This is a genomic window from Klebsiella sp. GW_Kp181, assembly GCF_040062315.1.
In the GTDB taxonomy this organism is placed as follows: Bacteria; Pseudomonadota; Gammaproteobacteria; order Enterobacterales; family Enterobacteriaceae; genus Klebsiella; species Klebsiella oxytoca.
Genome location: NZ_JBEAFR010000056.1, coordinates 1 through 57,671 on the forward strand (window position 1 = coordinate 1; position 57,671 = coordinate 57,671).

A 57,671-nucleotide genomic window follows, 5' to 3' on the forward strand; every position below is an offset into this window, starting at 1 on the left:
TCCAGTTAACTGTAGGTACACCTCAGTCTGGCACTTTGATGCCGTAAGGGGGAGGTGTCCATCACATCGGGCTACGGTTCAGCGCGGTTCTGTAGCCCGGATAAGGCGTTTACGCCGTAATCCGGGGAAATGGGGGTTAATCGTTCTGCGCGGTCTGCGCGCCGCCTTTCAGCATCGTATCGGCCATCTGCGCTTCGCGCTGTTTTTTATAGCTGAGCGCGGAAGCCGGAACCGGCATCACCTTCCCGGTTTCAATCCACGTTCTCAGACGACTGGCATCGGCAAAGTGGGTATATTTGCCAAAAGCATCCATCACCACCAGCGCTACCGGGCGCTGATTAATCACCGTACGCATAATCAGGCAGTGGCCCGCAGCATTAGTAAAACCGGTTTTAGTCAGCTGAATATTCCAGTTATCCCGATAGACCAGATGATTGGTGTTACGGAACGGCAGCGTGTAGGCGGGATGGGCGAAAGTCGCCATATCTTCCTTGGTGGTGCTCAGCTGGCCAATCAGCGGATACTGCTCGCTGGCGATCAGCAGCTTAGTCAGATCGCGCGCGGTGGAAACGTTATGAATCGACAGGCCAGTGGGCTCAACGTAGCGGGTGCGGGTCATTCCCAGCGCCTGCGCTTTGGCGTTCATCGCGCGAATAAAGGCGTTATAGCCGCCGGGATAATGGTGCGCCAGGCTGGCAGCGGCGCGGTTTTCCGACGACATGAGCGCCAGCAGCAGCATATTGCGGCGGCTGATTTGGCTGTTCAGGCGAACGCGTGAATAGATCCCTTTCATTTCAGGCGTCTGGCTGATATCAACGGTCAGCATCTCATCAAGCGGCAGATGGGCATCCAGCACCACCATCGCGGTCATCACCTTGGTGATCGACGCCATCGGACGAACCAGATCCGGCTGGCTGGCATAGATGATCTTTTTGCTGGCAAGGTCGACGATCATCGCGCTGCCGGACGCAATATCCGGCTGGGAAGCGGACACCGCCGCGGGGGATTTAGCCATCGCCTGGGGCGCAAAAGGCACAGCCAGCAGCAACGTCAGGCTGAGCAAAGAAACTCGAAATTTGGTCATCGTGAACATTCTGAAAAGTATTTTTGCACGTTATGAACGTACGCCGCGGCGCTGGGGATAACACCGCTGGCAAAAATCATCATACCCTTTCAGAACGCGCGCTGGCTAATAAGAATCGTGAACAAATGCTGCATTGCCGACATAAAAAACTATTTATGCCGGCAATGAGTTAATCAGAAGAGTCGATAGCCGTAGCCCCAGAGGATCACGGTGATGGCGAGCAGCACTTCCAGCACCAGCACGCCAATCGCCAGGGTCGAGCTGGCGAAACTTAGCCCCTCTTCTTTATTGATGCCAAGGAAAGTCGGGATCCCGAGATACAGCAGATAGCCGGTATAGAGCAGCGCGACGGTTCCCACCAGCGCGCACAGCCACACCAGCGGATAGAGTGCCACGATCCCGCTCAGGAATAGCGGCGTGGCGACATAGCCGGCGAAAACCATACAGCGTTTAAGGGAAGGCCGCTGCGGATAGCTTCGTGCCATCCACCAGATAACCCGCCCCATCACCGCGACCCCGGCGAGCATCACGGCATAAAACAGCACCGCCAGCGCCAGGCCGGTCATCAACGACAGTTTTATCACCGTGCCGTCGCCGAAGTTCCAGCCCAGCTGCGTGGTGCCGATAAAGGCGCAAATAACCGGAACCGCTGCCATAACCAGCACATGGTGCGTGTAGTGATGCGAAACGGTTTCGTTTTCGCTTTTAATAACGCTCATCTCTTGATTAGGATGCGAGAAGAGCCCCCAGACATGGTTCATAGCGTCCCCCTTGTCACGGCGTGGTACAGCACTAATCCAAGTATAATTCACCTTGTAGATTATTTTGTGTACAGCAAGAAAAATGCGCTTCCCCGGCATTTTTATCATCAGGGTGTATGATTAAGGGACTGACGTTTTATGGAGTTTATCTTTATATGGATATCAATAACCTGATTACCCAGTACGGCTACGCGGCGCTGGTCATTGGCAGCATGGCGGAAGGCGAAACCATCACGCTGCTCGGCGGCGTGGCGGCACATCAGGGATTATTGAAGTTCTGGCTGGTGGTTATCTCGGTCGCCCTCGGGGGAATGATTGGCGATCAATTGCTTTATTTGCTCGGCAGACGCTTTGGCGGACGCATCCTGCGCCGGTTTTCCCGGCAGAAGAAGCGGATCCAGAAAGCCCAGCGCATGATCCAGCGTCGCCCCTACCTGTTTGTCATCGGCACCCGCTTTATGTACGGCTTCCGGGTTATCGGCCCGCTGCTGATTGGCGCCAGTCGACTGCCACCGAAGGTGTTTCTGCCGCTGAATATTCTCGGCGCGATTATCTGGGCGTTAATTTTTACCACGCTCGGCTATCTCGGCGGCGAAGCGATAGGCCCGTGGCTGCACCATCTGGACGCGCATTTGAAACACTGGATCTGGCTGATTCTGGCGGTGGTGCTGGTGGTTGCGGCGCACTGGTGGCTAAAGCGCCGCGAGGCAAAGAAGAAAGAGTGATGAGAGTGCCCGGATGGCGGCATCAACACCTTATCCGGGCGACAGATCCACAGACCATGCGATCTGCAGCCCGGCTAAGCGCAGCGCAAGACGGGGAAACCGAACTACTTCGCCGCCTGATGATACCCGCCGCCCAGCGCGGAGGTTAGCTGGATGCTGGCATCAAGCCACTGGCCGCGCAGACGCAGAGCGGTAATGCGCTCCTGCAAAGCGGGCAGCTTCGCCAGGCTGACGCGCGAACCGGAAATAATCCCGGCATTCATCCGCGCCTGCGCCAGAGCGACCATCCGCTGAGCATCCTTTTCAACCTGCTGCTGCTGCTGATTTTTCGCCATCAGCGTCTCAACCTGGCTGGCGGTTTTCGCCACCTGATTAACCGCATCGACCACCGCTTTGTTGTACTTCGCTATCGACAGGCCATTTTGCGCGCTGGCGATATCCAGATTCGCGTTCAGCCGACCGCTATCAAAGATCGGCAGGGTCAGCCCGGCAGTGACGCCCATCTGCTGGGCAGAGTGGCGGAACAGATCGCTGAGATGCAGAGCATCCTGTTGCAGGAAGGCCATCAGGTTGATATCCGGATAAAACGCGGCTTTCGCGGCATCAATTTCGCTTAAGGAAGCTTCGATATACCAGTGGGCGACCTGCAGATCAGGACGTCGCGCCAGCAGCTCATAGCCCAGCTCATTGGGCATTTGCGCGCTGACGGCAGGCAAATCCGCCGGATGCAGATTCAGCGCCTGGCTCTGATTGTTGGTCAGCGCCATCAGCCGCGCTTCAATCTCTTTCATACTGCCGGCAACGTCGGCAAGCTGCTGATCGGTTTTACTGACGTTAATGTCGTTCTCCGCCCCTTCGGCCGAGTTGGTGATCCCGCGTTGATACAGCGCAGTATCCACGGTAACGACGTTATTCTGTTCGCGTTTCATCTGCGTCAGCACGTTTTTAATGGCCGCCTCGGTCTGCCACTGCCAGTAAAGGCGGGCGACGCTGCTGGCCAGCAGTTCACGGGTCTGGGCTTCTTCAGCGACCTGGGCTTTGACTTCACCGATTCGCGCTTGTAACAGCGCGCGGTTTTTACCCCACAGATCCAGGTCCCATCCGGCGGTCAGCCCGAAGGTACCGTTGGTGTACCACGGCCCGGTATTGCCGTCGGTATCGGTGGCAAACGGTCCCATCAGCCCCTCGGAAGACATTTTCTGCCGTTCAATATCGGCGGAAAAATCCAGATTCGGTCCCAGGGTGGATTGCGACATCCGCGCCTGCGCTTCCGCCAGTTTGATGCGCTGCCCGGCAATCTGCATGTCCGGCGCATTGGCTAAGGCACGCTGAATCAGGCTATTGAGCTGAGGGTCATGATAATCCTGCCACCAGTTGCTTTGCGGCCAGCCGTTTTTCACGGCGGCGGGCAGTTCCATTGAGACGTGGGATGCCGGGGTTTGTTGCTGGAGCGGATTGCCAATATCGTGCGATGGCGCGCAGCCCGCCAGCGCGATGGCCAGTGGCAGGCCAGCCAACGCGCGTTTGCTCAAAGTCAGGTTCATGAAATCGGTCAGATGATTAAATAAGGTCGGGTATATTAAGCTAATTGCATCATAGCCGTTTAGTAAAGCGTGTGCCGTAACTATTAGCAGGCTAAAAATAAACTTCTCATGGAGTGAAAATGAGTCAGAACATCTATGACGATCCCGCTTTTTTTGCCGGATACGCCACCCTCGACCGTTCAGTTAAGGGGCTGGAAGGCGCGCCTGAGTGGCCAACCATACAGCAAATGCTTCCGCCGTTATCCGGTTTACGCGTCGTCGATCTTGGCTGCGGTTACGGTTGGTTTTGCCGCTGGGCCCGCGATCGGGGCGCCGCGCAGGTCGAGGGACTGGATCTCTCCAGCCGGATGCTGGAGCGCGCCCGCGAAATGACCCGCGGCGAAGGTATCCGCTACCGCTGTGAAAACCTGGAGAACCTGACCCTGCCCGCAAATAGCTGCGAGCTGGTCTATAGCTCGCTGGCGCTACACTATCTGCCCGACGTGGCGCCGCTGTTCGCTACCGTTTACCAGGCGCTGACGCCCGGCGGTACGCTGCTGTTCTCCGCCGAGCATCCCATCTATACCGCCCCGCCGCAGCAGAGCTGGCTGGAAGATGAGAACGGACAGAAGCGCTGGCCGGTGAGCCACTACCAGCAGGAGGGCGAACGTATCAGCAACTGGTTTGCCGACGGGGTGAAGAAGCAGCACCGCAAGCTGTCCACCTGGATAAACCTGCTGGTGGCCGCCGGTTTTATCATCGAGCATCTGGATGAATGGGGGCCAACGGCGGAGCAGATTGCCGCCCAGCCAGCGCTGGATGAAGAAAAAGAGCGGCCGATGATTTTTCTGCTGCGCGCGCGCAAGCCGGCGTAATACGCAAAATGGCCCGGAGGTTATCCGGGCCATATGGATGATGTTACTTTCGTGCTCAGGGCATTACTCTTTTAAGCTGCCGCCGTTAGTGGCAATCACCTCTTTATACCACCAGAAGCTCTTCTTGCGGCTGCGCGCCAGGGTGCCGTTGCCTTCATCATCGCGATCGACGTAGATAAAGCCATAGCGTTTGGACATCTCCGCTTTCGAAGCACTCACCAGGTCGATAGGTCCCCAGCTGGTGTAGCCCATCACCTCAACGCCGTCCTCAATTGCCTCACGAACCTGCACCAGATGGTCGTTAAGGTAGCTGATCCGGTAATCGTCGTTGATGCTGCCGTCAGCTTCCACTTTATCTTTCGCGCCGAGACCGTTTTCCACGATAAACAGCGGCTTCTGATAGCGATCCCACAGCACGTTCAGTAGCGTGCGCAGACCGAGCGGATCAATCTGCCAGCCCCACTCCGAACTTGCCAGATGCGGGTTTGGCACCATGCTGAGAATATTGCCGCGCGATTTTTTGTTCAGCTCTTCGTCGGCGGTCACGCAGCCGGTCATATAGTAGCTAAAAGAGATAAAATCGACGGTCTCTTTCAGGGCTTCGCGATCGGCATCGGTGATCTCAAGGCTAATGCCGTTGTCGCGGAAATAGCGCAGCATATAGCCCGGATAAGCGCCGCGGCACTGGACATCGCCAAAGAACTGCCAGCTGCGGTTCTGCTGCAGCGTTTCAAAAATATCGTCCGGTTTGCAGCTCAGCGGATACATCAGGCCGCCGAGCAGCATATTGCCGATTTTTCCCTCAGGCACGATGTCATGGCAGGCTTTAACCGCCAGCGCGCTCGCCACCAGCTGATGGTGAATGGCCTGGTAGACGTCCGCTTTGCTGCTGTCAGCCGGCAGACCAACGCCGGTCATCGGCGCGTGCAGGGACATATTGATTTCATTGAAGGTCAGCCATAGTTTGACCTTCGTCTTGTAGCGCTCAAACACCGTGCGGGCATAGCGTTCGAAGAAGCCAATCACTTTGCGATTGCCCCAGCCGCCGTAGTTTTTCACCAGCGCCCACGGCATCTCATAGTGCGACAGCGTCACCAGCGGAGTGATATTATGCTTCGCCATTTCGTCAAACAACTTGTCGTAAAAGGCCAGTCCGGCTTCGTTTGGCTGCGTTTCGTCGCCCTCAGGGAAAATACGCGCCCAGGCAATCGATACGCGCAGGCAGTTAAAACCCATTTCGGCAAAGAGGCTGATATCTTCCGGGTAGCGATGATAGAAATCGATGGCGACGTCTTTTATGCCGCTATCGCCAGGTACGCGTTCTACCACATCGCCAAATACGCCGCGCGGTTGGACGTCAGAAGTGGTTAATCCTTTCCCCTCTTCCAGATAAGCGCCTTCGACCTGGTTTGCCGCGGTCGCGCCGCCCCATAAAAACGCCTGTGGGAATGTCTTCATTCATCTCTCTCCTGTGATTAACGGCTTACGGACAACAGCGGCTGACCGGCATCCACCGCGCTGGCGGAAACAATGTCGAGAGCACGGTAATCGTCGCTGTTGCTGATAATAATGGGCGTCGCCAGATCGTAACCGGCGTTCAGAATCGCCTGACGGTCAAACTCCAGCAGCAGATCGCCCGCTTTAATTTTGTCGCCCTCTTTAACATGGGCGGTGAACGGCGCGCCTTCGAGCTTGACGGTGTCGATACCCACATGGATAAGCAGTTCAATTCCGCTATCGCTCAGCAGGCCGATAGCATGTTTCGTCTGGAAAATCGAGGCGACTTCCCCCGAGAACGGTGCAATAACTTTGCCTACGGAAGGGATAATCGCCACACCCTGGCCAAGTAAACCGCTGGCGAAGGTGCTATCGGGAACCTGATCGAGCGCCAGCACGCTGCCGGTCATCGGCGCCAGAATATCGTTTTCCGAGGCCGGGGCCACGACAACGGCCGCCTGTTCGGCGGCGCTGCGCGGCAGCCCGGCGACTAACGTGAGCACGCAGGCGATGATTAATGCGCTAATCGTTCCCAGCGCGCCGCCCCACACCGTGGCGTCAATGCCCTGCGGCGGGATCATCTGCGCCAGGGTGAAAATGTTACCGAAACCGAAAGAATAAACGTGGCTGTCGCTGAAGCCGACAATCGCGCCGCCTATAGCGCCAGCGACGCAGCCGAAGATAAAGGGACGGCGGAGCGGCAAATTCAGCCCATAAATCGCCGGCTCGGTCACGCCGAAGATCCCGGCGGATACCGCCGAGCCCGCCAGCACTTTTTGCCGGGCATCGCGAGTGCGCAGGAAAATCCCCAGCGCGGCGCCAACCTGACCCATTACCGCCGGCAACAGCATCGGCATCATCGAATCATGGCCAAGCACGGTAAGGTTGTTAATCATCAACGGTATCAGGCCCCAGTGTAAACCGAAGATGACGCACACCTGCCACAGCGCGCCCATCGCCGCCCCGGCAAGCCAGGGCGCAACCTGATAGATAAGCAGATAGCCATTGGCCAGCTGCTGGCTCAGCCAGGTCGCAACCGGGCCGATAATCAGAAACGTGAGCGGGACAACCACGGCCAGACAAATCGCCGGGGTAAAGAAGTTCTTCATCGACGAGGGCAGTATTGCGTTGCTCCGCCGCTCAATCCAGCAGCTCACCCACGAGGCGAGGATAATCGGGATGACCGACGAGCTGTAATTGATAAAGGTCACCGGAATGCCAAGGAAATATTCCGCCGCGGCGTCAGGCGCCATACTGGCTTCGAAAGATTGAATCATCAGCGGATGAGTTAACGCGCCGCCGATCACCATCGTAATAAAGGCGTTACCGCCAAATTTCTTGCCGGCGGTGTAGCCGAGAAATAACGGGAAAAAGAAGAACAGCGCATCGCTGGCGGCAAACCAGATTTTATAGGTCGCCTGTTGCGTCGTTAACCAGCCGCAAACGACAGCCAGCGCCAGCAGTCCTTTAAGGATCCCCGAGGCCGCCAGGACGCCGATAAACGGGGTGAAAATACCGGAAACCACATCGATAATCTGGCCGATAATCGACACTTTTTCGCCCTTCACCGCAACCGGCTCACTGTCGTCCGTCAGGCCGGCTTCGCTGCGCACCGCCAGCCAGACATCATGTACGTGGTTACCGATGACCACCTGAAACTGGCCGCCGCTTTCCACCACCATGATGACGCCAGGATTCGCCTTCAGTCCTTCGGCATCCGCCTTCTTGCTATCTTTAAGCTTAAAACGCAGCCGCGTTGCGCAGTGAACCAGACTCACAATATTCTCTTTGCCGCCTACCCGGCTAAGAATATCCTGCGCGAGTGCTTTATATTCCATGCTGTTTTTCCTTACTTCCGCTGCCCGCAGGCATCGTTAACTGAGTATTAAAAATAAAAAAACCCGAGAACAACGCCGTGTAAGCGTTGCGCTCAGGTTTTGCCTGCATAATGCAGTAACAATCCAGTTGTAGAGTGGGAGCCTGGCGCCAGGCCCGAGCGGCGCTTAGCGTCCCTCTTTTCTCACCCGTTCAATATGAATGGCGAGAAACATAATTTCTTCCGTCGTCAGCGGCCGCTGGTAGCTCTTTTGCAGGTGCCGGGCGACGGTTTCCGCACACTTCCACGCTTTTGGGTAGTTATCCTTTACCGCGCTGTGCAGCGTCACATCATCATCTTCGACCACCGTTCGCGTCAGCATACGCTGGGCGAAAAACTTAAGATGCGTAACGAAACGCTGGTAGCTCAGCGACTCTTCGTCGTAGTTAAGGGTCAGCTGATATTTCACCAGCTGCAGAATCTCCTGCATGACCCGGGTAACGTGCATCACCTCCGGCATTTCGCTGTTGAGCTGCGCCGTCACCAGATGCAGGGCAATAAAACCCGCCTCATCTTCGGCCAGTTCAACGCCAAGCCGTTTGGCGATAATCGCCCGCGCTTCCTGCCCTAACTCAAACTCCTTAGGATACAGCCGTTTTATTTCCCACAGCAGCACATTACGAATGGCGAGGCCCTTCTTCTGCCGCTCGATCGCAAAGTGGCAGTGATCGGTCAGGGTAATGTACAAGCTGTCCTGTAACTTACCGAGACGACCGCGCGCCAGATCGATAATCCGATCGCAGGTGGTCATCACTTCTAACGGTATCTGACTGAGTAATTCGCCTAAACGGCCAATCAGTTCATCGCTCTGCAGCGCGAAGACTTTTTCAATTTTACTTTCATCAAGAGAGTCACCAACGCGTTTTTGAAAGGCAAGTCCTCGGCCCATGACCACCTGTTCGCGCTGCTGCTCATCGACAACCACCACTACATTATTATTAAGTACTTTGGCGATTTGCATATGAACCCCAAAAACAAAAAAACCTGACCCCGACAGATGCCAGGAAATCAGGTTTTGCCTGCCGGAGCAGTAACAATCGGTAGTGAGTATTTCACTGTCCGCCGGGTAATCTCAATGGGACAAGCAAAAAAATGTGATGCAGGTCAGATAGTTTAGCTACGCCAGTCGTTAATCGTGCGCGCAATACTGGTTGAATCCTGTAGAGTGCGCACCGCGCTGAACAGATCAGAAGCTTCGAGGTATTCTTTACGCAAATAGCTCAACCACTGTTTGATACGCGCGACGTGATAAAGGCCGGTATCGCCCTGCTTTTCCAGACGGGTATATTTTTGCAGCAGCCCGACGACCTGGGGCCAGGGCATACGCGGTTCGTTATATTTTATTACCCGGCTTAAGTTCGGCACGTTCAGCGCGCCGCGGCCAATCATTACCGAGTCGCAGCCAGTCGCGGCCAGGCAATCCTGAGCGCTTTGCCAGTCCCAGATTTCACCGTTGGCCACCACCGGGATAGTCAGGCGCTGACGGATTTCGCCAATAGCCTGCCAGTCAATGCGCTCCGCTTTATAGCCATCCTCTTTGGTGCGGCCGTGAACCACCAGCTCGCTGGCCCCCGCCTGCTGGACCGCATCGGCTATTTCAAATCGCCGTTCGCCGCTGTCCCAGCCAAGCCGAACTTTTACCGTGACCGGTAGTTCGTCGGGAACCGCTTCGCGCATCGCTTTCGCGCCGCGATAGATAAGCTCGGGATCTTTGAGCAGCGTTGCCCCGCCGCCGCTGCCGTTCACCAGCTTTGACGGGCAGCCGCAGTTCAGGTCAACCCCCCAGGAACCGAGTTCGACCGCGCGAACGGCGTTTTCCGCCAGCCACTGCGGATACTGCCCGAGCAGCTGCACGCGCACGCGGGTGCCGGAGGGCGTCAGGCTGTTGTTATGCAGTTCCGGGCACAGTTTGTAGAACGATTTTACCGGCAGGAGCTGATCCACCACGCGCAAGAACTCGGTGATGCAGAGATCGTAATCATTGACTTCGGTCAGCAGCTCGCGCACCAGCGAATCGAGCACGCCTTCCATCGGCGCCAGTAGTACACGCATATTGTTTATCATTGCCCGAAAAAAAGAGGCGCTATGGTAGCGCCTCTGGATGCGGGTTGAAAGGGGTGAATATCGGTTTTACCGGCGGCGCTGCTGCTTCCCGGCTTGCGCTGCGCTTAGCCGGGCGACAAGGTCGCCTCTGTCTGCGGGCCGGGAAATGCACGGCCGCTTAACGTGGTTGCAGGCAGTTATCCTCTTTCCAGCCGTACAGCCACTCAATGCCGCGATAAAACTCGCTCTGGGTTTTGCCTTTCCACAGCAGATTGCGCACCTGGCGCTCAACCCCGGCAGCGTGATAGACCCGCCCCATTTCACGCGTCGACCAGACGATCCGCGCGGTACGCGGAATACGCACCGATTCATACAGCGCGAAAGCGCGGGCGGCGTCGCCGTCGCACTGGGCCAGCGCTTTACCCAGGGTCACCGCATCTTCCAGCGCCATACAGGCCCCCTGCGCCATATACTGCGCCACCGGATGCGCGGCATCGCCGACCAGCGTAATACGATCGTTGCCCCATTTTTCTACCGGCTCGCGATCGGCGGTGGACCAGCGGCGCCAGGAGGTCGGTTTATCGAGCATCTGCCGGGGACGCGGGTGGATACCTTTAAAGTAGGAGAGCACTTCTTCTTTACTGCCGTCGCGCACGCCCCACTCTTCCTGCTGCCGACTATGGAAGGTCACCACCAGGTTGTACTGCTTACCGCCGCGCAGCGGATAATGCACCAGGTGGCAGTGCGGGCCAGCCCACAGCACCGGCGCATTGATGCGTAAATCGTCCGGCATATCGGCGGCATCGACGACCGCGCGATAGACCACGTGGCCGGTTACCCGCGGCGAATCGCCCAGCAGGCTTTGGCGCACCACCGACTTACCGCCGTCGCAGCCGATCAGAATATCCGCCGTCCAGCTGTTGCCTTTATCATCAAACACCGTCACGTCATCGGCGGTCTGGCGGATATCCACTACCTGCGTCGAAGTACGATACTCGACGGCCGGATGGGTCAGCGCCGCCTCCCAGACGGTGGCGTGGATATCCACCCGGTGGATCACCGCATACGGCCCGCCAAAATGGTCGCGGAACGCCTGTCCTGTCTCAATGTGCACGACCTCTTCGCCGTTTACCGCATCCATCATGGTGATATGGTCGGTAAAGACCGCCCGCTGACGGGCGACTTCGCCGACGCCGAGGCTGTCCAGCGCCGAGAACGCGTTTGGGCCAAGCTGGATCCCGGCGCCGATTTCGCCGATTTCATGCGCCTTTTCCAGCAGCATCACCTTGATACCCTGGCGCGCCAGCGAAAGCGCCGTGGCTGCCCCGCCAATACCGCCGCCGACAATGATTGCTCGCATCACTTTTGCCATGTTGCCTCCTAAGCCGGGATCTTATCTTGTTGGTTTTCCGGCGCGGCGGCGATAAACGCCGGCAGCCGGGTACAGGCGTCATAAACCGCCTGGCAGCGCGGATAGTGGCTGAGATCGCAGCCCATCCTCAGCGCGTTGGCCCACTGCGGCACCAGACAGCAGTCCGCCAGGGTGGGGGCATCGCCCACGCAAAAATCGCCGGATTTCGCGTGGCGCAATAGCTGTTCAACGGCGCTGAACCCCTGCTGGATCCAGTGCGCATACCAGCGTTTTTTCTCCTCTTCGCTCACCTTAAGCTCGTCGCCAAGGTAGCGTAAAACGCGCATGTTATTAATGGGATGAATATCGCAGGCGATGGCGTATACGATCTCCAGCACCCGCATGCGCGCGCTGTCTTCCTCAGGCAGCAGCAGCGGCTGCGGATAGTGCCGATCCAGCCAGTCCGCTATCGCCAGCGACTGGCCGAGAGATTCACCTTCGTCGGTAATGAGCGTCGGCACCAGGCCGACCGGGTTCAGCCGCCGGTACTCCAGCGCATTCTGCTGGCCGATGCGGATATTGACGCCCACGCTCTGGTAGTCGATGCCTTTCAGCGCCAGCGCGATGCGCACGCGGTAAGAGGCAGAGCTATTAAAAAAACTGTACAGCTTCATCATTCACCTCACACCACGCGCACGGCGATTGGCGTCAGTCCATCTACGTTGCCGGTGATAACATCGCCTTTCACCACCGCGCCAACGCCTTCTGGAGTCCCGGTAAAAATCAGGTCACCGGGCTGCAGCTCAAAGAAGCCGGAAAGATAGCTGATAGTTTCATTAACCGACCAGATCAGGTGGCGAATATCGCTGCGCTGATGATCTTCCCCATTCACCTGCAGCCAAATTCCCGCCTCGTTGACGTCAACCGTATCCGCTTTGTGCAGCGGCGCTATCGGCGCGGAGAGATCGAAGGCTTTGCCGATTTCCCAGGGACGGCCCATCTGGCGCATCTCCATCTGGCGATCGCGGCGGGTCATATCCAGACCGGTGGCATAGCCCCAGATATACCCATGGGCCTGCTCCAGCGGGATATCGCTTCCCCGTTTGCCAATCGCCACCACCAGCTCAATTTCATAGTGATAGTTGTCGGTTTGCGCGGGATACGGCAGGTTCAGCGTCTCTCCCGCAGCGACGGGCACCACCGCATCGGCAGGCTTGCAGAAGAAAAACGGTGGTTCGCGATCCGGATCAAAGCCCATTTCACGCGCGTGAGCGGCGTAGTTGCGGCCCACGCAGTAAACGCGGCGTACCGGAAACTGCTCATCGCTGCCGACAACCGGAACGCTAATTGGGGCCTGGGGAGCAAAAACGTATTGAGTCATGATGGAGTCCTTATTCGTATTTTTTAATAACGCGCTTCGCGGAACAGGCCGAGCGCTTCCTGCACGGGACGGTCCGAAAAGCTGAATAACACGGTATCTTCGGCGGAGATAAAAGAGACGGCGTGCCAGGTGGGCACCACGAAGATATCCTTTGCCTGGAAAGAAAATGTCTGCTCGCCGATAGTCACCTGGCCGCTGCCCTCTACCACGTGATAGATGGTGCTATCGGTGGTTTTTGCCGCTCGCGAGGTAAACCCTTTCGGCAGCAGCTGGAGAAAGGCGCCCATCGATGGCATCGGGTAGCCGCCGGTGACCGGGTTGACGTAACGCATCTTATAGCCGTCCCACTCGTCGGCATCACCCATACGCGTCAGATCGTGCAGCGCTTCGCGGCTGCGGTCGTAGCGATAGTTAAAGATGGGCGAAGAGTTACCGACCTGATGGCGCAGCGGCAGCATATTGGCGGCGTAGCGCGGCAGATAATCCCCCTCTTTGCGGGTCACCGGCTGCTGATCCTCCGGATAGTCTTCCGCGAAACCGCAGCCCAGATAGTTCACCAGCGGCAGATCGAGGCCATCCACCCAGATAACCGGCTCATTGCCCTGGTTGCCGTGGTCGTGCCAGCGCCACTGCGGCGTCAGAATAAAGTCACCGGCCCGCATTTGCGTGCGTTCGCCATCGACGGCGGTAAATGCCCCTTCACCTTCAACCACAAAGCGCAGCGCCGACTGGTTATGACGGTGGCTCGGCGCCACTTCTCCGGGCATGATCAGCTGTAAACCGGCATACAGCGATGAAGTAATCGATGACTGTCCGCGCAGCGCCGGGTTCTCCAGCACCAGTACGCGGCGTATCGCCTCTTTCGCGCCAATCAGCTCGCCGCTTTTCAGCAGCAGCGGACGAATCTCCTGATAGTTCCAGTAAGCCGGCGCACAGGTAGGGTTCGGCGTTTTCGGGACCAGATGGTGCAGCGATTCCCAAAGCGGCGTCAGGTTTTGCCCGGAAATATGCTGATAGTAGTTCTGACGATCGTTGTTGATTTCCATGGAAGATTGGGACATGAGCATTCTCCTTATTTATTCACGATGCCCGCAGAAGGCAGCGCGGCAGGTACAGATGTTGGGTTGCGAACGGCAAGCGTCAGCAGGACAAGCATCACGGCGCTAACCACAGCCGGTACTGCGATAACAAAAAACAGGGTGTCAAAAGAGAAATTCATCGCCATCATCACGCCGCCGGAGAGCGAACCAACAATGGCTCCGCAGCGGCCAATCGCGTTTGACCAGCTCACGCCGGTCGCGCGGCTTTGGGTGGGATACAGCGTCGCGGTCAGAGCATTCAGCCCCACCTGCGAGCCGCTGATGCCGATACCGGTGCCGAAAATCGCCAGCGCCATCAGCCACAGACCGTTCTCGCTCAGGCCAATAATGACGATACAGACCGACCCCAGGGCGTAACTCAGCGCCAGCACCCGGAAAGGGTTGAAACGGTCCATCAGCACACCGAGCAGCAGTGCGCCAAAGGTCCCGCCAATCTGGAAGGCCGCAGTCACCCAGGAAGCATGCTGTAAATCAATTCCACGATGGTTAAGCAGCGTCGGCATCCAGCTGGAGAGGAGATAGATAATCAGCAGGCTCATAAAGAACACGACCCACAACATCAAGGTGATGGGCAGCTGACGCCCGGCAAATAGCTGGCGGATGCTGCCTTTCGCGCCGGCGGCAGGCTCATCAAGCCAGAAATGGGTATCGGTATAGCGTTCGCCGGTTATCGCGCCAACGGTTTTGGCAATCATCGCTTGTGGCAACTGACGACGGATCTGCCAGCGCGGAGATTCGGGAAGCAGCGGGATTAGCGCCGCCGCGAGCATCAGCGGTAGCACGCCCCCCAGCACCAGGATACCGGGCCAGCCAATCAGCGGTACCAGCTGCGCGCTGACCACGCCGCCGAATGCCGAGCCGAGGGTGAATCCACAGAACATCAGGGTCACCAGCGCCCCGCGCCGCCGGGCAGGCAGATATTCCGAAGTCATCGTAATGGTGTTAGGCATCGCGCCGCCCAATCCCAGCCCCGTCAGGAAGCGCAGGATCACCAGCGTCTCCAGGTCAGGGGAAAACGCGGAAAGCAGGCTAAACAGGCCGAATAGCGCGACGCAGAACTCGATGACCCGTTTACGGCCAAAGCGGTCGGAGAGCGGACCGCAGAGCAGCGCCCCGGCGGTTAAGCCCAGCAATCCTGCGCCAAATAACGGCGCGAGATCGCCTGCGGTTAATTGCCAGTGGTGACGAATATCCGGGGCGATAAAACCAATTGCCGCAGTATCGAAACCGTCGAGCATGACCACCAGGAAACAGCAGATAATCACGCGCCACTGCCGGGCGCCGACCGGCGCGGCATTAAGCAGTTTCTGTAGTTCGAGTCGTTGAGTCATCGTTATGCCTCAGTGCAGGTAGGGGAAGATGTTGTATTTATTTCTTTTATGTTGCGAGTTTGTAACCCAAGCAATGAAATGTACAATGGTATTTCGGGCATAGACATAACCTGGAGGTTATCGCTGATGGCAGGCTGGACGCAGAAACTGAAGCTGCACCATTTACAGATGCTGGTCGCGCTGGGGGAACAAGGCAACCTCACGCAAGTGGCTAAAATGATGAATATTACTCAGCCGGCGCTCTCCAAATGGCTGAGCCAGTTTGAAGATGAAGTCGGCATGCCCCTGTTTGAACGTCACAGCAAAGGCCTGCGCCCGACAGAAGGCGGAAAGCTGCTGCTTCAACACGCCCAGCGGCTGATTAACGATATGTCGCGTTCGCAGTATGAAATCGAGCGTTTCAAACAGGGCGGACAGGTGGGGAGTCTGATGATCGGCTGTTCACCGGTGGCCACCGACTGCGTTTCGCAGGCGATCCTCGAACTGCTTAAAGAGATGCCGACCCTGCATCTTAATATCGAAGAGAAAGTCATGACGCCGCTGCTTAACGATCTGCTCGCCGGGGTGATTGATGTCGTGGTCGGGCGAGTCGGCGGGCGGGCGCTGGAGCTGCCGCTGAGCTACCGGGTGCTCTACACCGAGCCGGTCTGCTTTGTCGCCCGCCCCGATCATCCTCTGGCGCAAAAATCGCAGTTAAGCTGGGCTGACCTCTCTCCGTGGCGCTGGATTGTCTGGCCCACCGGCACACCGATTCGCCTGAGCATCGACAACGCGCTGGTGGATAACGGCGTCATGCTGCCGGAGAACACCATTGAGTCCGCCTCGATGAACGTCACCAGCAACCTGTTACAGAGTAGCGATATGGTGTCGATACTCTCACTGCGCCTGGCGCAGCGCTATGCGGCCCAGCACCAGCTGGCGATTCTTAATTTGCCGCGCATTGAACAAAAAGGTAGCGTTGGGGTTTTCTGGCGAAAAAGTGAAGCGCCGTCGCTGGCGTTGAGCCGATTTCTGCACTGTCTGTCGCTGCAATCGACACACTGATAGCCGTCCGTTTTGCTGTTCCCCGTCTCTATTGCAGGTATGCGTAGAATTCATGATGTGATCGGTAGCACATTTTTGGCTTTAATTGTATGATGAATGCGGTTCATCAAGGGTTATTACCATGAGTAAATCACTGATTATTGTCTGGCAGTATGTGCGCGCTTTCGTGCTGATCTACGCCTGCTTGTATGCGGGCATTTTTCTCTCTTCACTCCTGCCGATCGCCATTCCCGGCAGTATTATTGGCATGCTGATTTTGTTCTTTCTCCTGGCGCTGCAGATCCTGCCGCCGCAGTGGGTTAACCCCGGCTGCAATATCCTGATTCGCTATATGGCGCTGCTATTTGTGCCTATCGGCGTGGGCGTTATGCAGTATTGGGATTTACTCCGCGCGCAGTTTGGCCCGGTAGTGGTTTCCTGCGCGATAAGCACGCTGGTGGTTTTTTTAGTAGTCAGCTGGAGCTCACACCTGGTTCACGGCGAGCGCAAAGTGGTTGGTCAAAAAGGAAGTGAAAAATGATCCATGAAATCTGGTGGTCGCTGCCGCTAACCCTTATCGTCTTTTTCCTCGCCCGCATGCTGGCGGCGCGATTCAAGTTTCCGCTGCTTAATCCGTTACTGGTGGCCATGGTGGTGCTGATCCCCTTTTTGCTAATCACCGGCATCTCCTACGAGCGCTATTTTCAGGGCAGCAAAATTCTTAACGATCTGCTGCAGCCGGCGGTGGTTGCGCTGGCCTTTCCTTTATATGAGCAACTACACCAAATCCGCGCTCGCTGGAAATCAATCATCACTATCTGCTTTATCGGCAGCGTGGTGGCGATGGTCACCGGTACCACCGTTGCCTTACTGATGGGCGCAACGCCGCAGATTGCCGCCTCTATTTTGCCGAAATCGGTCACGACCCCGATTGCGATGGCGGTGAGCAGCAGCATTGGCGGCATTCCGGCGATCAGCGCGGTATGCGTTATTTTTGTCGGCATTCTCGGCGCGGTCTTCGGCCATACGCTGTTGAATGTGATGCGCATTCGTACCAAAGCTTCGCGCGGCTTATCGATGGGTACCGCCTCACACGCACTGGGTACCGCCCGTTGCGCTGAACTCGACTATCAGGAGGGCGCGTTCAGTTCGCTGGCGCTGGTACTTTGCGGGATTATTACCTCGCTGGTTGCCCCGTTTTTGTTTCCGCTGATCCTGGCAATAGCCGGATAGTTGTGAGTTGAGTCACAATTTAAAATGCAACGAGATAGAATTACATTAACAATGAGATGTTAATCACATATGTCGGCTATAAGCACCCGTACACTAGATTCCCACTACATTGTTATGAGGCAACGCCATGCACCCACGTTTTCAAGCTGTTCTTCCCCAACTGGCGGCGGACCTGCAAGCGGCCATCGCCCCGATGCTGGCCGACCCGCATTTTCCGGCCCTGCTCAATGCAGATCAGGTCGCTGCGCTGCAAAGCGCGACGGGGCTGGACGAAGACGCGCTGGCCTTTGCTCTGCTGCCGCTGGCGGCGGCCTGTGCGCGTACCGACCTCTCCCACTTTAACGTCGGCGCCATTGCTCGCGGCATCAGCGGTACCTGGTACTTCGGCGGCAATATGGAATTCCTCGGCGCCACCATGCAGCAGACCGTGCACGCTGAGCAAAGCGCCATCAGCCATGCCTGGCTGCGCGGCGAAAAATCCCTGCTGGCGATTACCGTGAACTACACCCCCTGCGGCCACTGTCGTCAGTTTATGAACGAACTGAACAGCGGACTGGCGCTGCGCATCCATCTTCCTGGCCGCGAAGCCCATTCGCTGCAGCACTATTTACCGGACGCTTTCGGCCCGAAAGATCTGAATATCAAAACCCTGCTGATGGATGAACAGAACCACGGCTTCCCGCTCAGCGGCGATGCGCTGGCCCAGGCGGCGATTCAGGCAGCCAACCGCTGCCATATGCCGTACAGCCATTCGCCCTCCGGCGTCGCGCTGGAGCTGAAAGACGGGACTATTTTCACCGGTAGCTATGCAGAAAACGCCGCCTATAACCCGACGCTGCCGCCACTGCAGGGCGCGCTGAATCTGCTGAGCCTCAATGGTTACGATTACCCGGATATCCAGCGCGCTGTTCTTGCCGAGAAGGCCGACGCGGCGCTCATCCAGTGGGACGCAACCGCCGCGACGCTGAAGGCGCTGGGCTGTCATAACATCGATCGCGTCCTGTTAGGTTAGTCACATTCTGCGGGCCAAACGGCCCGCATTGTTGAAAATCCCCGCAATTAAACGACGGTTTCTTGCGCTTGCCCGGCGGGTAAAGTAGCCTGAAGCTTCCCTCGTCCACTATTGAGCCCGGTTCATGTTAAAGCGTGCGTTATACAGCCTGTTAGTCCTGTTCGGCTTGCTGCTGTTAACCGTGCTGGGGCTTGACCGCTGGATGAGCTGGAAGACCTCTCCTTATATCTACGATGAGCTACAGGACCTGCCCTATCGTCAGGTCGGCGTGGTACTCGGCACCGCTAAGTACTATCGTACCGGCGTCATCAACCAATATTATCGCTACCGAATTCAGGGCGCGCTGAACGCCTACAACAGCGGTAAGGTGAACTATCTGCTGCTCAGCGGCGATAACGCGCTGCAGAGCTATAATGAACCGATGACCATGCGCCGCGATTTAATTAAAGCTGGCGTCGATCCGGCGGATATCGTGCTGGACTATGCGGGTTTCCGTACCCTTGACTCGATTGTTCGCACCCGTAAAGTCTTCGACACGAATGATTTTATTATCATTACCCAACGCTTCCACTGCGAGCGGGCGCTGTTTATTGCTTTGCATATGGGTATTCAGGCGCAGTGCTACGCGGTGCCGTCGCCGAAGGATATGTGGAGCGTGCGCCTGCGCGAGTTTGGCGCTCGTTTCGGCGCGCTGGCCGATCTCTATATTTTTAAACGCGAACCGCGATTCCTGGGTCCGCTCATCCCGATCCCCGCGCTGCAGGAAGTCCCGGACGGCGCCCAGTCCTACCCGGCGGTCACGCCGCAGCAGCTGATGGATCTGCAGAAAAAAGAGAAGTGAAGCCGCCATAAGCGAACGTGAAAACTGGCGTCTTACCGAGCGGGAATACTTTTCTGATTACGCGAGTGAATATCGGGATACTGAGGATATATACCCTACCTGATTCAGGTTGCAGGAAGGCGGCAAATTATCATTCCGAAAAAGCAAAAGGCAGACGCCTGAACTGACGCCTGCCTTCATTCACTACTCTTATTTCTTACGCGCGTACTTCAGTGAATCCAGCGCCACGGCGAAAATAATAATGGCCCCTTTGATAATGTACTGCCAGTACGGGTTGACGCCGATATAGGTCAGACCGTAGTTAATGACGGTGAAGATAATCACCCCGGTCACCACGCCGAACACGGTGCCGACGCCGCCGCTGAACGAGACTCCGCCGACCACGCACGCGGCAATCGCATCCAGTTCATACATAAAGCCGAGGTTGTTGGTCGCCGACCCGATGCGCCCGGCCTCCAGCAGCCCGCCGAACGCGTAGAACACGCCGGAGAGCGCGTAAATCATCAGCAGATTCAGCGCAACGTTCACCCCGGAGACCTTCGCTGCTTCCGGGTTGCCGCCGATAGCAAAGATGTTTTTACCAAAGCGGGTCTTGTTCCACAGGATCCACACGAAGAAAACGGCAATCAGCGCGTAGAAGGTGATATACGACAGACGGAACGAGCCCAGCGCTACGAACCCTTGGGCAAATTGCGAAAAGTGACTATCAAAGCCGGAAATCGGCGACGCGCCAACGAAGTCGTAATACAGCGAGTTAATACCGTAAACGATGATCATCGTACCGAGGGTGGTGATAAATGGCGTCACGTTCAGGTAGGCAATAATAATACCGTTGATAAGCCCAATCACCGCGCCGATCGCACAAACCAGCAGGATAACCAGCGGAATCGGCATCGTGGCCATTTCCGGGAACACTTTGTTGGCGTTGTCCACCGCCTGTAGCATTGTGGCGGCGATAACCGCCGCCAGGCCGACCTGACGCCCGGCCGAAAGGTCGGTCCCCTGAGTGACGATAAGTCCGGCAACCCCGAGCGCGATGATAATACGCACCGAGGACTGGGTCAGAATATTACTTAAATTCAGCAAACTTAAGAAAGTCGGGTCCTGGAAAATAATGATGGCCAGCAATACTAAAAGAACGACGTAAATCCCACCCTCTTTCAACCAGGTGAGAAAACTCTTTTTATTTAACGCACTCATGAGAAGCCCCTGATCTTAAAGGTGCAACGACGCAAGACGGAGAATTTCGTTTTGCGTGGTAGTTTTAGTCTCAACAATTCCGGCAACAAGACCATTGCTCATCACCAGAATACGGTCGGTAATACCCAGCAGCTCCGGCATCTCGGAGGAGATAATAATGATGCCTTTATCTTTTTTGGCCAGTTCGGCGATCAGCTGATAAATTTCGAACTTGGCGCCAACGTCAATGCCGCGCGTCGGTTCATCGAGCATCAGAATTTCCGGCTGAGTTAATAGCCAGCGACCAATAATCACTTTTTGCTGGTTACCACCGGATAACGAACCAATTTGCGTATGCTGCCCCGGAGTTTTCACGCGCATTGAATCGATGACCCATTGGGTATCGCTTTTCATGCGTGAATTATCCAGCAAGCCGACCTTATTTTTGTACTTCTTAATATTGGAGATCAGCGAGTTAAAACCGATATCCAGATACGCATAAATCCCCGTCGAGCGACGCTCTTCGGTCACCAGCGCAAAACCATGGTTGATGGCTTCATTGGCGTTATGGTTATTAATCTTCTTACCGTGCAGCTTGATTGTCCCGCCGGACTTCTCGCGAATACCAAATAACGTCTCGACGATATCGGTACGTTTCGCCCCTACCAGCCCGGCGATACCGAGGATTTCGCCTTTGTGCAGGTCGAACGAGACATCGCGGATTGACGGCTGACGCAGCGAGGTTAAATTACGCACCTCAAGAATTATCTCGCCCGGCTTATTTTCCCGGGTAGGGAAGCGCTGAGTGAGGGAACGGCCCACCATCATCGCGATAATCTTATCCATATCCAGCCCTTCCAGCGGCTGGGTGGCGATCCACTGGCCGTCGCGCAGAACGGTAATTTCATCGCATAGCTGGAAGATCTCTTCCATTTTGTGGGAAATGTAGACAATGCCGCAGCCGCGCTCTTTCAGCTTGCGGATAATGGTAAACAGATGATTGACCTCTTTTTCGGTTAACGAAGACGTCGGCTCATCCATAATCACAATTTTGGCGTTATAGGAAAATGCCTTCGCAATTTCAATCATCTGCATTTGCGATACCGATAGCGTCCCGACGCGAGCGCGTGGGTCGATATCAATATCCAGCTCGTCAAAAATCGCTTTGGTATCACCATACATTTTGTCCTGATCGACAAACATACCTTTGGTGGGATAACGCCCCAGCCACATGTTGTCCATCACCGAACGTTGCAATACCAGGTTTAATTCCTGATGAACCATTGAAATACCGTTTTCCAGGGCCTCTTTTGCCGAATGGAAATCGATCTCTTGTCCCTGAAAAAGAATACTGCCGGAATCTTTTTGATAGATCCCAAAAAGGCATTTTAATAATGTTGATTTGCCCGCACCGTTCTCCCCCATTAATGCATGAATAGAGTGGGGACGAACCTTGAGGTTCACATTATCGAGAGCCTTGACGCCAGGAAACGATTTGTTGATGTTGGTCATTTCCAACAAATATTCGCCTGACCGTTCGCTATTATTGCTGACCATAGTTATACCTGGCTGCGTGCATGCATACCCCAGCCGTCGAATTAACGACGGGCCGGGACGGATTCGGTATCAGGAATAATCGGGCGTACAGCGCGTACGCCCGCGGCTTATTAAGCTGTTACTTACCGATAAACTCGCTCAGATTATCTTTATCAACGCCCACGTACGGTACGCGGACAATCTTATTATCAATTTTCCAGTTAGTACCGGCAGCCGGTTCTTTACCATCGGCGAGGTTTTTCGCCAGATCGAAGGTCGCTTTCGCCTGGTTGTTAGCATCGTTCAGTACGGTTCCCGCCATGGCGCCGGATTTCACCAGCGCTAAGGCTTCACGCAGAGCATCGACGCCGAATACCGGGATGCTGCTCTTATTGTGCGCTTTCAGCGCTTCTACCGCGCCCATGGCCATCGCGTCGTTATTGGCGATAACGACTTCAATTTTGTTCGCGTTCGGGCCGGAGAGCCAGGCATCCATCTTATCCTTCGCCTGCGCGGTATCCCACATGGCGGTATCTAACGCCAGCTGCTGGGTTTTCAGCCCTTTATCATTCAGCTCTTTAATCACGTAGGTGGTGCGCGCTTCGGCATCCGGATGGCCCGGCTCGCCTTTCAGCAGGACAAACTGAATCTGGCCATCTTTATTCAGGTCCCAGTTCGGGTTCGCTTTCCAGTGCTTGGCAATCAGATCGCCCTGAATTACGCCGGACTCTTTTGAATCAGTCCCGACGTAGTATGCTTTATCGTAGCTATCCAGCGCCTTGCGGGAAGGTTCTTTGTTAAAGAATACCACCGGCACATTCTGGCCACGGGCTTTATCGATTACCGTACCCGCCGCTGCGGGGTCAACCAGGTTAATCGCCAGCGCCTTCACCCCTTTTGCCAGCAGGACGTCAATCTGATCGTTCTGTTTGGACTGGTCGTTCTGCGAGTCATTCATCAGCAGCTGAACATCCGGCGCTGATTTACCGTCTTTTTCGATTGCCTTACGCACTACCGACATAAAGTTGTCGTCGTATTTATAAATCGTCACGCCGATACGCGTATCTGCGGCGTGAGCGGCGGCGCCGAATAACATGCTAGCCATTACAGCAGACAGGGTTAACACCTTCTTATTCATGGAATCTCCGGTTTTATTATGCAGGGTCTTTGGAGTGAAAACGGCTGGCGAGTGTTACATTGATGTTACCGCACAGCGACATTCACGACTGTAATTCTGTCTTCCGTGTAGGGTAACGCTCCTGAAAAACGGCTTAATTAATCGTTTAACCGCCGATTACTGCTGTAAAAGTGATTAATCACCGTGACATAGTATGTTCAGACTTGTAAACGCAGCAATCATAGTCAGCTTAATGTTAACAAACTGTGAAATCACTCACATATTGAAAGCGGTTACATCAGCCAGATAATTAGTTAGTGATCGGCCCCACAATTTGCCTCTGCGCCACCGAATGTCGACGCACCAGCGTCGGCATAAAGCAGTGGCTGGCTTCGCGATCCAGCTTCCCGGCAGCCCCCTGCAGCGCCAGCTCTGTCGCCAGTTTTGCCATCGACATGATCGGGTAGCGCACCGTGGTCAACTGCGGGTCGGTGTAGCGCGAAATGGGAATATCATCAAAACCAATCAGTGAAAGGTGCTGCGGCACGGCAATACCGTTATCTTTAAGCGTCGTTAGCGCCCCGGCCGCCATGCTGTCGTTATAGGCAAAGACCGCGGTCAGGCCGAGGTTACGCCCCAGCAGCTCTACCATCGCCGCCTCCCCGCCCTGCATATCCGGCGAACCTGAGCCTATCCAGCCGTCGGGAGCGATAATGCCTTGCTCATGTAACGCCCTGCTCCACCCTTCCCGACGTAAATCATCATCTTCAATACCGTGATTAGAAGAGAGGTAGCCGATGCGCTGGTGGCCATGATTGAGCAGCATGCGGGTCGCCATCAGCGCGCCGCTGACGTTATCCAGCCCGACGCAGCGGTGGGCGTATCCCGGCACGATGCGGTTAATCAGCACCATTCCCGGCATGTGCTCCATAAAATCCCCCAGCTCCGCATCGCTCAACGCTTTGGAGTGAACGATCAGCGCCGAACAGCGCTGGCGAATCAGTACTTCAATGGCGTTACGCTCTTTTTCCGCTTCATGATAGCTATTGCCGATAAGCACATATTTTTGATGCTGCTGGGCGACGGTATCTACCGCTTTGACCAGCGCGCCAAAAAAGGCGTCCGACACGTCCATCACGACCACGCCGATGGTATCGCTGACCTGGGTCGCCAGCGCCTGCGCGTTGGCGTTGGGCCGATAGCCCAGCAGCGTTACCGCCTTCATTACCGCTTCTCGCGTATCCGGGCTCACCAGCGCGCTGTTATTCAGCACGCGCGAAACCGTAGCCACGGAAACCCCCGCCTGACGGGCGACATCACGAATGGTGATCATGCTCACCGACCTTTAGGGAATTGCAGTACGTCACACTCACCTCCTGTGTTCAGCAAGGTGGCTATTCTGGCAGCGACGCGCCGCACGCTACGTGAGTGAAGTCACAGGGATGGAAACGGTTACATCCATTTTGTTAATGATTGTGATCCAGATCGTTATCTGGATGTATCTTTTAATGATGTCCCCGACGCACGCAGGGTTAATTGACGCCATAGCCACTCAACGGGACCCTGACGGAAATGACGTAGCCAAAGCCACGAAAAGAGAAGATTAATCGCCCACACGGCCGGTACGAAGGACAGCAGCTGTAGGCGGTCGTACTTCATAAACAGGCCGAAGCGGTAAAACAGAGTGGTGCAAATCAGGGTTTGCAGCAGATAGTTGCTCAACGCCGTGCGCCCGACGCAGGCAATGGCCCCCACCAGACGAAATTTCGCCAGCTGCGGCCAGAAGCCCCAGGCCAGCGCCGCGTAGCCGATAGTCTGCAGCGGCGCGCCCAGCTCGCGCGGCGCCTGTAGAAGAAATGCGCACCAGCGAGGATCCCAACCGAGATGCCACTGGGCGAAAATAGAGGGTAAATTAACCGCCATGCCGCCAGCGATGAGCAGCGCGCCGGTGCGCCGGTAGTGGCGAAGACTGAACTGCCCTTTCAGCCAGCCGCTGCGCATCAGCGCGGCCCCCATCAGCATCATCCCGGCCAGCTGCCAGCCGTATTGCGCGCCCAGCGCCAGCAGGTTATCCGACAGCATATCCGCACGATTACTCACCGCTTCAAAGCCGCCTTTCAGCTTCCAGTACTGTTCGTACTGTAAATTCGCCGCGTCCGGCACCCACGAACGATTAGGCGAATTGCCGGAGATTAATCCCAGCAATAGCAGTACCGCCACGCCGATGACATACAGCACCACGCCGGTATTAAATAGCGATTTAACATCGTGAGCGTCGCGTATCATCCGCCAGCCCACCAGCCCTACCAGCGCATAGGCCAGCAGAATATCGCCGTCCCAGAAAAAGAGACCGTGGATAAAGCCCAGCAGCGCCAGCAGCGTCAGGCGCGACTGGATCCAGCGCTTGCCGCGCGGCAGCAAAAGCTGAAGCCCGGCGCCAAACAACAGGGCGAACAGAGTCAGGAATTTGACCTGCGCCAGCAGATCGAGAATCGCCCAGGTCCAGGCGTCGCTATCGGAGATACTCCCGGACCACGCCGGGTTAAGGTAGGCGGCCTTCGGTAAACCGAAGGCGCTGATATTCAGTAGCAGGATACCGAGGATGGCGACGCCGCGGACGAAGTCCAGCGTGACATTTCTCTCCATGTACCCTGCTCCGTTTTAGTTGTGGTGACGTACGGCGCGCAGGAACTCCTGGCGAGTATTCTGGCTGGATTTAAACAGGCCGCCCAGCGATGTGGTGGTGGTGGCGCTGGTTGCATCGCGAATACCGCGCGCTTTTACGCAGTAGTGAACCGCATCGATGGAAACCGCGACGTTGCTGGTTCCCAGCAGGGTCTGCAGCGCGGTAAGGATCTGCTGCGTCAGTCGCTCCTGCACCTGCGGGCGCTGGGAGAAGAACTGCACGATACGGTTGATTTTAGACAGACCAATCACCGAATCTTTCGGGATATAGGCCACCGTCGCTTTACCATCAATCGTAACAAAGTGGTGTTCGCAGGTGCTGGTCAGGGTGATATCACGCACGGTGACCATTTCATCAACCTGCATCTTGTTTTCGATGACGGTGATTTTAGGGAACCGGGCGTAGTCCAGGCCGGAGAAAATCTCATCGACGTACATTTTGGCGATGCGATGCGGAGTCTCCATCAGGCTGTCATCACTTAGATCAAGGTTTAACAGCTGCATAATCTCGGTCATGTGTCCGGCGATCAGACGCTTGCGAGTTTCATTATCAATTTCTTGCACTGGCGGACGCAGCGGCGTCTCCAGCCCACGAGCGACCAGCGCTTCATGAACGAGTATGGCTTCTTTACTCAGTGATGACATTTTTATTCTCCTGCAGGTGTGGCGCTCTTTGCTCTTCTGAGGGCAAAGTTTGTATTCATTGTGCGTGAGGTGACGCACAGAATCCAGTAGCCGCATCGATAATTGTTGAAATTGGCGTCACCTCTCGTTCCACGCTGCCAGACCAGCGCACTACGATGCGTCACGCAACGCCCTGCTCACCTTGCCGCAACCAACTTAATCGCCGCCGATAGCGCGATTCCGGCGCGACGACAACGTCAGCATGTTGGTTAAAAGTTGCATTAATGATGCAATACGTTCCGAAAAGGAGGAAGTGAAAGTTACTCACCAGCGCATGAAATATCTGTATTATGGAAAATTACGCCTGAGACACTTAAGGAGCCCTGCATGGAACTGCTCGAAGAGCACCGCTGTTTTGAAGGTCGGCAGCAACGCTGGCGGCACGACTCCGCCACGCTGAACTGCGCAATGACCTTCAGCATCTTTCTCCCCCCCGAGACCGCAGACGCGCCGCCGCCGGTTGTCTACTGGCTCTCCGGCCTGACCTGCAACGATGAAAACTTCACCACCAAAGCGGGCGCTCAGCGCGTCGCCGCCGAGCTCGGCATTGCGCTGGTGATGCCGGACACCAGTCCGCGCGGTGATAACGTTGCCGACGATAGCGCTTACGATCTGGGCAAAGGCGCGGGCTTTTATCTCAATGCCACCCAGGCGCCGTGGTCAGCACATTTCCGCATGTACGATTACCTTCGCGACGAGCTGCCGCAGCTGATTGCCCGCGAGTTTACGCTCAGCGATCGCTGCGCCATCAGCGGGCATTCCATGGGCGGCCACGGTGCGCTGGTGATGGCGCTGAAAAATCCGGGCCGCTTCGTCAGCGTATCCGCCTTTGCGCCTATCGTTAACCCGACCCAGGTTCCCTGGGGCAAAAAAGCCTTTACCGCCTATCTGGGAGCGAATGAAGCAGACTGGCAGGCCTGGGACAGCTGCGCGTTAATACAGGGCAGCAGCGAGTCAGATGCGATCCCAACCTTGATCGACCAGGGCGATAACGATGCATTCCTCGCCGAACAGCTGCAGCCGGCGGTGCTGGCGGAAACCGCGCGTCAGAAAAGCTGGCCGTTAACGCTACGTATTCAGCCCGGGTACGATCACAGCTACTACTTTATCGCCTCATTTATTGAGGACCACCTGCGTTTCCATGCCCGGCACCTCTTCTCCTGATCCTTCAATGCGTCGTGAAGCCCTTCCCGGCGCATTGATACGCAAAATGCCTCAGCATCCAATAGTCACAAAAACTAATAAATACAGAGAGATAGTGTATTTTCCGTCGTCGGGGGTATGATTTTTGGCGGCGCTTGAGGCTTTCGCCTCAGGGCAGGATTGAGTTTTACCGTTGTGCTGAGGCAGAAAGAAGAAAGCCCCGAAGGTAATGTAATCACCCACGAGGCTATCTGCATGCTTAGACAACATCAGGTTAGTCTCTTACCCGTCGAAAGGCAAGGAGAACAAACCATGAAGGTAACGCCCAACGTCCCGATCTGGTGTCTGCTCATCGTGTGTATACCCGTCATACTTCAAGTTGCATGTGCGTTGGCTTTCCTCGCTCACCCCAGTCACTTACTTAAGTAAGCTCCTGGGGACTCCCTGCGTCGCCGCCTTCCTGCAACTCGAATTATTTAGGGTATATTAGAAATAATTGCGGCAGTATTCGTGCCATTATTCGCCCCGGTAAGTAGCCACCTGAGCGCCTTTAGCGAGGGCTGGCAGGGAAATCTGCCAGCCCTCTTTTATCGCCCGGTTAGAAGCGGTAATCGACGGCCATAAAGTAGCGGCGACCTTCTTCTGTATAGCTGTAGTCGTCGCGGCTCAGATCCTTATCGCCGACGTTAAGCACCCCGGAGCGCAGCTTGACGTTTTTGGTGACGTTCCAGGCCGCGCCGATATCAAACATGGTGTAGCCGCCGGGCGTTTTGCCCGTCGTGCTGACCGAACGCTGTTCGCCGGTATAGTTGGCGGTGACGTAGAAGGACCAGTCGTCCAGCGGTTTCCAGTCGAGTGTGCCGTTAGCCGTATGGAACGGCAGCGTCTGCAGCGGTTTATCGCCGCCGTTACTCAGGTCGCGACCATCGTTATAGGTGTAGTTCACCGTCAGCTTCCATTCATCGCCAAACGGTACTTTCAATTCCGTTTCTACCCCTTTGATTCGCGCCTTATTGACGTTGAAGTAGCGGAAGACCGGCACGCGTTTCCCGTTCACCGTTTTCCAGCCGACAAAGTTCGGATAGCCCGGCGCTTCGCTGGCGCTGGAGGTACGCAGAATATCGATCATATCGTCAACGTTGTTCTGGAAGGTGGTGACGCTTCCTTCCACGCCTTCAAGCCAGCCCTCTTCGCCGCGATAGTACAAACCCAGCTCGAAGCTTTCGCTGGTTTCCGGCTTCAGATCCGGGTTACCGATAATGCTGCACGAACCGCGGCAGGAGTTGGTGGTCCAGTCCGGGTTCAGCTGCAGCAGCGATGGCGCTTTAAATGCCGTCGCCCAGCCGCCCTTCACGGTCACGGTATCGGTAGCGTTATAGACCAGATAAGCACGCGGGCTCCAGTGATCGCCATAGGTCTGGTGATCGTCCATACGGATGCCGGTGGTTAAGGCCAGAGGTTCGATTATCCGCCATTCATCTTCCAGGAACAGCGCATACTGGCTGGCGGAAGTGGATTTACCGCCGCTGCTCAGGTTGACCGGATCCTTCAACTTATCGTGGCGCCATTCGCCGCCGAAGGTCAGCAGCTGGTTAATCATTCCCAGCGGCAGAACGTATTTGCCATCCACCGCGTTACTCTCAGAAGTGATGGTGCCGGCCTGTCCGGGATTTTTATTATCCACTTTCTCGCCGTAGAATTTCAGCTCGCTATTGCCGACATCCCAGCGACCGTTGTGGCTCAGGGAGTAGTTCTGCCGTTCAAGGCGGTTGCGGTCGAGAGAGTCGGAATCACGATCCTGGCGATCAAAACCGTAGCCTGCGGTAATGTCCTGATTGTCATTGGGCGTCCAGGCGAATTCGACATTGCCGTCGCGGCTGGTGAAGCCTTCAATACGCGGCGTTTCGCCAGCTGCGTTGCTGGAAGCCTGCTGATCGTCCTTGGCGCGCTTTGCCAGGCTGCCGTAGGCCTTCATTCCGAGCACACCGTCAATCAGCGGGCCGCTGGTAAAGAACTGGCCATTGTACGTATCGCCGCGATCGCGGTGTTCCTGAATGGTGGTGTCCGCGCTGAGGGTGCCGGTCCACTGCTGGCCGACTTTTTTAGTGATGATATTCACTACGCCGCCGAGGGCGTCGGAACCATAGAGGGAAGACATCGGCCCGCGCACGACTTCGATACGCTCAATGGCATCAACCGGGATCCAGTTAAGGTCAAAATCATTGTGGCGGAAAACGGCGTTGCGCGAGTTAACGCGTTTGCCATCAACGAGGATCAGCGTATAGCCGCTGCTGAGGCCGCGAATACTCACCCCCTTGCGGTTATCCCCTTCGTTGGTGAGCTGCACGCCCGGCACTTCCCGCAGTACATCCTTCAGGTTTTGTACCGGTCTACGCTGCAGATCCTGTTGGGTGATAACGCTAATACTGGCGGGCGCATCTTTGACGCTCTGTTCAGTTGCCGCAGCGGTGACGACCAGCGTTTCTTCATTAACGTCGGCCAGCGCCGGAAACGCTAAGGATACGACGGACGCGCATAATCCGGCCCGGACAAAAGGGTTTAGCCTGAACATTCCATATCTCCATGAGGTGTACAACAAAACAAACAAAAAAGGTGCTGCTCACAGGTACTGTCGGCATACCGCTCTAACGGCGGCGTGCGCGCAATTTTTTACAGTAGATGTGGCTGGTCGCCCCTTGTCAGTTTGAGTGTCTGCAAGATACGGGGATTGGCTTCATCCTGAATTTGGCGAAAATGATAAAGATAATGATTACAATTATCAATACAATTATGGAGATCTGTATCAATTTGTAAGAACTGGAGACATAAAAAAACCCTCTGGTTGAGAGGGTTTTATCTGACCGAGCAAGCTAACCTTAGCCTTTGAAGCGATCCGGGAACTTCATTTCACTGTAGCGCACAAAGCGCGTTCCTTTCGCCAGCTTGTAGCCAAACCAGATCACCAGGAACAGCGGAATGCCGATATAGGTTGCCGCAACGCCGCCCCAGTCGATGGTGTCTTTGAGGAACGCTTCGTAGTTCTGCCCCAGGGTAATGATCAGACACAGGACGAACGCGAAGATCGGCCCCAGCGGGAAGAAGCCTGAACGGTACGGCAGGTTATTCAGATCGTTCCCCTGCATAACGTAGCCACGACGGAAGCGATAGTGGCTGATGGCAATCCCCAGCCAGGCAATAAAGCCGGTCATCCCCGAGGTGTTCAGCAGCCACAGGTAAACGGTCTGGTTACCGAACATTGAGCTCAGGAAGCACAGCGCAGCAATCACCGTGGTGGCATACAGCGCATTACGCGGCACGCCGCCTTTTGACAGCTTAGAGAAAATACGCGGCGCTTTGCCATCGCAGGCCAGGGTATAGAGCATGCGGGTGGACGCATACATCCCGGAGTTACCCGCCGACAATACTGCAGTCAGAATAACCGCGTTCATAATCGCCGCCGCTGACAACAGCCCTGCGTGCTGGAATACCAGCGTAAACGGACTGACGGAAATATCTTTCACGTCGTTACGCAGCAGGCTCGGGTCGGTATAAGGAATAATCAGACTGATGATCAGGATGGCGAACACATAGAACAGCAGGATACGCCAGAACACCTGCCGCACCGCGCGCGGGATGTTCTTCTCCGGGTTTTCCGATTCGCCGGCCGCGATGCCGATAAGCTCGGTTCCCTGAAATGAGAAGCCGACAATCATCGCCACGCCAATCATTGCCGCAAAGCCGCCCGCGAACGGCGCATCGTCGACAACCCAGTTGCTCCAGCCCGCAGGCTGTGCGCCTTTGAAGATGCCGAAGATCATCATCACGCCGACAATAATGAAGATAATGACGGTGGCGACTTTGATCAGCGAAAACCAGTATTCCGCCTCGCCAAAGCCTTTTACCGAAATCCAGTTCAGCAGGAACATGATCCCGAGGAACAGCGCGCTCCAGATCCAGCCGGGCGCGTCCGGGAACCAGTAGGTCATCACCAGCTGAGCGGCAACGAGGTCAACGGCGATGGTCACCGCCCAGTTGTACCAGTAGTTCCAGCCCAGCGCGAAGCCAAAACCTTCCTCGACGTAATTTTGCCCATAGGTAGCAAAAGAGCCGGAGACCGGCATAAACGCCGCCAGCTCGCCGAGGCTGGTCATCAGGAAATAAACCATCAGGCCGATGAGAATATAGGAGAGCAGCGCCCCGCCTGGGCCTGCCTGAGAAATCGTTGCGCCAGAGGCAACAAAAAGACCTGTACCTATGGAACCGCCAATAGCGATCATGGTCAAGTGGCGCGCCTTCAGTTCACGACGTAAACCGGGCGCTTCTGTGGTTTTAGTATCCGAAACCATGTGAAAATGCTATCCATCCAAAAAACGAGGCGAGATTGTAGCAGAGAGTCTGTGATCCATCCGATACAAATGCAAAGTTATAAGAGAGCTTCATGATCGACTGCCGATTATTAGTAAAGAACAAATCCGCCATTAGCACAAATAAATGCACAAACCAGAGGGATATCGGGCAAACTTCCGCGAAATTCCACGGAAGGAACCGACGATGAAACGCAAGAACAAGCGCAAACGCCGCACCATGTCGCTCGCTGAGGGAGTCTACGCAGCTTGCTTTTGCTTCATTCTTTTTATCATTGGCTTCTATCAAAGCATCAAGATTATTGAAGAGTGGTACTTCCGTCCGGATTATATTGTCGACAGCGCCGACTCGCTCTTCTCCGGCATCCTCTTTCTCGGTCTGGCACTGCTGATGGCGCTGATTGCCGCCTGCACCGCCAACGGTACGCCTGGCGAGCGCTACGCCACGCTCCTGTTTTTGTTCTTTTTAGCGATGGGGCCGGTGTGGTCTGTCAGCCTTTATGTCCTGCAATACGTCACTATTGAGCACTATAAAAGCCCACAGTTTGGCGTGTGTATCAGCAAAGGCGGCCATGGGGCCACGTATATGTACGTCAGGAATAGCCGCTGGTGCCAGCATTTTGGCTACACCATTATCAGGCCATCGCCGGATGAGCGAGGGAGCAATTGATGCGCAAAGTGCAACCGCCGCCTCAGTATGACTGGCCGGTCTGGGTCGGCGTTTCGCTGATTTGCCCTCTGCTTGCTTTGTGCTCTCTTTACCTGGCAGGCGACTATTTCACGCTACTCAGGCTGCCTCGGGCGCCGGATTTCTGTTCGCAGAATATTTTAAAAGCAAACTTTGTCTGCCTGGGGCCTGCGCTGCTGATATTGAGCATAGAGGGAAATAAAAAACTCTTTTTCCCCCAGGCTGCGCCGCTACCTTTTGCAACCCCTATCGTCAGGTCTTGCCTTTACTTGACGCCGCTATTGCTGCTCACCGCAAATACGCTGATTCTGGTTTTACATTTCACCCTTTTTAGCCCTGACCGCTATATTCGCTGCTGGGAACCTTATCCATGGGGAACATGGTATTACGCGAAAACAGCGGATATTTGCGTTCAACACGGGCTGGCGCCGGTGCAAAACCTCGCGTATCAGGTTGCGATCTCGCAATAGCTCAGGAAACGCTGTAATGCCTTGGAAATATGCTTCTGGCGGTGATGAATACGCCACAGGGTGCGGGTTAAGCGCGGCAGCGGAATCTTCAGTGCCACCAGCGATCCCACTTCAAGCTGCTCCGCAACCACGCGTCGCGACAGACAGCTAATGCCCAGACCATGGCGTACCGCGTGCTTGATGGCTTCCGAATTACCCAGTTCCATTCCAAGATGAAATGCCGGTAGATGCGATAATAATAAATAGTCGACAATTTCCCGGGTCCCGGAGCCGTGCTCGCGTAGAATCCACGGCGCCTCCGCCAGCCGTTGCAGCGTCACCTCCCCTTCCAGCAGCGGTGAATCCGGCGCGGCAAAGACCACCAGTTCATCTTCCAGCCAGGGTTCGGCGATAATATCCGCCGCGTGGCAGGGACCTTCAATCAACCCGATATCCACCCGCAGATCGGCCACCGCGTTGATCACGTCCTGGCTATTGCCCACACTCAGCTCCAGCGGTAAATCCGGCAGGTCGCGTCGATAGCGCGCAATGATCTCCGGCAAGATATAGTTGCCGATGGTGCTGCTGGCGTAGACGCGAATCGCGCCGTTGTCGCCGCGAAACAGCTGCTCTATCTCCAGCGCCCGCTCCAGCAGCGCCAGCGCCCGCGGATAGAGCAGCCTGCCGTGTTCGTTGACCACCAGCCTTTTCCCGACGCGGTCAAACAGCTGCACTCCCAACTGCCCTTCAAGATCGGTCAGCGCGGCGCTGACCGCCGACTGCGACAGCGCCAGCATTTGCGAGGCCTGGGTCGTCGACCCGCTTTTCAGAACTTCAGCAAAAACTTCCAGCTGCCGTAGCGTGATATGCATGATTTTTCCTGCCTTTATAGACGACCCGGCATCCGCGGCTAAGGCTTATGCACATCATGCTCAAACCGCGAAACCGCTCGTTTACCACTTATTACGATTAATTATAAATATATAATCAATTTTATATTTAAACCAGCGCGTCGTATGCTTTTCCCAGACAAAGGAGAAGGTTATGACAGCACTCACTTTACCGACTAAACATCGCCCATTGCGGCACTTTGCACCTGGACTGGCGCTGACCGCCCTGCTCACCGGCGCAGCGCTGTGGGCCGGTAGTTTTCCGGCAATCGCTGGCGCGGGCTTCAGCGCCCTTACGTTGGCCATTTTGTTCGGCATGGTCATCGGTAACACGGTTTACCCGAAAATCTGGCAGCCCTGCGACGGCGGCGTACTCTTTGCCAAACAGCACCTGCTGCGCCTCGGCATCATTCTATACGGCTTTCGCCTGACGTTCGCCCAGATTGCTGACGTTGGCGTCAGCGGTATCGTGATTGATGTACTGACGCTTTCCAGCACCTTTTTTATCGCCTGTTTTCTTGGGCAAAAGGTTTTCGGCCTCGATAAACATACCAGTTGGCTGATTGGCGCCGGTAGCAGCATTTGCGGCGCGGCAGCGGTCCTGGCGACGGAACCGGTCGTCAAAGCGGAGGCCAGCAAAGTGACGGTCGCCGTGGCCACGGTGGTGATTTTCGGTACCATTGCTATCTTCCTGTACCCGGCGGTTTATCCTTTCCTGGCGCACTGGTTTACGCCGGAGGCCTACGGCATCTATATGGGTTCGACGATGCATGAGGTTGCCCAGGTTGTCGCCGCCGGCCACGCCGTAAGTCCGGATGCGGAAAACGCGGCGGTGATTGCAAAAATGCTGCGCGTGATGATGCTGGCTCCGTTCCTGCTGTTCCTTGCCGCTCGCGTGAAGCAATTAGCCCCGGCAAACGGCGGCGAGAAAAGCAAAATCACCATTCCGTGGTTTGCGATCCTGTTTATTCTGGTGGCGGTATTTAACTCCTTCCACCTGCTGCCGAAAGCGGTAGTTGATATGCTGGTGACCCTGGATACCGTGCTGCTGGCGATGGCGATGGCGGCCCTCGGCCTGACCACCCACGTCAGCGCGCTGAAAAAAGCCGGCGCTAAACCGCTGCTGATGGCGTTGATGCTCTTTGTCTGGCTGATTGTCGGCGGCGGCGCGATTAACCTTGCTATCCACAGTCTGATGGCCTGAGTCTCCTCAATACTCAGGTTGTATTAAGGATGATGTAACTCTCCGGCTAAGCCGCTATCATTACCCTCCCCCCAGCGGCTTAACTGGAGTTTTTTTATGAAATACATTGGAGCGCACGTCAGCGCCTCCGGCGGTGTAGCCAATGCCGCCATTCGCGCAGCCGAAATCGGCGCAACCGCATTTGCCCTCTTCACCAAAAACCAGCGCCAGTGGCGCGCCGCGCCTTTGAGCGACGACACCATTGCTGAATTTAAAGCCGCCTGCGAGAAGCATCATTTCGGCCCGGGACAAATTCTGCCGCACGACAGCTATCTGATTAACCTCGGCCACCCGGTTGCGGACGCGCTGGAAAAATCCCGCGATGCCTTTATTGATGAACTCTCCCGCTGCCAGCAGCTCGGCCTGACGCTGCTCAATTTTCATCCGGGTAGTCATCTGCAGCAAATTCCAGAAGACGAATGCCTGGCGCGCATTGCCGAGTCCATTAACATCGCGCTGGCCAAAACCGAAGGCGTGACGGCGGTCATTGAAAACACCGCCGGCCAGGGCAGTAACCTGGGGTTTAAGTTTGAACACCTGGCGGCCATCATCGATGGCGTGGAAGATAAATCGCGCGTCGGCGTGTGCATTGATACCTGCCACGCCTTCGCCGCCGGCTACGACCTGCGTAGCGCCGAAGAGTGTGAAAAAACCTTCGCTGATTTTGAACGGATTGTCGGTTTTCAGTATCTGCGCGGTATGCATCTGAACGATGCGAAAAGCACGTTCGGCAGCCGCGTTGACCGCCACCACAGCCTGGGTGAAGGCAATATCGGCCACGATGCCTTCCGCTGGATAATGCAGGATAACCGCTTTGACGGTATCCCGCTGATCCTGGAAACGATCAATCCTGATATCTGGGCGGAAGAGATAGCCTGGCTGCGGGCGCAGCAGACGGAAGAGGCCGTGGTCTGATATGAACGATAGGGAAAAGCAGATCCTCAAAATTTTGCGGCGCAATCCGCTGATTCAGCAGCATGAGATTGCCGATATTCTGCAGATTAGCCGCTCCCGCGTAGCCGCGCATATTATGGACCTTACGCGTAAGGGGGCTATCAAGGGCAAAGGCTACATCCTTACCGAGCAGGAGTATTGCGTCTCGCTGGGCGCGGTGAATATGGATATCCGCGGCATTGCCGATATTCATTATCCCCAACCGGTCTCCAACCCGGGCAATATCCAGTGCTCCGCCGGCGGAGTGGCGCGGAACATCGCGCATAACCTGGCGCTGCTGGGCCGCGATGTGCATCTGATTTCCGCCGTCGGCAGCGACTTTTACGGCGAAACGTTGCTTGAGCAGACCCGACAAGCCGGGGTTAACGTGCAAAGCTGTATCCGCCTGCACGGTCACAATACCGCCACCTATCTCTCCATCGCCAATCCGCAGGAAGAGACGGTGCTGGCGATTAACGATACGCATATCTTACAGTCGCTCACCCCGCAGCTGCTGAATCAATATCGGGATCTGCTGACCCATGCCGGCGTCATCCTGGTCGATTGTAATTTAACGGAGCCGTTGCTGGAGTGGGTATTTACGCTGGCCAACGCTATTCCGGTATTTGTTGATACCGTGTCGGAGTTTAAAGCGCACCGCATTCGCCCGTGGCTGGGAAAGATCCATACCCTCAAGCCGACGCTGCGCGAACTGCAGATCCTCTGGGGAGAACCCATTGAAAACGAGGCCGATCGCGATCGCGCGTTAGCCTGGCTGCACGAAAGGGGAACGCGGCGCGTGGTAATTTGCTCGGAAGACGATTCCGTTTTCTGTAGCGAAGCCGGCGGTGAACGTTTTCAGATGAAGCTACCGGGCCATACCACGATAGACAGCTTTGGCGCCGACGATGCGCTGATGGCCGGGCTGCTTTATAGCTATCTTGACGGCAGCGATTTCAAAGAGAGCGTCGCTTTCGCCATGGCCTGCACCGCCATTACCCGCGCCAGCGACAGCATCAACAACCCTTCTTTATCCGTTGATAACGCGCTCAATTTACTTCCCAGCCTATAGCATCGCGCACCGCAGGCGCGGTGCGCGCGCTGTTTTATGCCAGACCGATAAAGAACCCGGCAATGGTGGCGCTCATCAGGTTAGAGAGCGTGGCCGCCGCCAGAGCGCGCAGCCCAAGCTGAGCAATTTCCGGCGCGCGCTGCGGTGAAATAGCCGAAAATGCCCCGACAACCACACCTATTGAGCCAAAGTTGGCGAAACCGCACAGCGCAAACGAGATAATCGCTACGGTTTTCACGTCCAGGGTACCGCCGGTTTGCAGATAAGGCGAAAAGTTGAGGTAGGCGACGAATTCGTTTATCGCCAGCTTTTGGCCAATCAGGCTTCCCGCCAGCGTCGCATCGCTCCAGTCAACGCCCATAATCCACGCCAGAGGCGCGAGCAGGAAACCGAAAATACCCTCCAGCGTGGCGTGACCGTAGCCAAACCAGCCGCCAATGCCGCCGATAATACCGTTCAGCAACGCGATGATCGCCACAAATGCCATCACCACCGTTGCCACCCCGGCGGCAATTTTCAGCCCGGTCATCGCCCCGGATGCTGCCGCCTCGATAATGCTTTTCGGCGGCGTCTCGGTGAAGGAGAGATTATCGAAAGTGACCCGGGAGGCTTCGGTTGCCGGGCTCAGCATGCGAGCAAACAGAATCCCGCCGGGAATAGCCATCAGCGAAGCGGCCAGCAGATAATCGATCGGTACGCCCATGCCGGCATAGCCGATCATCATCGATCCGGCGATCGACGCCATCCCGCTACAAATGGCGGTAAACAGCTCATTGCGGTTGAGACGGTCGATAAAGGGTTTGACGATCGCCGGGATCTCATTTTGGCCAAGAAAGATGGTGGTCACGGCGACAAAGGACTCAATCTTGCTGATATTCAGCGCTTTCTGGAAGATACCGCCGAGAATCCGGATCAGCAGCCCCATCACGCCGAGGTAGTAAAGCAGGCTTATCAGCGCGGTGACAAAAATGATGGCGGGCAGCACGCGGAAGGCGAAGATAAAACCCGCGCCGTCAAACAGCACATCCATTTTCGGACCGACAAGCGATCCAAAAATAAACGCGCTTCCGGCGTCGCTGTAGGACATGACTTTATGTACCCCGAGCGCCGCCTGTTCCACCAGCCACTTGCCCGGCGGGAAATAGAGCATCACTCCGCCAATCACGATCTGCAGCAGCAGTGCGGCCCCTACGGTTCTGATACTGATGCGTTTTTTATTTACTGACAGCGCAAAGGCGATGGCCAGCAATACCACCATCCCCAAAAGACTTCTCATGATGTCCATAATGATATCCTTACCTGGAGGAAAACCCGGCGTCAGGCCAGGCTTTCGGTATATTTGATATCGGGGCGGGCAACCGCAAACAGCCCGCTACTGTCGTCAGGCGATCTGCTGATACTCTTTGGCAATCTCGCAGGCCAGCACGGCATTATTGAAGACCAGCTGAATATTGGATTTCAGGCTATCTCCGCCGGTTAGCTCCGCTACGCGGGCCAGCAGGAACGGCGTACTCTCCTTACCCACCACACCCTGCTCTTCCGCTTCCTTCACCGCCTGATCGATGGCGGCGTTGATTTTTGCTTCCGGCATCGCAAACTGTTCCGGTATCGGGTTCGCCACCACCATGCCCCCGTTCAGGCCCGACTGCCATTTCACCGCCATCGCTTTAGCGATTTCTTTAGCGCTATTCAGGCGAATACTGACGTCAAACGGACTGGTTCGACAGAAAAATGCCGGAAGCGCCGAAGTTTGATAGCCAATAAGCGGAACGCCAAACGTTTCTAAATATTCGGTTGTTAATCCAAGGTCGAGAATAGATTTTGCGCCGGCACAAACTACGGTAACATTGGTATTGGCCAGTTCCTGTAAATCGGCGGAAATATCAAAAGTGTGCTCAGCTCCGCGGTGCACACCGCCAATACCGCCGGTCGCGAAGACTTTTATCCCGGCCATGGCGGCAATAATCATGGTAGAAGCCACGGTGGTCGCGCCATTTAATCCTGCGGCGACAACAAAAGGTAAATCACGGCGACTGACTTTGGTAACGTTATGTCCTTCACGACCGAGCAATTCAATTTCTTCGCGGCTCAGGCCAACTTTCATAACGCCATGAATAATCGCAATTGTTGCCGGCACCGCTCCCTGACGGCGAATCGTTTCTTCGACTTCCAGCGCGGTCTGCGCATTTTCTGGAAACGGCATTCCGTGAGAAATAATAGTCGACTCCAGCGCGACTATGGGTTGGTTATTCTTTAATGCCTGCTGAACTTCCGCAGAAACCTGTAATAATTCAGAGGAAATATTTAATTCAGACATGTTCGTTCTCCACTACCTTTTTTACGTTGGCGTAAGATAATTCAGGGTTATTGGTGAATTCCGATGAGAGCGCCAGAGAAGAGCATCCCTGAGCAAACTTCACCGCTTGCGAAAATGAACAGCCGTCGAGCCAGCAGCAGGCCAGACCGGCCATCATGGCGTCACCGGCGCCGGTGACGTTGACTACCTGGGTTTTTAACGGCGCCGACCAGCCGCGCTCGCCGTCTTTCTCGCTGAAGTAAACCCCGTCGCCCCCCATGCTCAGCACCAGGCGCCGCAGGCCACGCTGGTGAAACCAGTCGGCAACGCGCGCGACGTCATCAGTGCCGGAAAGCGCAATTCCGCTCAGCGTTTCAGCTTCAATTCGGTTCGGTTTCAGAGTGTGGATACGCCCCAGATGCTGGCTGATTTTCACGCACTTCCAGGCAGAGACCGGGTCAACAAAAATGGGTGTCGGGCCGCTATTTTCCATCAACCAGGCCAGCGCCGATTCGCTGATATTACAGTCAACGACGATGACCGCAGCGCTGCGAATAAAATCCCGGTGCTGGCTTAAAAAGGCTGGCGTAATATGCTCGGTGATACTCATATCATTAATCGCCACCAGCATTTCACCGGTATTATCGAGCAGCGATAAATAGCTCGATGTCCCCTCGCCGTGGACGATCTGACATTTATCGACATGAACGCCGGACTGAGCCGTTTGTTTTAATAGGGAGTGGCCATAGAAATCATCTCCGACAACCGACAGTAGCCAGGATGGTTTATTCAATAAAGCAATATTCTGCGCAATATTCCGCCCCACTCCACCGGGAGTGTATTTTATTTTTCCGGGGTTAGAATCAGCATAGTTCAACGATACATGGGAATAACCAGCAACATCCATATTTGCCGATCCAATAATTACAACGTAATCATTTTCAGGCATAAAATACCCTCCAGCATACAAAAACGCTTTGGCAGTGGAATGTTTGAATATCAGTAAATAATCATACGCCCAATCAGCACCCTCCAATTAAACACATGTTTGAATATGAACATGTGTTTATGTTAAGCGGATTGGTTTTAAAGTAAAGGGGTCCGCCAGAGGGATTTCATATGAACATGAAGAGAATCACAAAATTTGGCTAGTATGGTTTTTAAACAGCTTAAAAATGCGAAGGAGAGCACATATGGCGGGTTAAGCAGAGGGCGGATACGGCATAAAAAAAGGGCAGAGAAGACTCTGCCCTTTTGCGTGTAACACCGTCGATCAGGCGACTTTTTCTTCCACCTGAACTTCAGGACGTTTCAGCACCGCGTAGGAAAGGCCTGCGACCAGCGTACCGACCACAATCGCCATCAGATATCCGAGCACCGGGGTAATCGCGCCAGGGATCAGCAGGACGAACAGACCGCCGTGCGGCGCCATCAGTTTCGCGCCAACCCACATGGACATCGCACCGGTCGCCGCGCCGCCAACGATACAGCAAGGCAGGACGCGCATCGGATCGCGAGCGGCAAAAGGAATTGCTCCTTCGGTGATAAAGCACAGGCCGAGAACCAGTGCGGCTTTACCGCCTTCCTGCTGCGCTTTGTCAAACTTTTTACGCGCAATCAGCGTCGCCAGACCCAGCGCCAGCGGTGGAACCATACCTGCCGCCATAATGGCCGCCATCGGGGCATAGGTTTGGGTACTCAGAAGACCAACACCAAAGGCGTAAGCTGCTTTGTTCACCGGGCCGCCCATGTCGGTACACATCATACCGCCGAGAATTGCACCGAGCAGAACCGCGTTCGCCGTCCCCATAGTTTGTAGCCAGTGGGTCAGGCCTTCGAGGATTCCGGCAACGGGTTTACCAATCAGGTAAATCATTGCCAGACCCACGATCAGGCTGGAAACCAGCGGAATGATGAGGATCGGTTTCAGCGCTTCCATACTTTGCGGCAGTTTCAGCCTAGTACTGATCGCTTTCGCCACGTAACCGGCAAGGAAGCCGGCGATAATACCGCCGATAAAGCCAGATCCGGTGCTAACCGCCAGCATACCGCCGATAAGACCTGGCGTCAGGCCAGGGCGGTCAGCGATGGAGAAGGCAATAAAGCCCGCCAGTACCGGTACCATCAGCGCGAAGGCTGATCCCCCGCCGATTTGCATCAGCGCGGCGGCCAGAGTGTCTTTTACTTCAAAGGCTTTGATACCAAAAGCGAAGGAGAGCGCGATACACAGGCCGCCCGCTACCACCATCGGCAACATATACGATACGCCAGTCAGCAGGTGACGATAGGCGCCCGCGGACTCTTTTTTGCCTTCTGCCGCGGCCTGGGATTTACCCGCAGGCTGATATGGTTTCGCTTCAACAACGGCTTTATCCAGCTCCTGAGCGGTTTTCTTCAGCGCCAGACCGGTAGTGGTGCGATACATCGGCTTGCCGGCAAATTTCGCCAGATCCACTTCGATATCAGCCGCGACAACCACCAGATCCGCCTGCTCAACCTCTTCAGGAGTGATGGCATTACCCGCACCCACGGAGCCGCGAGTTTCAACTTTCACCCACCAGCCGCGTTTTTTGGCTTCGGTTTCAATCGCTTCCGCCGCCATAAAGGTGTGCGCGACGCCGGTCGGGCAGGCAGTGACCGCCACAATGCGTTTCGGACCATGAGTTTCCGCCGGTAAAGCTGTAGCAGCCGGAGCGGCATATGGCGTGGCATGGCTCCTGGCTTCCCCGAGGAATAGTTCCGGGTGAGCAACGGCGCGATTAATATCGCCGAGATAAACCTTTTTGCCGTTCAGCGCGCTGTCAGCTGGCAGCGTCGCGCCCAGCACAATCGCCAGCTCAGCGTCGTTTGGGTTATCAATCAGTTCAAGTTGCGCTTTTTGCGCCGCGGTGCTTAACAGGGTCTTCGCCATATAGGCGCGGGCCTGTCCGAGCCCGGCATCAATAATCAGCAGCGTTTTCATTATGCCTCTCCTGCTGTTAATTAAAGGGTTGTAAGTCGACGCGCGCCATCATTGCGGCCAACTGGGTACGATCGGTAATACCGACATTGCTCTGACTCACCGCCAGCGCGGCGACGGCCGTTGCCAGGCGCAGCGTATGCTCGCTGGACTCACGCATCAGCAGTCCGTAAATCAGGCCGCCAACCATTGAATCGCCCGCGCCAACGGTGCTAACCACTTCCACTGAAGGCGGCTTGGCAATCCACTCGCCGGAGGCGTTAACCCACAGGGCGCCTTCTTCGCCAAGGGAGATCACCACGTGGGCAATCCCCTGCTCGCGCAGCGCATGAGCGGCCTCAATCACATCCTTCATTTCAGGTAACTTGCGACCCGCCCAGATTTCCAGCTCACGACGGTTAGGTTTAACCAGCCACGGCGCCGCTTTAAGACCGGCAACCAGCGCTTCGCGGCTGCTGTCAAAAATGATGCACGGGCACTGGCTGCGCAAGCGGGTCATCCAGTCGGTGAACGCTTCCGGACTTACGCCGGAAGGTAAGCTGCCGCTCACGCAGACCATATCGAACTGGCCCAGCCAGCTCAGGGAGTCGTTAACAAAACGCTCCCAGTCACCCGGCGTGACTTCAAAGCCGGAGAAGTTGAAGTCGGTCACTTCGCCATCTTTTTCTGTCAGCTTCACGTTAATACGGGTACGGCCCTGAACGACCTGAAAACGGTTAGCGATACCCAGCTCACTGAACAGTTGCTGAAAGCCATCCTGATTATCTTTACCGAGAAAACCGCCCACGGTGACGTCGATACCGAGATCTTTCAGCACTTTTGCAACGTTGATCCCCTTCCCTGCGGCGTGCAAGCCGGTCGTGCGAACAAGGTTAACCTCACCGCGTTCAATTTCCGGGGTAAAACCCACCAGGTCATAGGCCGGGTTTAAAGTAATCGTTGCGACACGTCTGCTCATTTATGCGCCCTCCCCAAGGCCTGCGGCGATCGCTTCGCCAATCGCATCCAGCGCCTGCTGCGCATCTTCACCCTGCGCGGTGAAGCGCAAGCGGTGACCTTTTTTCACGCCCAGGGCCACGACTTTCATCAGGCTGCGGCCGTTTGCCGGCTTGCCCGAACCATCGAGGTTAGTGACCGTAATGTCGCTGGAAAATTGTTTAATGGTATTCACCAGCATCGTGCCGGGACGCGCGTGCAGCCCGTGCTCGTTGCGGATAACGTATTCAGCGCTGAGAACATCTTCAGCAATCGCATCGTCGCTGGTCAGCAGCGCCAGCAGCGTTGCGCCATCGGACTTCAGCAAACGGTCAGCTTTTTTGTCCAGCAGCAAATTGCTCAGGCGATTAAGGACCGCCGTCGGCTGGTCATCGGCCATCGCCACGGTGATCAGCAGGGAAACCGGCTGCTCATCGCGAATAAAGGCGTTGGCCGCGCGGCTCACCGCAATGGCGCTACGCAGGTTGCCTTCCGGACTGTCGTTCAGCCAGATGCCCTGGCCGAGGTTCAGCGGTTTGTCATTAATCGCATGGCTAACAAAGGAAGCATCGACGGCGCCCGCTTCTTTCAGCCGCGCGGCGTTGAGCGCCTGCAGGGTCAGCAGATCGCTGGCGACCACGTCCAGGGTCAGCGTTTCGTTATCCAGCTTCAGCGCTTCGCTCTGCTTTTCACCCATCAGCAGGGCGCGCAGCTCTTCAGCGGTGGTGGCGGACTTTAGCTGTTCAGCAACCGAGTCGTCACTCAGCACATGGGTCAGCTGACGCAGCAGCCCAAGGTGTTCATCCGAACTGGCGGCGATACCGATAGCGACGTAGGCGGTCTGCCCTTCGCCCCAGGTCACGCCCTGCGGGAACTGATAAACCTGAACGCCGGTTTTCAGCACCTGATCGCGCGTGTCGGTGGTGCCGTGCGGAATCGCAATACCGTTGCCAAGGAAAGTGGAGGTTTGCTGCTCGCGAGCCAGCATCCCGTTGATGTACCCTTCAGCCACATTGCCCGCGCTAACCAGCGCGGAGGCAACCTGACGAATAGCCTCTTCTTTATTACCGGCCTGCTGACCGGGATGAATATCCTGCACAGATAACTGGAACATGGTTCTCCTCTCCTGCTGAATTGAATCGTTTCAGCTACTTTGAGAAAAAATGCGTCACCTGACTGCCGGAGAATCTCCCGATGACGCTGAAACGTTTCAAGAAGTCTGTACCTTTATTAGGCAGCGCGCAAGAAAAGTTACTCTCCCGATAACAGAAGTTAGAGATACAGCACACTTTTGCTGACGAGGTGGTGACAAATCCGCCAGAACTTCAGCATTTTGCTGAAGCAAAATTTTGAAACGTCTTTTTGATTTATTCGTGCCCTGGTACTGTTCATTATCTGACTGACGGCGTAAACTCCGCGACTCCTGAAACCGATGAAAGCCGACATGCAAAACAGTAGCGCCGCCCTGCCACGACGCGGGTTCGATTTAACCTCTTCCGCCTTCCTGATCGTCGCCTTCCTGACGGGCATTGCCGGGGCGCTACAAACGCCTACCCTGAGCCTGTTCCTGACTGACGAAGTTCACGTACGACCGGCGATGGTCGGCTTCTTTTTTACCGGCAGCGCGGTGATCGGCATTCTGGTGAGCCAGTTTCTCGCCGGGCGCTCAGATCGCAAAGGCGACCGCAAGCAGCTGATCGTCTTCTGCTGCCTGATGGGCGTGCTGGCCTGCGTGCTCTTCGCGTGGAATCGTAACTACTTTATTTTGCTCTTCGTCGGCGTTTTCCTCAGCAGCTTTGGTTCCACCGCGAACCCGCAGATGTTTGCCCTCGCCCGCGAACATGCGGACAAAACGGGCCGCGAGGCGGTCATGTTCAGCTCGATCCTGCGCGCTCAGGTGTCGCTGGCATGGGTCATCGGCCCGCCGCTGGCCTACGCGCTGGCGATGGGTTTCGGCTTTACGGTGATGTACCTCAGCGCGGCGATTGCCTTCGTGGTCTGCGGCGCGATAGTCTGGTTTTTTCTCCCCAGCATGCGCAAAGAGCCGAAGGTGGTGACGGGACATCTTGAAGCGCCGCGCACCAACCGCCGCGACGCGCTGCTGCTGTTTATCATCTGTACGCTGATGTGGGGAATTAACAGCCTGTACATCATTAACATGCCGCTGTTCATTATTAATGAGCTGCATTTACCTGAAAAACTGGCGGGATTAATGATGGGCACCGCCGCCGGGCTGGAAATCCCGACCATGCTGATTGCGGGTTACTACGCCAAACGTTTCGGTAAGCGTTTCCTGATGCAGATCTCTGCGGTTGCCGGGGTGCTGTTCTATGTCGGCATGCTAACCGTACACACCCCGGGACTTCTGCTGGCCCTGCAGGTGCTGAATGCTATTTTTATCGGCATTCTGGCCGGTATCGGTATGCTCTATTTTCAGGACCTGATGCCAGGCCAGGCCGGTGCGGCCACGACCCTCTATACCAATACTATCCGCGTTGGCTGGATTATTGCCGGTTCGCTGGCGGGGGTCGTTGCGGAAGTCTGGAGCTATCACGCCGTATTCTGGATTGCGCTGGTGATGGGCCTCGCCACTCAGGCCTGCCTGTGGCGCATTAAAGACGTATAAAGGGTGTCCGTGCGGGCTTCCGACGTCACGAAGTACTCAGCTCAAGATGAAGAAGCCAGATCATGGCTTCTTCGCGATTTGTGGCGCACATCTCCGCTTCCGGCTTCAGGCTGGCGCACACTTTGGGCCTCAACGGCGAGCCAAAAATCGCGCACAGGTTATTGTCCGAAAGCTGTATACAGCGGGTATTTGCCGGTTTGCCCTGCGGCATACCCGGGATAGGGCTGGAGATAGAAGGAGCGATACAGCAAGCTCCGCATTCAGGGCGGCATTCCATAATCGACTCTTCCGATAGGCTTTTGCGGCCCAGCCTAAACGTTTTACCCGAAGATAGCAAAACACACGAATTCCGCTTGCCTGAAAGGCCCGGCGCGAGTAGTTTTACGCGATATTTTCGACCCTTTAAGTGACAGGATTACTGCAATGCCAAGAGCGAATGAAATTAAGAAAGGTATGGTGCTGAATTACAACGGCAAACTGCTGATTGTTAAAAATATTGATATTCAGTCACCGAGCGCCCGCGGCGCAGCGACGCTGTACAAAATGCGTTTCTCCGATGTGCGCACCGGCCTGAAAGTGGAAGAGCGCTTCAAAGGCGACGACATTGTCGATACCGTTACCCTGACCCGCCGCTTCGTTGACTTCTCCTATATCGATGGCAATGAATACGTCTTTATGGATAAAGAAGATTACACCCCGTATATCTTCACCAAAGAGCAAATCGAAGAAGAGCTGCTGTTTATGCCGGAAGGCGGCATGCCTGACATGCAGGTTCTGACCTGGGACGGCCAACTGCTGGCGCTGGAACTGCCGCAGACCGTGGATCTGGAAATCATTGAGACGGCGCCGGGCATCAAAGGCGCATCCGCCAGCGCCCGCAACAAACCGGCTACCCTCAGCACCGGCCTGGTCGTTCAGGTGCCAGAATACCTCAGCGCGGGCGAGCGCATTCGTATTCATATCGAAGAGAGCCGCTACATGGGCCGTGCGGACTAAATCCAGCCTTTAAAGTCAGTGCAAAATGCAAAAGACAGTCAATGGCTGTCTTTTTGCTTCTTAATGCGCGCCATACGGCTGTTGGCCCTTCATCATCGCCAGGCTATCCCCTACAAAACCTCCCAAAGTTGTCATACCAATAGCGACGAAATTATCGCTAATTTCCCGCTCCTGTTAGCAGGATCTTCGCTAAACAGCGCTCGATTGCTTGATCAAGCTCACACTAAGCGGATAAACAAGGCTCACCAATTTAATTTGTTGTCATATAACTTTACACTAGAGATGTTAATTATCGGTTAATCAGGTGTATTAAGAATGACTACCATTGCGACGGCCACGCTGCCGGAAGGCGTACAGCTCCCTCATTATGACCGCAGCCAGCTGCGCTCACGTATTGTGCATTTCGGCTTTGGCGCTTTTCATCGCGCGCATCAGGCGCTACTCACCGATCGGGTGCTTAACGCCAGCGGCGGAGACTGGGGGATTTGTGAGATTAGCCTGTTCAGCGGCGATCGGCTGATGAGCCAGCTTCGCCAGCAAAACCACCTGTTTACCGTGCTGGAAAAAGGCGCAGAGGGCAGCCAGCCAATTGTTGTCGGCGCCGTGCATGAATGTCTGAACGCTAAACTCGATTCGCTCGCCGCTATTATTGAGAAATTTTGTGAACCGCAGGTGGCGATTGTCTCTCTGACCATTACCGAAAAAGGCTACTGCATCGACCCCGCCAGCGGCCTGCTGGATATGACGCAGCCGCGTATTATTCACGATCTGCAAAACCCGACTTTGCCGCAATCGGTTCCTGGAATACTGGTTGAAGCGCTGGCGCGCCGCCGTCAGCGAGGGCTGTCACCCTTTACCGTGCTCTCCTGCGACAATATCCCTGATAATGGACATGTAGTGAAAAACGCCGTGCTGGGCATGGCTGAAAAACGCGATCCGCAGCTGGCACAGTGGATTGCTGAGCACGTCAGCTTCCCCGGCACCATGGTTGATCGCATCGTACCAGCCGCCACCGAGGAGTCGCTGGCGGAAATTCGCGCTGCGTTGGGCGTAGAAGATCCCTGCGCCATCAGCTGCGAACCCTTTATTCAGTGGGTTATTGAAGATAACTTCGTGGCCGGTCGCCCGGACTGGGAAACGGCGGGCGTTCAGATGACCGACGACGTTTTACCGTGGGAGCAGATGAAGCTGCGGATGCTCAACGGTAGCCACTCGTTCCTCGCCTGGCTTGGCTACCTGGCGGGCCATGCGCATATTAGCGACTGCATGCAGGATCCGATTTTTCACAGCGCCGCATACCGGCTGATGGTTGATGAACAGGCGCCGACGCTATCCATTCAGGGCGTTGACCTGTCGGCATACGCTGACAGCCTGATCGAACGTTTCAGCAACCCGGCGCTGAAGCACCGCACCTGGCAAATCGCCATGGACGGTAGCCAGAAGCTGCCGCAACGTATGCTTGACGGAATTCGCGTCCATCTTGCGCAAGAGAGCCGCTGGCCGCTACTGGCGCTGGGCGTCGCTGGCTGGATGCGCTATGTTAGCGGCGTGGATGACGCCGGAGCCGTCATTGATATTCGCGATCCGCTGGCCGATAAAATACACCACCTCGTTGCCACCAGCGATGAGCGACAGCGCGTAGCGGCGCTGCTTACGCTTGAGGAGATCTTCGGCCGCGACCTGCCGCAGAATCCGCAGTTCGTCGCTGATGTCACCGCCGCGTGGCATCAGCTCGCCGCTTTTGGCGCGCGCCAGGCCGTCGCCGCCGCGCTGAATGATTAACAATTTCTGCCTTTAAGCGGACGGAGCGCCTTTCTGTCCGCGTTAACGCTTCTCTTTTCCCCTTTTTTTCGTCAGGATAGCCTCAACTGTTACAACATTACATTTATCCTGGAGAAAAAGTGACCAAAACCAACTTGATCACGGGGTTTCTCGGCAGCGGTAAGACCACTTCCATTCTGCACCTGCTGGCCAATAAGCCCGCAAATGAAAAATGGGCCGTACTGGTCAACGAGTTTGGCGAAGTGGGCATTGACGGCGCGCTGCTGGCGGAAAGCGGCGCGCTGCTGAAAGAGATCCCCGGCGGCTGCATGTGCTGCGTTAACGGCCTGCCGATGCAGGTTGGGCTCAACACCCTGCTGCGCCAGGGCAAACCTGACCGTCTGCTGATAGAACCCACCGGACTAGGCCATCCTAAACAGATCCTCGATATGCTGACCGCGCCGGTCTACGCGCCGTGGATCGATCTGCGCGCCACCCTGTGCATATTGGACCCGCGTCAGCTGCTGGACGAAAAAGTCGTGAGCAACGAAAACTTTCGCGACCAGCTGGCTGCCGCTGACGTTATTGTCAGCAATAAAGCCGACCGCTCGACGGAGGAGAGCCAGCGCGCTTTTGTCGCCTGGCGTGAGGCGTACGCCGGTGAGCGTCGCTGCGTCAGCGCTAGCCAAGGTAATATCGACCCGGAGCTGCTTGATTTGCCGCGCCGCAATCTGGCGCCGCTACCCGCAGGGGTCGGGCATGCGCACGACCACGGGCAGAAAAAAGGCCTTGCCGCGCTTAGCCTTCCCGCGCACCAGCGCTGGCGTCGTAGCCTCAATAGCGCTCAGGGCTATCACGCCTGCGGCTGGATTTTTGACGCTGAAACCGTCTTCGATACCGTCGCTCTGCTTGAATGGGCGCGCCTGGCGCCGGTTGGACGAGTTAAAGGCGTCATGCGTATTGCCGAAGGGCTGGTTCGTATCAATCGCCAGCAGCTCGATCTGCATATTGAGACGCAAAACGTTGCCCCGCCCGATAGCCGTATTGAGCTGATAGCCGATACGGAAACGGACTGGAATGCTCTTCAGGCCTCTTTGTTGAAGATTCGTTTAACTTAGGGCGGCTATGGTTGCCGTCGTTTTACACAACACGCGATAGTTATGATTAAAAATCGAATTCCCCTCATCCTGCTGTTAAACGCGGCAGGTATAGCGCTTTTCTGTTCATGGTATCTTCCGGTTAACCATGGTTTCTGGGCTCCGCTGGACGCGGCGATTTTCTATTTCTTTAACCACCTGGTCGGCGTCAACACCGCTTACACCTGGCTGTTGGCGGTTATCAACAACCGCGCGTTTGACGCCTGTTCGCTGCTGGCGATGGGCAGCCTGATGCTGAGCTTCTGGTTTAAAGAACAGAGCGCCGGACGCCGCCGGGTGATTATCATCGGCCTGGTGATGCTGCTGGCTGCCGTCATTATCAATCAGCTGGCCCAGCACCTGATGCCGGTGAAGCGAGCCAGCCCTTCGCTCTCGTTCACCGATATCACTAAAGTCAGCGATGTCATCTCCTTTCCGACTAAAGATGCGTCTAAAGACAGCTTCCCGGGCGATCACGGCATGATGCTGCTGATTTTTGCCTCTTTCATGTGGCGCTATTTTGGCCGTCGCGCCTTCGCTATTGCGCTGGTTATCTTTGTGGTGTTCGCTTTCCCGCGGGTGATGATCGGCGCGCACTGGTTTACCGATATTGCCGTCGGATCATTAACGGCCGTGCTCATTGGCGCTCCCTGGGTGTTGATGACCCCACTGAGCGATAAAGTGATTACTTTATTTGAACGTTACCTCCCCGGCGGAAGAACGAAAATTTAAAGTCATCTTTACAATTAATTAATATCATTCATAAGGGATCGTTCTGGGTCCCTTTTTTTATCATCTCACTCTTTCTCACCCGCCATCATCTTGCTGTCACATTAATCCTGTTAAAAATGAGTAAATTGCATATTTTTTACCCATCCCTGCCGCTATTTTGGCCTTTGCCGATGATTCACTTTTTGTCGCAAAAATACTTATAAGAAAATGCGCAAAACCGCTCGCCATCCCCCGTTCGATCGGGTAACCTCAATCTCGTTTTGCCTCTCCAGCAACATCAATTCAGATAATGAATAAATTTGTGCGTCAGGCCACAATTTTATGCTTACGGAATTGTCTCATTGCGACCAGGTAATTAGGCTCTAACACGTTTGGCATTTTTTATAACGACATTGTCGTTAAGGACAACAAGGGATAACACACAGCATGGTCAAATCTCAGCCGATTTTGAGATATATCTTGCGGGTCGCCCCCGCGATTGCAGTTGCGGTTCTGCTTTCCGCGTGTAGTTCAAATAGTACCGCCAGAAATATGCATTCTGAGACGCTTGCTGTGGGTAGTGGCGATTTATCATCACTGCAAGCCTCTCAGGATGAATTTGAAACCATGGTCCGCAACCTGGACGTTAAGTCCCGTTTGATGGATCAATATGCCAGCTGGAAGGGCGTGCGTTACCGCCTCGGCGGCAGCACTCGCAAAGGCATTGATTGTTCCGCCTTTGTGCAGCGTACTTTCCGTGAACAGTTTGGCCTGGAGCTGCCGCGTTCGACTTCTGAGCAGCAGGATTCCGGAAAATCCATTAGCCGTTCACAGCTGCGTACCGGTGATTTAGTACTGTTCCGTGCGGGTTCAACGGGCCGTCATGTAGGCATCTACATCGGCAACAACCAGTTTGTTCATGCTTCCACCAGCAGCGGTGTGACGATTTCCAGCATGGATGAGCCGTACTGGAAAAAGCGCTATAACGAAGCGCGACGCGTTCTGAGCCGCTCGTAATCTCTTCTGCCGTTGGTTATTCCCTTGGCCAACGGAAGAAACAAAACACTGCTGAAGCAGTGTTTTTTTTTGCTCGCCAGCCAATAAACTTCGTAAAATAGGCTATCTCTTGAAGCGACGACAGAAAAAGCATGTTTCTGTTAGCGCATTGCGCGAATCAACCACACGGACTGCCTGGAGCCTATGCCTACCCGTCACCTCTCTCCCCGGCGAAAAATCTGGCTAACCAGCATATGCGTTGGCATAGCCGTCGCCCTGCTGGCCGGTAGCATCCAGTTTATGGTGATCTATCACAACCGCGCGGAGCGTTTCGACGTTATCATCAACAATGTTCATGCTTATCTGACGGGCTATTTTCACGATTTAGACCAGACGATTGCGGGACTACAGCCGCTGGTGAGTCAGCCCTGCGAAAATATCGATTCCGGATTAACCGCCCATGCGGCATTCAGCCCAAACGTACGCGCTTTCCTGCTGGTTAAAAATGGTATTGCGTTTTGCTCCTCCGCCACCGGTGCAATGAACACACCTTTTAACCAGCTCATTCCACAGCTGGATATCACTCAAGCGGTGGATATGGCGATCCTTCCCGGTACGCCCATGATGCCGAAAAGCGCGGCGCTGGCGATGTGGGTTCGTAGCCCGCACGGCGGTAAAGACGGCGTTTTTGTCTCGATCAATGCGAATCTGACACCCTATATACTCTACTCCTCACGGCAGAATGATTTCAGCGGCCTGGCGCTGTCCATTAAGCACACCGCGATCTCGACCTTCAGCAACAAGCTTATCGACCCGCAGACCCTGCTCTCGCCGCCTATTCGCCAGACGCAGATTGAGGGTTTACCGTTGAAAATCTATCTCTATGCTAACAGCTGGCTGGCGGAGAATACGCAGTTTGCCCTGCTGCTGGGGGTGGTGTGCGGGCTGCTGGCCGGACTGTTAAGCTATTACATTCTCACGATAAAATCAGACCCGCGAAAGGAGCTGCTGCTGGCGATCAAAAACGATCAGTTTTACCTGGTCTATCAGCCGGTGGTGAAATCGGAGACGCTGCAGATCAGCGGCGTTGAGGTACTGATGCGCTGGAAACATCCGGTGGCCGGAGAGATCCCCCCTGACGTCTTTATTAATCTTGCGGAAACCCAGCAGATCATCATTCCGCTTACTCGCCACCTCTTAAAACTGATTGCGCACGATGCGCCTGTTTTGCAGACGCTCCTGCCCGCAGGGATCAAGCTTGGGATCAATATTTCCCCCCTTCATCTGCACGCAGAGAGCTTTCAGCAGGACCTTAAGCACTTCGCCGCCGCCATGCCAGCCGACCACTTTAAGCTGGTACTGGAGATCACCGAGCGCGCGATGATCGATAAAAATCGTTCATTAGAGAACTTCGACTGGCTGCACGAGCAGGGTTTTGAAATCGCGATTGATGATTTTGGTACCGGCCATAGCGCGCTCATCTATCTGGAGCGCTTTAGCTTTGATTACCTGAAGATTGATCGCGGCTTCGTACAGGCTATCGGGACGGAGACCGTGACCTCGCCGGTGCTCGATGCCGTCATCACTCTAAGCCGCCGCCTGAAGCTCGCTACCGTTGCCGAAGGCGTGGAAACGCAGGAACAGGCGGAATGGCTGCGCGATCATGGCGTAAACTTTTTGCAGGGCTACTGGTTAAGTCGCCCGCTGACGCTGGAAGCGCTGATCGCCGCCCACGCGCAGCCGGCGAAATATTTCCCAACCCGCTAAGTGTCCTTTATTATTTGCTATCAGAGGTCAGGCCACTTCAGGCCTGTCATTGGAGGACGATACCCTGGTTATGTTTGCCCGCATCAGCCTGATACTGCTGACCTTATTTAGCCTGCACAGCCGGGCGCAAACTATTCTGACGAGCGATACGTTCGCGATTATCGGCCAACCGAAGTACGCCGCGGGCTTTGACCACTACGATTATGCGAATCCCGCCGCGCCTAAAGGCGGCGCGATTACCCTTGCGGCTATCGGTACCTTTGATAATTTCAACCGCTACGCCCTGCGCGGTAATCCGGGTATTCGAACCGAAGCGCTATACGATACGCTGTTCACCACCTCTGACGATGAGCCCGGCAGTTACTACCCGCTGATTGCCGAGCATACGCGCTATGCCGATGATTTTTCGTGGATGGAGATTACGCTCAATCCGCACGCCCGCTATCACGACGGCAGTCCCATCACCGCCAGCGATGTCGCTTTTACCTTCCAGAAGTTTATGACCGAAGGGGTGCCGCAGTTTCGTCTCTATTATAAAGGCACTACCGTTAAAGCTATCGCCCCGCTAACCGTTCGCATTGAGTTAGCCAAACCGGGCAAAGAGAACATGCTTAGCCTGATGACGCTACCGGTGATGCCGGAAAAATTCTGGAAAAACCATAAACTCAGCGACCCGCTCTCCGCTCCACCGCTGGCCAGCGGCCCCTACCGCATTACCGCCTGGCGCATGGGCCAGTACATCACCTATTCCCGCGTGAAGGACTACTGGGCCGCCGATTTACCGGTCAACCGCGGGCGCTGGAATTTCGATACGCTACGCTACGATTATTACCTTGATGACAATGTCGCCTTCGAAGCCTTTAAGGCCGGCGCTGTCGATCGTCGGGAAGAGAACGTCGCCAAAAACTGGGCGACCCGCTACGTCGGGCGCAACTTTAGCCACGGCTATATTGTTAAAGACGAATACACCAATACCTCGGCGCAAAATACCCAGTGGCTGGCCTTTAACATTCAGCGCCCGATATTTGCCGACCGCCGGATTCGCGAGGCCATCACCCTCGCCTTTGATTTTGAATGGATGAATAAGGCGCTGTTCTATCACTCCTACAGCCGCGCCAACAGCTTCTTTCAGAATACCGAATACGCGGCGCGCGATTATCCTGATGCCGACGAGCTCGCCCTGCTGACGCCGCTGAAAAAAGAGATCCCGGCCGAAGTCTTCACGCAGATTTACCGGCCGCCGGTTTCCAGCGGCGATGGTTTTGCACGGGAGAATTTACTCAAAGCGGATGCCATCCTCAACCAGGCGGGATGGATAGTGAAAAACCAGCGGCGGGTAAACGCGCAGAGCGGCAAACCGTTACGCTTTGAGCTGCTGCTCCCCTCCGGCAGCAGCGATCGCTGGGTACTGCCATTTCAGCACAATCTTCAGCGGCTCGGCATCGTTATGGACATTCGCCAGGTCGATAACTCCCAGTACAGTAACCGCAAGCGCAGCCGGGATTACGACATGATGCCAAACGTCTGGCGCGCGTCGCCCTGGCCCGACACCGGCCTGCAAATCTCCTGGGATTCGGAATATATTAATTCCAGCTATAACGCCTCAGGGGTTCAAAGCCCGGCCGTCGACCAGCTTATTGCGCAGATCATTCGCTGGCAGGGCAACAAGGAAAAACTGCTGCCGCTGGGCCGGGCCCTCGACCGCGTGCTGACCTGGAACTATTACATGCTGCCGATGTGGTATATGGCGCAGGATCGCACCGCCTACTGGGATAAATTCTCCTTCCCGAAGACTCGCGCGATTTACTCATCCGGTTTCGAAAACTGGTGGTACGACGCCAACAAAGCGGCCAGACTTCCCGCGGACAGACGTTAAGGAATTAAGATGGGTGCATATCTGCTCCGCCGACTACTGCTCATCGTCCCCACCCTGTGGGCGATTATCACCATTAACTTTTTCATTGTGCAAATCGCTCCCGGCGGCCCGGTCGATCAAGCGATTGCGGCGATAGAGTTCGGCGATCGCGGCGGTCTGCCCGGAGCCGGAGACGGCGGGATGGCCGCCAGCCATGCGCGTACCGGCGTCAGCAACATCAGCGACGGCCACTATCGAGGTGGGCGCGGGCTGGACCCGGAAGTCATCGCCGAAATAACCCACCGCTACGGCTTTGATAAGCCTCTCCACGAGCGCTATTTTAAAATGCTCGGCGACTACCTGCGCTTTGATTTTGGCGACAGCCTGTTTCGCAGCTCATCGGTCGTGCAGCTGATCGGGGACAGCCTGCCGGTCTCTATCTCGCTGGGCTTGTGGAGCACGCTCATCATCTATCTGGTGTCGATCCCGCTGGGGATCCGCAAAGCGGTCAGCAACGGCAGCCATTTTGACGTCTGGAGCAGTACGCTGATTATTATCGGCTATGCGATCCCGGCCTTTCTGTTCGCCATTTTGTTGATTGTTATCTTTGCCGGCGGCAGCTATTTCGATCTCTTTCCGCTGCGCGGGCTGGTGTCAGCCAACTTCGACAGCCTGCCGTGGTATCAAAAAATCCTCGACTATCTCTGGCATATCACCCTACCGGTGCTGGCCACGGTGATCGGCGGTTTTGCCGCCCTCACCATGCTCACCAAAAACAGCTTTCTCGACGAAATTCGCAAGCAGTACGTCGTCACCGCTCGCGCAAAGGGCGTTAGCGAAAAGCAGATCCTGTGGGGCCACGTATTTCGCAACGCGATGCTGCTGGTGATCGCCGGTTTCCCGGCCACCTTTATCAGCATGTTTTTTACCGGCTCGCTGCTGATTGAAGTGATGTTCTCGCTGAACGGACTGGGGCTGCTGGGCTATGAAGCTACGGTATCTCGTGATTACCCGGTCATGTTCGGCACGCTGTATATTTTTACCCTGATTGGCCTGCTGCTGAATATCATCAGCGACATCAGCTATACGCTGGTCGATCCGCGTATCGATTTTGAGGGCCGCTAATGTCATTTTTCAGTCCCGTCAATCAGGCCCGCTGGGCGCGCTTTCGCCACAACCGCCGCGGCTACTGGTCGCTTTGGTTATTCTTGGTCATTTTCGCCTGCAGCCTGTGCGCCGAGCTGATTGCTAACGATAAACCGCTGCTGGTGCAGTACCGCGGCAGTCTCTACGTACCGTTATTAAAAAACTATAGCGAGAGCACCTTCGGCGGCCGCTTTGCTACTGCCGCAGACTATCAGGACCCGTGGCTGCAAAAACGGCTGGACGATAACGGCTGGGCCCTGTGGGCGCCGGTTCGCTTCGGCGCAACGACCATTAATTTCGCCACCGAAACCCCCTTCCCTTCGCCGCCGTCAAGGCTGAACTGGCTGGGCACCGATGCCAACGGCGGCGACGTGCTGGCGCGTATTCTGTACGGCACGCGCATTTCCATTCTCTTTGGCCTGCTGCTGACCTTCTTCTCCAGCGTGCTGGGGGTGATGGCCGGCGCCGTTCAGGGATATTACGGCGGAAAAATTGATCTCTGGGGACAGCGCTTTATCGAGGTCTGGTCGGGGATGCCGACCCTGTTTCTGATTATCCTGCTTTCGAGCGTCGTGCAGGCCAATTTCTGGTGGCTGCTGGCCATTACTGTGCTGTTCGGCTGGATGACGCTGGTCGGGGTCGTCCGCGCCGAGTTTCTGCGCACCCGCAACTATGATTATATCCGCGCCGCGCAGGCGCTCGGCGTTAGCGATCGCGCCATTATTCTGCGCCATATGCTGCCTAACGCTATGGTCGCCACCCTGACCTTCCTGCCGTTTATTCTGTGCAGTTCGATTACGACTCTGAC

At 55.7% G+C, this 57,671-nt stretch carries 50 protein-coding genes and 1 pseudogene (1 of these 51 running past the window's edge); 23 read left to right on the top strand and 28 right to left on the bottom strand.

Going from position 1 to position 57,671, the window contains the following annotated elements:
- Positions 1-136: 136 nt before the first annotated feature.
- Positions 137-1,084: a D-alanyl-D-alanine endopeptidase gene (gene pbpG / locus ABLV11_RS13480; RefSeq protein ID WP_134882904.1), complete on the bottom strand. Its 948-nt coding sequence runs from the start codon at positions 1,082-1,084 to the stop codon at positions 137-139.
- A gap of 173 nt (positions 1,085-1,257) precedes the next feature.
- Positions 1,258-1,845: a Yip1 family protein gene (locus tag ABLV11_RS13485; RefSeq protein ID WP_004103850.1), complete on the bottom strand. Its 588-nt coding sequence runs from the start codon at positions 1,843-1,845 to the stop codon at positions 1,258-1,260.
- 155 nt (positions 1,846-2,000) lie between these two features.
- Here ABLV11_RS13485 and ABLV11_RS13490 point away from each other — a divergent pair, with 155 nt between their 5' ends.
- A complete protein-coding gene (locus ABLV11_RS13490; RefSeq protein ID WP_004103851.1) occupies positions 2,001-2,570 on the top strand; it encodes a DedA family protein in 570 nt (189 codons plus the stop codon).
- 104 nt (positions 2,571-2,674) lie between these two features.
- On the opposite strand, the gene mdtQ is transcribed toward ABLV11_RS13490, so the two are convergent.
- Entirely contained in the window at positions 2,675-4,114 is a 1,440-nt protein-coding gene (mdtQ, locus tag ABLV11_RS13495; protein WP_024274489.1) for a multidrug resistance outer membrane protein MdtQ, read from the bottom strand.
- Between the two features lie 119 nt (positions 4,115-4,233).
- Here mdtQ and ABLV11_RS13500 point away from each other — a divergent pair, with 119 nt between their 5' ends.
- Entirely contained in the window at positions 4,234-4,968 is a 735-nt protein-coding gene (locus ABLV11_RS13500) for a class I SAM-dependent methyltransferase (RefSeq protein WP_016809253.1), read from the top strand.
- Positions 4,969-5,031: 63 nt separating this feature from the next.
- Here the strand turns inward: ABLV11_RS13500 and ascB are convergent, their stop codons facing one another.
- From ascB to ABLV11_RS13545, 9 genes and pseudogenes are all read right to left on the bottom strand, one after another.
- Positions 5,032-6,426 (bottom strand): 6-phospho-beta-glucosidase, encoded by a 1,395-nt coding sequence (ascB, locus tag ABLV11_RS13505; RefSeq protein WP_004103857.1) that lies wholly within the window; start codon positions 6,424-6,426, stop codon positions 5,032-5,034.
- A 17-nt stretch (positions 6,427-6,443) separates the two neighbouring features.
- Positions 6,444-8,415 (bottom strand): annotated as a pseudogene (bglF, locus tag ABLV11_RS13510) (PTS beta-glucoside transporter subunit IIABC).
- A 53-nt stretch (positions 8,416-8,468) separates the two neighbouring features.
- Complete coding sequence (gene bglG / locus ABLV11_RS13515; RefSeq protein ID WP_004103859.1) at positions 8,469-9,302, bottom strand: transcriptional antiterminator BglG; 834 nt, start codon at positions 9,300-9,302, stop codon at positions 8,469-8,471.
- Between the two features lie 152 nt (positions 9,303-9,454).
- The gene (gene dusC / locus ABLV11_RS13520) at positions 9,455-10,393 is read right to left on the bottom strand and encodes a tRNA dihydrouridine(16) synthase DusC (RefSeq protein ID WP_233678722.1); all 939 of its coding nucleotides are present in this window, start codon (positions 10,391-10,393) and stop codon (positions 9,455-9,457) included.
- A 169-nt stretch (positions 10,394-10,562) separates the two neighbouring features.
- Entirely contained in the window at positions 10,563-11,756 is a 1,194-nt protein-coding gene (locus ABLV11_RS13525; RefSeq protein WP_004103863.1) for a 3-hydroxybenzoate 6-monooxygenase, read from the bottom strand.
- Between the two features lie 8 nt (positions 11,757-11,764).
- Positions 11,765-12,409 carry a maleylacetoacetate isomerase gene (maiA, locus tag ABLV11_RS13530; protein WP_016809257.1) on the bottom strand — a complete coding sequence of 215 codons (645 nt, stop codon included), beginning with the start codon at positions 12,407-12,409 and terminating at the stop codon, positions 11,765-11,767.
- An 8-nt stretch (positions 12,410-12,417) separates the two neighbouring features.
- Positions 12,418-13,116: a fumarylacetoacetate hydrolase family protein gene (locus ABLV11_RS13535; RefSeq protein WP_163529993.1), complete on the bottom strand. Its 699-nt coding sequence runs from the start codon at positions 13,114-13,116 to the stop codon at positions 12,418-12,420.
- A 23-nt stretch (positions 13,117-13,139) separates the two neighbouring features.
- The gene (gene gtdA / locus ABLV11_RS13540) at positions 13,140-14,177 is read right to left on the bottom strand and encodes a gentisate 1,2-dioxygenase (protein ID WP_105890547.1); all 1,038 of its coding nucleotides are present in this window, start codon (positions 14,175-14,177) and stop codon (positions 13,140-13,142) included.
- Between the two features lie 11 nt (positions 14,178-14,188).
- The gene (locus ABLV11_RS13545; protein ID WP_126489351.1) at positions 14,189-15,547 is read right to left on the bottom strand and encodes an aromatic acid/H+ symport family MFS transporter; all 1,359 of its coding nucleotides are present in this window, start codon (positions 15,545-15,547) and stop codon (positions 14,189-14,191) included.
- Positions 15,548-15,673: 126 nt separating this feature from the next.
- Here ABLV11_RS13545 and ABLV11_RS13550 point away from each other — a divergent pair, with 126 nt between their 5' ends.
- The 5 genes from ABLV11_RS13550 to sanA all read left to right on the top strand — a co-directional run bounded on the left by ABLV11_RS13550 (position 15,674) and on the right by sanA (position 19,656).
- Positions 15,674-16,591, top strand: a complete 918-nt coding sequence (locus ABLV11_RS13550) for a LysR substrate-binding domain-containing protein (RefSeq protein ID WP_004103873.1) — start codon at positions 15,674-15,676, stop codon at positions 16,589-16,591.
- Positions 16,592-16,712: 121 nt separating this feature from the next.
- On the top strand, positions 16,713-17,111 hold the full coding sequence (locus tag ABLV11_RS13555; protein WP_004103875.1) for a CidA/LrgA family protein: 399 nt from the start codon (positions 16,713-16,715) through the stop codon (positions 17,109-17,111).
- Positions 17,108-17,803, top strand: a complete 696-nt coding sequence (locus tag ABLV11_RS13560) for a CidB/LrgB family autolysis modulator (protein WP_004103877.1) — start codon at positions 17,108-17,110, stop codon at positions 17,801-17,803. The genes ABLV11_RS13555 and ABLV11_RS13560 overlap by 4 nt, the downstream gene beginning before the upstream one ends.
- Positions 17,804-17,930: 127 nt before the next feature.
- Complete coding sequence (gene cdd / locus ABLV11_RS13565) at positions 17,931-18,815, top strand: cytidine deaminase (RefSeq protein WP_004103882.1); 885 nt, start codon at positions 17,931-17,933, stop codon at positions 18,813-18,815.
- Positions 18,816-18,939: 124 nt separating this feature from the next.
- Entirely contained in the window at positions 18,940-19,656 is a 717-nt protein-coding gene (gene sanA, locus ABLV11_RS13570) for an outer membrane permeability protein SanA (protein ID WP_004103884.1), read from the top strand.
- 189 nt (positions 19,657-19,845) lie between these two features.
- On the opposite strand, the gene mglC is transcribed toward sanA, so the two are convergent.
- From mglC to folE, 6 genes are all read right to left on the bottom strand, one after another.
- On the bottom strand, positions 19,846-20,856 hold the full coding sequence (mglC, locus tag ABLV11_RS13575) for a galactose/methyl galactoside ABC transporter permease MglC (RefSeq protein ID WP_004103885.1): 1,011 nt from the start codon (positions 20,854-20,856) through the stop codon (positions 19,846-19,848).
- Positions 20,857-20,871: 15 nt separating this feature from the next.
- On the bottom strand, positions 20,872-22,392 hold the full coding sequence (gene mglA / locus ABLV11_RS13580; RefSeq protein WP_004103886.1) for a galactose/methyl galactoside ABC transporter ATP-binding protein MglA: 1,521 nt from the start codon (positions 22,390-22,392) through the stop codon (positions 20,872-20,874).
- Positions 22,393-22,510: 118 nt separating this feature from the next.
- Positions 22,511-23,509, bottom strand: coding sequence for a galactose/glucose ABC transporter substrate-binding protein MglB (gene mglB, locus ABLV11_RS13585; protein WP_348855351.1), 999 nt, complete (start codon positions 23,507-23,509; stop codon positions 22,511-22,513).
- 289 nt (positions 23,510-23,798) lie between these two features.
- Positions 23,799-24,821 carry an HTH-type transcriptional regulator GalS gene (galS, locus tag ABLV11_RS13590; protein ID WP_004114092.1) on the bottom strand — a complete coding sequence of 341 codons (1,023 nt, stop codon included), beginning with the start codon at positions 24,819-24,821 and terminating at the stop codon, positions 23,799-23,801.
- A gap of 155 nt (positions 24,822-24,976) precedes the next feature.
- Positions 24,977-26,134 (bottom strand): DUF418 domain-containing protein YeiB, encoded by a 1,158-nt coding sequence (gene yeiB / locus ABLV11_RS13595; protein WP_004103893.1) that lies wholly within the window; start codon positions 26,132-26,134, stop codon positions 24,977-24,979.
- Between the two features lie 15 nt (positions 26,135-26,149).
- Positions 26,150-26,818: a GTP cyclohydrolase I FolE gene (gene folE, locus ABLV11_RS13600; protein ID WP_004103895.1), complete on the bottom strand. Its 669-nt coding sequence runs from the start codon at positions 26,816-26,818 to the stop codon at positions 26,150-26,152.
- A 366-nt stretch (positions 26,819-27,184) separates the two neighbouring features.
- Between folE and fghA the strand changes: the two genes are divergently transcribed.
- On the top strand, positions 27,185-28,021 hold the full coding sequence (gene fghA, locus ABLV11_RS13605) for an S-formylglutathione hydrolase (RefSeq protein WP_126489352.1): 837 nt from the start codon (positions 27,185-27,187) through the stop codon (positions 28,019-28,021).
- A 577-nt stretch (positions 28,022-28,598) separates the two neighbouring features.
- Here fghA and cirA read toward each other — a convergent pair.
- On the bottom strand, positions 28,599-30,572 hold the full coding sequence (cirA, locus tag ABLV11_RS13610) for a catecholate siderophore receptor CirA (protein WP_004114107.1): 1,974 nt from the start codon (positions 30,570-30,572) through the stop codon (positions 28,599-28,601).
- Positions 30,573-30,876: 304 nt separating this feature from the next.
- Positions 30,877-32,346 carry an amino acid permease gene (locus ABLV11_RS13615; RefSeq protein WP_004103903.1) on the bottom strand — a complete coding sequence of 490 codons (1,470 nt, stop codon included), beginning with the start codon at positions 32,344-32,346 and terminating at the stop codon, positions 30,877-30,879.
- A gap of 205 nt (positions 32,347-32,551) precedes the next feature.
- On the opposite strand from ABLV11_RS13615, the gene ABLV11_RS13620 reads away from it, so the two are divergent.
- A complete protein-coding gene (locus ABLV11_RS13620) occupies positions 32,552-33,034 on the top strand; it encodes a hypothetical protein (protein ID WP_126489353.1) in 483 nt (160 codons plus the stop codon).
- The gene (locus ABLV11_RS13625) at positions 33,034-33,522 is read left to right on the top strand and encodes a hypothetical protein (RefSeq protein ID WP_016809573.1); all 489 of its coding nucleotides are present in this window, start codon (positions 33,034-33,036) and stop codon (positions 33,520-33,522) included. The genes ABLV11_RS13620 and ABLV11_RS13625 overlap by 1 nt, the downstream gene beginning before the upstream one ends.
- On the opposite strand, the gene yieE is transcribed toward ABLV11_RS13625, so the two are convergent.
- Complete coding sequence (gene yieE, locus ABLV11_RS13630) at positions 33,501-34,373, bottom strand: DNA-binding transcriptional regulator YeiE (protein WP_004103910.1); 873 nt, start codon at positions 34,371-34,373, stop codon at positions 33,501-33,503. The genes ABLV11_RS13625 and yieE overlap by 22 nt on opposite strands.
- A gap of 172 nt (positions 34,374-34,545) precedes the next feature.
- On the opposite strand from yieE, the gene ABLV11_RS13635 reads away from it, so the two are divergent.
- The 3 genes from ABLV11_RS13635 to ABLV11_RS13645 all read left to right on the top strand — a co-directional run bounded on the left by ABLV11_RS13635 (position 34,546) and on the right by ABLV11_RS13645 (position 37,639).
- Positions 34,546-35,595, top strand: coding sequence for a YeiH family protein (locus ABLV11_RS13635; RefSeq protein WP_004103912.1), 1,050 nt, complete (start codon positions 34,546-34,548; stop codon positions 35,593-35,595).
- 96 nt (positions 35,596-35,691) lie between these two features.
- A complete protein-coding gene (gene nfo, locus ABLV11_RS13640; protein WP_064356032.1) occupies positions 35,692-36,549 on the top strand; it encodes a deoxyribonuclease IV in 858 nt (285 codons plus the stop codon).
- 1 nt (position 36,550) lies between these two features.
- The gene (locus tag ABLV11_RS13645) at positions 36,551-37,639 is read left to right on the top strand and encodes a sugar kinase (RefSeq protein WP_004103916.1); all 1,089 of its coding nucleotides are present in this window, start codon (positions 36,551-36,553) and stop codon (positions 37,637-37,639) included.
- A gap of 34 nt (positions 37,640-37,673) precedes the next feature.
- Here ABLV11_RS13645 and ABLV11_RS13650 read toward each other — a convergent pair whose 3' ends face one another.
- The 6 genes from ABLV11_RS13650 to fruB all read right to left on the bottom strand — a co-directional run bounded on the left by ABLV11_RS13650 (position 37,674) and on the right by fruB (position 44,983).
- A complete protein-coding gene (locus ABLV11_RS13650) occupies positions 37,674-38,924 on the bottom strand; it encodes a NupC/NupG family nucleoside CNT transporter (protein WP_004103919.1) in 1,251 nt (416 codons plus the stop codon).
- A gap of 96 nt (positions 38,925-39,020) precedes the next feature.
- A complete protein-coding gene (locus tag ABLV11_RS13655) occupies positions 39,021-39,956 on the bottom strand; it encodes a pseudouridine-5'-phosphate glycosidase (protein WP_004103922.1) in 936 nt (311 codons plus the stop codon).
- Entirely contained in the window at positions 39,949-40,884 is a 936-nt protein-coding gene (locus ABLV11_RS13660) for a pseudouridine kinase (protein ID WP_004103923.1), read from the bottom strand. Before ABLV11_RS13660 ends, ABLV11_RS13655 begins: the two co-directional genes overlap by 8 nt.
- A gap of 324 nt (positions 40,885-41,208) precedes the next feature.
- A complete protein-coding gene (gene fruA / locus ABLV11_RS13665) occupies positions 41,209-42,897 on the bottom strand; it encodes a PTS fructose transporter subunit IIBC (protein WP_348855354.1) in 1,689 nt (562 codons plus the stop codon).
- Between the two features lie 16 nt (positions 42,898-42,913).
- Positions 42,914-43,852, bottom strand: a complete 939-nt coding sequence (fruK, locus tag ABLV11_RS13670; RefSeq protein WP_004103928.1) for a 1-phosphofructokinase — start codon at positions 43,850-43,852, stop codon at positions 42,914-42,916.
- Positions 43,853-44,983, bottom strand: a complete 1,131-nt coding sequence (gene fruB / locus ABLV11_RS13675) for a fused PTS fructose transporter subunit IIA/HPr protein (protein ID WP_032728557.1) — start codon at positions 44,981-44,983, stop codon at positions 43,853-43,855.
- A 330-nt stretch (positions 44,984-45,313) separates the two neighbouring features.
- Here fruB and setB point away from each other — a divergent pair, with 330 nt between their 5' ends.
- Positions 45,314-46,495 (top strand): sugar efflux transporter SetB, encoded by a 1,182-nt coding sequence (gene setB, locus ABLV11_RS13680; protein WP_026056017.1) that lies wholly within the window; start codon positions 45,314-45,316, stop codon positions 46,493-46,495.
- A gap of 25 nt (positions 46,496-46,520) precedes the next feature.
- Here setB and ABLV11_RS13685 read toward each other — a convergent pair whose 3' ends face one another.
- The gene (locus ABLV11_RS13685) at positions 46,521-46,772 is read right to left on the bottom strand and encodes a YkgJ family cysteine cluster protein (RefSeq protein WP_004103933.1); all 252 of its coding nucleotides are present in this window, start codon (positions 46,770-46,772) and stop codon (positions 46,521-46,523) included.
- 146 nt (positions 46,773-46,918) lie between these two features.
- Between ABLV11_RS13685 and yeiP the strand changes: the two genes are divergently transcribed.
- From yeiP to ABLV11_RS13730, 9 genes are all read left to right on the top strand, one after another.
- A complete protein-coding gene (gene yeiP, locus ABLV11_RS13690; protein WP_004103935.1) occupies positions 46,919-47,491 on the top strand; it encodes an elongation factor P-like protein YeiP in 573 nt (190 codons plus the stop codon).
- Between the two features lie 315 nt (positions 47,492-47,806).
- Complete coding sequence (locus ABLV11_RS13695; RefSeq protein WP_004103940.1) at positions 47,807-49,273, top strand: fructuronate reductase; 1,467 nt, start codon at positions 47,807-47,809, stop codon at positions 49,271-49,273.
- Between the two features lie 119 nt (positions 49,274-49,392).
- Positions 49,393-50,370: a GTP-binding protein gene (locus tag ABLV11_RS13700; protein ID WP_004114121.1), complete on the top strand. Its 978-nt coding sequence runs from the start codon at positions 49,393-49,395 to the stop codon at positions 50,368-50,370.
- 36 nt (positions 50,371-50,406) lie between these two features.
- On the top strand, positions 50,407-51,120 hold the full coding sequence (locus tag ABLV11_RS13705; protein WP_024274498.1) for a phosphatase PAP2 family protein: 714 nt from the start codon (positions 50,407-50,409) through the stop codon (positions 51,118-51,120).
- Positions 51,121-51,546: 426 nt separating this feature from the next.
- Entirely contained in the window at positions 51,547-52,116 is a 570-nt protein-coding gene (gene mepS, locus ABLV11_RS13710; protein WP_004103943.1) for a bifunctional murein DD-endopeptidase/murein LD-carboxypeptidase, read from the top strand.
- 183 nt (positions 52,117-52,299) lie between these two features.
- On the top strand, positions 52,300-53,862 hold the full coding sequence (locus ABLV11_RS13715; protein WP_004103944.1) for a cyclic di-GMP phosphodiesterase: 1,563 nt from the start codon (positions 52,300-52,302) through the stop codon (positions 53,860-53,862).
- A 70-nt stretch (positions 53,863-53,932) separates the two neighbouring features.
- Positions 53,933-55,738, top strand: coding sequence for an extracellular solute-binding protein (locus ABLV11_RS13720; RefSeq protein ID WP_064370696.1), 1,806 nt, complete (start codon positions 53,933-53,935; stop codon positions 55,736-55,738).
- Positions 55,739-55,747: 9 nt separating this feature from the next.
- On the top strand, positions 55,748-56,842 hold the full coding sequence (locus ABLV11_RS13725) for a microcin C ABC transporter permease YejB (RefSeq protein ID WP_004103946.1): 1,095 nt from the start codon (positions 55,748-55,750) through the stop codon (positions 56,840-56,842).
- Positions 56,842-57,671 carry the 5' portion of a microcin C ABC transporter permease gene (locus ABLV11_RS13730; RefSeq protein ID WP_004103948.1) on the top strand. 196 nt of this gene lie beyond the right edge of the window, so 830 of the gene's 1,026 nt are visible here — the first part of the coding sequence; the start codon lies at positions 56,842-56,844; its stop codon lies beyond the right edge, outside the window. Before ABLV11_RS13725 ends, ABLV11_RS13730 begins: the two co-directional genes overlap by 1 nt.

What these genes read in the sequence shown, in the direction of transcription:
- pbpG (WP_134882904.1), bottom strand. Translation starts at nt 1,084, where the DNA reads ATGACCAAATTTCGAGTTTCTTTGCTCAGCCTGACGTTGCTGCTGGCT.
- ABLV11_RS13485 (WP_004103850.1), bottom strand. Translation starts at nt 1,845, where the DNA reads ATGAACCATGTCTGGGGGCTCTTCTCGCATCCTAATCAAGAGATGAGC.
- ABLV11_RS13490 (WP_004103851.1), top strand. Translation starts at nt 2,001, where the DNA reads ATGGATATCAATAACCTGATTACCCAGTACGGCTACGCGGCGCTGGTC.
- mdtQ (WP_024274489.1), bottom strand. Translation starts at nt 4,114, where the DNA reads ATGAACCTGACTTTGAGCAAACGCGCGTTGGCTGGCCTGCCACTGGCC.
- ABLV11_RS13500 (WP_016809253.1), top strand. Translation starts at nt 4,234, where the DNA reads ATGAGTCAGAACATCTATGACGATCCCGCTTTTTTTGCCGGATACGCC.
- ascB (WP_004103857.1), bottom strand. Translation starts at nt 6,426, where the DNA reads ATGAAGACATTCCCACAGGCGTTTTTATGGGGCGGCGCGACCGCGGCA.
- bglG (WP_004103859.1), bottom strand. Translation starts at nt 9,302, where the DNA reads ATGCAAATCGCCAAAGTACTTAATAATAATGTAGTGGTGGTTGTCGAT.
- dusC (WP_233678722.1), bottom strand. Translation starts at nt 10,393, where the DNA reads ATGCGTGTACTACTGGCGCCGATGGAAGGCGTGCTCGATTCGCTGGTG.
- ABLV11_RS13525 (WP_004103863.1), bottom strand. Translation starts at nt 11,756, where the DNA reads ATGGCAAAAGTGATGCGAGCAATCATTGTCGGCGGCGGTATTGGCGGG.
- maiA (WP_016809257.1), bottom strand. Translation starts at nt 12,409, where the DNA reads ATGAAGCTGTACAGTTTTTTTAATAGCTCTGCCTCTTACCGCGTGCGC.
- ABLV11_RS13535 (WP_163529993.1), bottom strand. Translation starts at nt 13,116, where the DNA reads ATGACTCAATACGTTTTTGCTCCCCAGGCCCCAATTAGCGTTCCGGTT.
- gtdA (WP_105890547.1), bottom strand. Translation starts at nt 14,177, where the DNA reads ATGTCCCAATCTTCCATGGAAATCAACAACGATCGTCAGAACTACTAT.
- ABLV11_RS13545 (WP_126489351.1), bottom strand. Translation starts at nt 15,547, where the DNA reads ATGACTCAACGACTCGAACTACAGAAACTGCTTAATGCCGCGCCGGTC.
- ABLV11_RS13550 (WP_004103873.1), top strand. Translation starts at nt 15,674, where the DNA reads ATGGCAGGCTGGACGCAGAAACTGAAGCTGCACCATTTACAGATGCTG.
- ABLV11_RS13555 (WP_004103875.1), top strand. Translation starts at nt 16,713, where the DNA reads ATGAGTAAATCACTGATTATTGTCTGGCAGTATGTGCGCGCTTTCGTG.
- ABLV11_RS13560 (WP_004103877.1), top strand. Translation starts at nt 17,108, where the DNA reads ATGATCCATGAAATCTGGTGGTCGCTGCCGCTAACCCTTATCGTCTTT.
- cdd (WP_004103882.1), top strand. Translation starts at nt 17,931, where the DNA reads ATGCACCCACGTTTTCAAGCTGTTCTTCCCCAACTGGCGGCGGACCTG.
- sanA (WP_004103884.1), top strand. Translation starts at nt 18,940, where the DNA reads ATGTTAAAGCGTGCGTTATACAGCCTGTTAGTCCTGTTCGGCTTGCTG.
- mglC (WP_004103885.1), bottom strand. Translation starts at nt 20,856, where the DNA reads ATGAGTGCGTTAAATAAAAAGAGTTTTCTCACCTGGTTGAAAGAGGGT.
- mglA (WP_004103886.1), bottom strand. Translation starts at nt 22,392, where the DNA reads ATGGTCAGCAATAATAGCGAACGGTCAGGCGAATATTTGTTGGAAATG.
- mglB (WP_348855351.1), bottom strand. Translation starts at nt 23,509, where the DNA reads ATGAATAAGAAGGTGTTAACCCTGTCTGCTGTAATGGCTAGCATGTTA.
- galS (WP_004114092.1), bottom strand. Translation starts at nt 24,821, where the DNA reads ATGATCACCATTCGTGATGTCGCCCGTCAGGCGGGGGTTTCCGTGGCT.
- yeiB (WP_004103893.1), bottom strand. Translation starts at nt 26,134, where the DNA reads ATGGAGAGAAATGTCACGCTGGACTTCGTCCGCGGCGTCGCCATCCTC.
- folE (WP_004103895.1), bottom strand. Translation starts at nt 26,818, where the DNA reads ATGTCATCACTGAGTAAAGAAGCCATACTCGTTCATGAAGCGCTGGTC.
- fghA (WP_126489352.1), top strand. Translation starts at nt 27,185, where the DNA reads ATGGAACTGCTCGAAGAGCACCGCTGTTTTGAAGGTCGGCAGCAACGC.
- cirA (WP_004114107.1), bottom strand. Translation starts at nt 30,572, where the DNA reads ATGTTCAGGCTAAACCCTTTTGTCCGGGCCGGATTATGCGCGTCCGTC.
- ABLV11_RS13615 (WP_004103903.1), bottom strand. Translation starts at nt 32,346, where the DNA reads ATGGTTTCGGATACTAAAACCACAGAAGCGCCCGGTTTACGTCGTGAA.
- ABLV11_RS13620 (WP_126489353.1), top strand. Translation starts at nt 32,552, where the DNA reads ATGAAACGCAAGAACAAGCGCAAACGCCGCACCATGTCGCTCGCTGAG.
- ABLV11_RS13625 (WP_016809573.1), top strand. Translation starts at nt 33,034, where the DNA reads ATGCGCAAAGTGCAACCGCCGCCTCAGTATGACTGGCCGGTCTGGGTC.
- yieE (WP_004103910.1), bottom strand. Translation starts at nt 34,373, where the DNA reads ATGCATATCACGCTACGGCAGCTGGAAGTTTTTGCTGAAGTTCTGAAA.
- ABLV11_RS13635 (WP_004103912.1), top strand. Translation starts at nt 34,546, where the DNA reads ATGACAGCACTCACTTTACCGACTAAACATCGCCCATTGCGGCACTTT.
- nfo (WP_064356032.1), top strand. Translation starts at nt 35,692, where the DNA reads ATGAAATACATTGGAGCGCACGTCAGCGCCTCCGGCGGTGTAGCCAAT.
- ABLV11_RS13645 (WP_004103916.1), top strand. Translation starts at nt 36,551, where the DNA reads ATGAACGATAGGGAAAAGCAGATCCTCAAAATTTTGCGGCGCAATCCG.
- ABLV11_RS13650 (WP_004103919.1), bottom strand. Translation starts at nt 38,924, where the DNA reads ATGGACATCATGAGAAGTCTTTTGGGGATGGTGGTATTGCTGGCCATC.
- ABLV11_RS13655 (WP_004103922.1), bottom strand. Translation starts at nt 39,956, where the DNA reads ATGTCTGAATTAAATATTTCCTCTGAATTATTACAGGTTTCTGCGGAA.
- ABLV11_RS13660 (WP_004103923.1), bottom strand. Translation starts at nt 40,884, where the DNA reads ATGCCTGAAAATGATTACGTTGTAATTATTGGATCGGCAAATATGGAT.
- fruA (WP_348855354.1), bottom strand. Translation starts at nt 42,897, where the DNA reads ATGAAAACGCTGCTGATTATTGATGCCGGGCTCGGACAGGCCCGCGCC.
- fruK (WP_004103928.1), bottom strand. Translation starts at nt 43,852, where the DNA reads ATGAGCAGACGTGTCGCAACGATTACTTTAAACCCGGCCTATGACCTG.
- fruB (WP_032728557.1), bottom strand. Translation starts at nt 44,983, where the DNA reads ATGTTCCAGTTATCTGTGCAGGATATTCATCCCGGTCAGCAGGCCGGT.
- setB (WP_026056017.1), top strand. Translation starts at nt 45,314, where the DNA reads ATGCAAAACAGTAGCGCCGCCCTGCCACGACGCGGGTTCGATTTAACC.
- ABLV11_RS13685 (WP_004103933.1), bottom strand. Translation starts at nt 46,772, where the DNA reads ATGGAATGCCGCCCTGAATGCGGAGCTTGCTGTATCGCTCCTTCTATC.
- yeiP (WP_004103935.1), top strand. Translation starts at nt 46,919, where the DNA reads ATGCCAAGAGCGAATGAAATTAAGAAAGGTATGGTGCTGAATTACAAC.
- ABLV11_RS13695 (WP_004103940.1), top strand. Translation starts at nt 47,807, where the DNA reads ATGACTACCATTGCGACGGCCACGCTGCCGGAAGGCGTACAGCTCCCT.
- mepS (WP_004103943.1), top strand. Translation starts at nt 51,547, where the DNA reads ATGGTCAAATCTCAGCCGATTTTGAGATATATCTTGCGGGTCGCCCCC.
- ABLV11_RS13715 (WP_004103944.1), top strand. Translation starts at nt 52,300, where the DNA reads ATGCCTACCCGTCACCTCTCTCCCCGGCGAAAAATCTGGCTAACCAGC.
- ABLV11_RS13720 (WP_064370696.1), top strand. Translation starts at nt 53,933, where the DNA reads ATGTTTGCCCGCATCAGCCTGATACTGCTGACCTTATTTAGCCTGCAC.
- ABLV11_RS13725 (WP_004103946.1), top strand. Translation starts at nt 55,748, where the DNA reads ATGGGTGCATATCTGCTCCGCCGACTACTGCTCATCGTCCCCACCCTG.